This window comes from Magnetococcales bacterium (assembly GCA_015231175.1).
Taxonomy (GTDB): Bacteria; Pseudomonadota; Magnetococcia; order Magnetococcales; family DC0425bin3; genus HA3dbin3.
In genome coordinates this window covers 1-42,048 of the sequence record JADGBZ010000023.1, presented here as the reverse complement: position 1 = coordinate 42,048, position 42,048 = coordinate 1, and the positions used below count along the sequence as shown (strand labels likewise).

Genomic DNA, 42,048 nt, shown 5'->3' with positions numbered 1-42,048 from the left:
GTGCGGAATAGTCAAGAAAAGTGAACACTTCAAATCATGTCGGTTGGTCCACTAGTGCGCCTGGGCAACCACAGGTGTGCGGGTTGGATAGCGGGCGCGGGAGGACGCCGGCCCCAGGAGTTGCGAGGCGCGAATCACCTCGATCCTGCGGCTTTTCGCCTCTGGCAGCCAGCTCCGCAGAGCGGCCAATGTTGCCGGGTAAGGGTGGCCAATTGCCACGGCTGATCCATGCCTGTGGGCCACCGCTTCCAGACGGGCCAGTTGTTGATTGATCGCTCGAACGTTGGGAACATTGTCCAGAAAAATATCGCGTTGTACACGTGGAACATGGTGGACAACCGCCTCGCGCACCCCGACCGACCTTCCAGCGGTTCGGCTGTCGACAAAAAACAACCCACGCTCCGCCAGTACTTCCATCACCCTGCCCATGCCGACGGAATCGGCTGTGAACCGCGAACCCATGTGGTTGTTGACACCCCTGGCTTCCGGAAATTGATTTAGGTTGGCCTCAAGGATGCGCCGGGTGCGCTCCCGATCCATCCCCATCAACAGGGCGCCACGCCCCGGATTGAGATGCGGATAACCCCGTGGTTCCATCGGCTGATGCAGAATGATCTCTTTGTTTGTCGCTTTGCCCAGGTTGGCCACGGCGCGAGAGTGACCCCCACCTGGGAGAATGGCCAGGGTCAAATCCGCTGGCAGGCGGGCGATACCCTCCGAAACCGGGCCATTATAACCGAGATCATCGATGATCACAGCGACCTGGGCCCAGCCTTGACGGTGCCCACGCATCTCCGCAGGCGAACGGGGTGATGGTGGCGGCGTATCGGAGGGGTGCTGTGACAACTCGGCATCGTCGGAAAAATGCTCTTCATACAGAACGGATCTGTTTCCATCATCGGCAGTTTTGTCTGTTTTCCGCTCCAAAGCAACCAGCAATGTGGGCTGTGGGGTTGAACTCCCTGCCTGGGTTGGGGTGGAGACGTTGGTGTCCACTCCTGGTTCTGCATGCTGGGTCGAAGCGACCGGCTGGGTGGCTGAAGAAGACACCCAGCCCGGAACAGGTTTCGCAGCCGGAGTGGGAACTGCTGCGGTTGTCCGAGCAGCAGAGGGCAGGGGAGGTGCGGTACCTGTCACGATGTTGGGCAACGGCGCCACAGGGGGCGGGAGGGGAGCGATGGATATGGGCGTAAACACCGGAGAGGCACCTGCCCCTGCTTCAACATCGGTGGCAGAGTCCGAGACCGACAATGTTTCCGGTGCAGAGGAGGCAGAGGTTGACACGGCAGAAGGGACCGCATGCACGGCACTGTCCGGGGAAGCGGCAGAGGAAAGGACAACCCCGTGGGACGCCCCGGGAGAGGGGAAGTCAGCAGGGGTGGCACTACTCTCCGAAAGGGTACGCGATAAAGAGAGGAGCCTTGCACCGATACCACCCTGAACACTCTCGGCAGGAACATCCCCCAGGGTGACACGATCAGACCCCCCATCCCAACCCGCTCCCCCTCCTTCGCGAGAGGATGAAGCCATGGCCAGGTGTTGCGGATCCCGCAACACCGGCCATAGATAGACTCCCATACCGATCCAAGCAACCACCAAAAGCCCGACGGCCAGAACGCCCCTTTTGCGCAGGGGTTTTTCTGGTGCTGGAGCCTCATTATCCGCAGACTTGTCGTCCGCATCGTGCCCTTTTTCGGAATTGTCCAAAGTCATCCCCGGTTGTGGTCATTGTTCCTGCTCCCCGGCGGCGGGAGCGGAATCCAAACCCAACCGACGGGAGAACACCTGGTACCCCCGCAAGAGATCCAACGCTCTTTGCAACTGATAATCTTCCTTGCTGTGACCTGTTATCTTGTCGGCGTCGGCGAGATCTTTTTCTTTATCCTTGTTCTTGTCGTCCTCTTTCTCTTTGTCCTTCTCCTTGTCCTTGGACTTGTCCAATTCCTTGCCTTGTTCAACGAAATCCTCATCGCTGGGTGGTGCTTCCGTCTCATCTTCGCTTCTGAGGTGGCCCTTCAAATCCTTCTCTTTGGGTCGATCACCCGGTTCCCGTTTGGCACTGAAGCTCAAATCTTCAACAACCAGATCCGGTGCGATGCCCTTGGCCTGAATGGAACGGCCATTCGGGGTGAAGTATTGCGCTGTGGTGAGGCGCAACCCTGACCCGTCAGGCAGGGGGAAAATGGTTTGCACGGACCCCTTGCCAAATGATTGGATTCCCAGGATCACGGCTCGCTTATGGTCCTGTAGCGCACCAGCCACAATCTCAGAGGCCGATGCCGACCCGCCATTGATCATCACGACCATCGGCACGCCGTCTGTCAAATCCCCCGGTTGGGCGTCAAAGGACATGTCCTTTCCTGGAATGCGTCCCTTGGTGTAGACAATCCGACCACTATCCAGGAAAGCGTCGGCAACCTGGACTGCCTGATCCAGCAAACCGCCCGGGTCGTTACGCAAATCCAGTACCAATCCGTGAATTCTGCCTTTGCCACTTTTGCTGGCCTGAGCTTTCATCTCATCCAGGGAGGAGCGGAGCAACGGATAGGCCTGTTCGTTGAACTGGATGATGCGCACATAGCCGATATCGCCTGGTTCAATTCGCCACTTGACGCTGTGGACCTTGATGACGGCGCGCACCAGGTTGAACGTCAGAGGCTTGTTTTCACCTTTCCGCAGGATGGTCAGATTGATTGCTGTCCCGGGCTTGCCTCGCATCCGTTTGACAGCCTCCATGAGATCCATGTCCTGGGTGCTCTCCTCTTCGATCTTGATGATCAGATCCCCGGCTTTCATGCCAGCCCGAAAGGCAGGAGTATCTTCGATGGGAGACACCACCTTGATGGCCCGGTTGCCTCGGGTGATTTCGATCCCCAGACCGCCAAAAACCCCCTGGGTCTCGGTTTTCATCTCCTTGAAACTCTCCGGCGGCAAAAAGGAAGAGTGGGGATCCAGGGTTTTCAGCATGCCGGAAATCGCGCCGTACAAGACTTTCTTGTTGTCGATCTCTTCGACGTAATTCTGTTTGATTTGATCATAAACCTCTGAAAATACCTTGAGTTTCTCGTAGGCGACCTGGTCGAAGGCCAGAACTTTCTCCGACGACACGTGCAGGCCCACAAGGACGGCCAGCACCACAAACACGTACCAAAAACGACTGCCTTTTTGCAACGAAACGATCATGGGTGACTCCTGCCCGTTGGGCTTGCGCAAATTCTTTCCTGCCATGGTTGAACCATCGATCCCGCATCAACCGCCCGATGCCAGCCATTGAGTGGGATTTTCCACCTTTCCCTGGTGGCGGATTTCAAAGTAGAGACCGGGGACTCCTTCCAGGGATCCGGTATCTCCAGTCTCGGCGATCTTGTCTCCTTCGTTGACCCAATCGCCCTGGTTGACCAGAAGGCGTTGGTTGTGTCCGTACAGGGAGTATGCACGATGACCATGACCCAGGATGATCATCAACCCGTATCCGCGAAACCAGTCCGCATAAACGACTTCACCCCGAAACACGGCTCGCACAGGTGTGGCGGGCGAAGCCTGAAAAAACATGCCGGGGGGCTTTCGGCGCCCACGCCCCGGGACCGGATGCGGCAAGTGTCCGCGATGCTCCCCAATCTGGCCAAAGGCAACCTTTTTTGCGCCTGAGTGGGGCACTCCCTTTTCGACCTGTTTGCGATTGGCCTCGCCAGGGCCATGCGGTGCCTGGGACGCATCTTCATCCTCCCCTATGGAAGACTCGGCGGAATCCTCAGCGGATTCGGAATTTTTGGCGGTGGCCGAACTTTCCTGTTGTCTGTCATCCTTGGCAGATTTTTCTTTCATGGCCCGGGCTTCCTTTTCCCGGGCTGCCTTGGCCTCCTTGGCTGCCAGGGCGGCCTCTTCATTGGCCAGTTGGGCGGCTTTTTTTCGGGCAGCCCTGGCTTCCTTTTCTCGGGCGGCCTTCTCTTTCTCCTCCTGGAGGAGCGTCTCCAGGCGGGTGACAAAGTTTTCCAGTCGTTCCTGGGAACGGGCCAGTTCGGTGACCTGGCGTTCCCGCAGGCGCGCATCCTTTTGCACCCGCTGCAACAAGGTGGCGCGTTCTTCCCGGCGTTGCAACAGTTGCTGGCGAGCCTCTTCCTGTTTGGCGGTGATGGCTGCCAAGCGTTCCAACAACTCCCGATGTCCTTTGATGGCAGAGTTCAGGCGCGTAACAGTATCCCGATACTCCAGGAAGCGTCTATTGCGTGCCTGAATCAGGTAGCCGAAATATTGAATCCCTTCTCGCCATTGCCCGGTGTCACGAGGAGAGAACAGCATTTTGAGCATGCCTTGCTCTCCGATGCCATATGCCATGCGCAATTGTTGGTCCAGCAAGCGCCGGGACCGCTCCAGTTCGCTCTTGAGGATGTCGATCTGTCGGTTCAGTTCGGGGAGTTGTTCCGTCAATTGGTTGGCATGACCGGCCATCTCCTTGCGGCGTTGCTCTCCTTCGGCCAGTTGCTGATCCAACTGTTCCAGTTCCCCTGTCAGGGTCTTCTCCTGGCCTTTGGCCTGCTCCCGGGCGGTCTGTTCCGCCTGGAGACGACTGACGACTTGTTGCAGACGCAAACGATTCTGTTCCAGGGCACGGGCACGATCCCGGGCAGCCCAGCCTGCCGGGGGCCATAACCCCAGCGTCAGGATGAGCAGCCAGAGAAAACCGGTTGAAAACAGGCCCCACCGGACAAAACCTCCGCCGAAGGAGCCCGGTAAAGGCAACCGGGCATCCGGGCGACTCCGATCTTTGCGCCATTTGCGGTGGATGGGGACATTCCGCTGCATGTTTCTCCGTGATCCACCGGTCATGGCTGTTTCAGTCTGGGGGCGTTCCCACGTTACAAGGTAACCAGGGGATGCCCGGTCATGGCAGCCGGTTGCGGCAACCCCATGAGCCGCAACAGGGTGGGTGCAACATCACACAAGGCGCCATTGCTGAGGGTTGCTTTGCGTCCCAGGTAGATCAAGGGCGCCGGATTGTTGGTATGAGCGGTATGGGGTTGGTTGTTTTCATCAACCATCTGGTCGGCGTTGCCATGATCTGCCGTGATCAGCATTTCACCACCAGAGGCCAGGACAGCTGTGGCCAGCCGCCCCAGGCACTGATCGACGGTTTCGATCGCCTTGACAGCGGCATCAAACTTGCCGGTATGTCCGACCATGTCCGGGTTGGCATAGTTGACCACGACCAGATCGAACTGGCCGCCTTGCATGCGCTCCAACACGGCATCGGTCAACTGGGCTGCCGACATTTCCGGTTGCAAGTCGTAGGTCGCGACACGGGGTGACGGAATGAGCAGCCGATCCTCGCCCGGGAAGGGCGCCTCCTCGCCGCCGTTGAAAAAGTAGGTGACGTGGGCATATTTCTCGGTCTCGGCGGCGCGCAACTGTTTCAGCCCATGCCGCGAAATCTCTTGTCCCAACAGCTCGGTCAGGCGTTCCGGGGGAAAGGCGACGGCAACGTTTTGCAAGGATTCGTCGTAGAGGGTCAAGGTGACGAAGGCGGCCAGACGCGGCAGGCGTTCGCGCGGAAAACCCTTGAACGCCGTGGGCCCTTCGGTGGGATCCGTAAAAACATGGCTGATCTCTCGTACCCGGTCCGCACGGAAATTCAGCATCAGGATGGTATCTCCATCCTGGACGGTTCCCAGTGCGGCGCCATTTTCCAGGATCACGGTTGGTTTGACGAATTCGTCATCCTCACCCCGTTCGTAACCGGCCTTGACGGCTGCCAACCCGTTCGGGGCGGTAAAGCCCTTGCCTTGGGTCAACATATCGTAGGCCTGGACCACCCGTTCCCAGCGTTTGTCGCGATCCATGACGTAATAGCGACCGCATATTGTGGCGATGCGTCCGGCGCCGATGGCCTGCAAACCCTTCTCGAAGTCAGCCACAAACTCCACGGCGGAGCGCGGAGGGGTATCCCTGCCGTCCAGGAAGCCATGGACGAATATTTTTTTTGCGCCATTCTCTTTGGCAGTCTGCACTGCGGCCAGCATGTGATCCGTGTGGGAGTGGACCCCCCCGGGGGAGAGCAGACCCAAGATATGGACGGCGCCCCCGACCGCGACGGCTTTGGCGATCCCTTCCACCAGCGCCGGATTTTTGTGGAATGTTTTCTCCCTGACGGCCAGGCTGATCCGGGTCAACTCCTGGTAGACGATTCGGCCCGCTCCCAGGTTCATGTGGCCCACCTCCGAATTGCCCATTTGCCCGTCTGGCAGTCCCACATGTCCGGCTGATGTCTCCACCAACGCATGTGGGCGGCTTTGCATCCAGTGGTCAAAATGGGGCGTCCGTGCTGCATGAATCGCATTGTTTGCCGTTTCGCTTCGGAAGCCCCAGCCATCCAGCACCACCAGTACCATCGGTTTTGGTCTCATGATCCATTTCTCTATCGGCAGCAGGGTTGCAAAAAAAATCAGGCGGAGAATTTAACACAATTCCGACGGGGAACCAATGGCACGACGGCGCACCATCGACAAGTTCTTGCCTGTTCGGAAAGCTTCGTCTAGAGTTACCCGGATTGTGGCGATTTTCCCGGAGGAGTGCCAGAGCGGTCGAACGGGGCGGTCTCGAAAACCGTTGTGGGGGCAACTTCACCCAGGGTTCGAATCCCTGCTCCTCCGCCATTTTCTGTTCCCGGCCATGTTTTTTTTCCCGTCAAATCACGTTCTTTCCCGTCAAGTCAAGAAAGCGCTCGATCCTTGAGAACATGATCTGCGAACGGAAGGTGCGCCTTGAGTTCCGTCCGGTTTTCGCAGGACGTTGTGCAAAAATGGCGGGGATTGGTTGGGTGCGAACCTGCGTGCCAGGTGCGAACCCGTTTTCGGGGCGGCGCCATCGCCACCGAACGCCTGCCATGGTGGCCGGGTTGACGGACCACTCTTGGAGAGTGATGGAATGACTGCGCTTTCAGTCGTTTGTGTCTAAATGATTGTCAGGCCACCAAGCCAAATCGCGCCATATTCAAACTCTTTTGGTGGAAGCAGAGTTGGGATTGAATCCCTTTGATGACAACCCGTTTGTTTTTCGCAACCACCACAGAGACAAGGCCAAAATCTTGTACTGGGAGGGAAGTGGTTGGCTCAATGGAGCGAAAAAGCCATGCAAACCTGGGCCAACTGGGCATAGAGTTTGGCATGCTGTCCTCGGAATTGTGCCTGTCGGAAGCCACCGGCTTGTTTTCCGCCGGTTAGCCGATTTTGCAATATGCTCCACAAGGTAGTAGAGTGCGCGGTCAGGATTGTTCGTTGATGCAGCAAGATATTGTTCTTGTTGCAACTCCTCAGTTGAGGCATCGCTCCGCAAATTTTACCAGGAAAGGCACGCTGTTTCCTGACCCAACCCCATGGAGAAAGCCATGTCGAAACCGGAAGTGCATTATCAACGCAGCCTGGCCAGAACGGGCAAGGAGTACCGGGATATTCATCAATGGATCGACGAACCGGACAAAAAATATGAGCGCCATGACCTGGGCAAAGTGTTGGAATATGCCAAAATGTGGTCGGAAAAATATGGTGAAGAGGGGGCGAGGGAGTATCTCTACCATCTTCAAGATGATGTGGAGGCCCGTTTCAACCATTTGTTGGACGACATGCGCAAGACAACCGAAGACAACCTTCGCTATTTCGGCTGCTTCCAAAACTCCGCCACCCGGGATGCACCCTGATGAAATGGATGACACGTTCCCATGTACATGTCGATCGGGTTGCCTGCCCCTGGTTGATTGCCCGTTTCATCGACTCGGAGGCCGAGTTTCTGTTCGTCTCCAAGAGCCGGGTGTTGGAGGAGGCGGCCAAGGAAGGAGCCATCTCCTACGACTCACCCGGAGCCATGTACGATCATGATGGCGATCTTTGTACCTTCGATGTCTTGATCCGCGCCTATCAGCTCACCGACAAAGCCTTGCTGCGTTTGGCGCAAGTGGTCAATGGCGCCGATACCCATCGTTACGATAAAGACCCTTTGGCCCGTGGTCTGGAAGCCATCGCCACGGGTTATGGATTGCGTTTTCCGGATGATCGGGAAAATATCGCCCGGCAATTTGAACTTTACGACGCCCTCTATGCCTGGTGTGCCCTGGATACGGCCAAAGGTCCATAAGAAAAAGGTGACTGTTCAGCCCCCTGGACCCCGTTTTGTCGCCAAGCGGTGATATGGCCACAGCATAAAACAACCGTTTCCCGGGCACCGAAAAGGATACGCCGATGACCCGAACCATGCGTCTGCTTGATTTTCTGGCCATGCGGCGCGAAACAGCGGGTTTGTTGCTTCTTGTGATGTTGGTCGGCATGGGGGAACGGTTGGCGGAACGCTTTCTGCCAATCTATCTGTTGGCCCTGGGGGGCGGTTCCCTGGTGGTTGGCCTGCTGGGAGCGATGGACAATCTGCTTTCCGCCCTCTACTCCCTTCCCGGCGGCTATCTGGCCGAACGGTTTGGCATGCGTCGCAGCTTGTTGTTCATCAACCTGACGGCCATGGCCGGGTATCTGCTCGTGATTCTCGTTCCCCGTTGGGAGGCGGTCCTGGCGGGGGCGGTGCTGTTTCTGGCCTGGAGCTCCCTCTCCCTGCCAGCCAGCATGGGATTGATCGCCAAGGTGTTGCCCAGCAACAAGCGCACCATGGGCGTGACCATGCATGCGTTGGTCAAACGCATCCCCATGGCCCTGGGACCGATGATCGGCGGCATGTGCATCGACCGGTTGGGTGAGGTTGCCGGCATCCGCATCTCCTTTACCATCGCCTTGATCATGGCCATCGTTGGGTTGATTGCCCAGCAGCGCCTTATTCCCGATGATCGGCCAACCCAGGCGGAGAGCCCCCCCCACTCTCTGGGTCGGCTGCTGGCCCTGATCACACCCGCCATGCGCCGGTTGCTGGTTTCCGACATCCTGGTGCGTTTTTGCGAACAAATCCCCCAGGCGTTTGTGGTGGTCTGGTGCATGAAGACCATGGCCAACCCGATCTCCGGCGCAGAATTTGGCCTGTTGACCACCATCGAAATGGCCACGGCGATCCTGATCTATCTGCCTGTTGCCTTTCTTGCGGATCGCGCAGAGAAAAAACCCTTCGTGCTGGTCACGTTCGCCCTTTTCACCCTTTTCCCCCTGGTATTGCTGGCGACACACTCGTTCACCATGCTGGCGGGAGCCTTTGTTCTGCGCGGCTTGAAGGAGTTTGGAGAACCGACCCGAAAAGCTCTGATTCTTGACCTTGCCCCACCGGACCATCGTGCAGCAGCGTTCGGAGCTTATTATCTGGTGCGGGACATGGTGGTTTCCCTGGGGGCACTAAGCGGGGCATTTCTCTGGGAGCTGGGACCGCAGGTGAATTTTCTGACCGCCGCTGCTTTTGGGCTCGTTGGCACCCTCTGGTTTCTGCTGTGGGGAAAAGGGCAGAGTTGAAAACAGGGAGTGAGCCCCCTGGATCCCGATACGTGGCCGGATGGTGAATAGTTACAAAAAATAATTTGACGAAAGACCACCCGGTGTGTCATCAAGGGCGGGGTTGAGATGTCTTTTTTTTGTTGTGTTTCAGCACATTTTATTGCTGGGTGTCGGGACAGTGGGCGGCGTCGATGATCAGGAACTGCGCAGCAAAGACCTGTGAACCCCGCCAGGACCGGAAGGTAGCAGCGGTAACGGGATTCCTTGGGTGCCGCAACCATCCTGATCGGAGCCGCCCTTTGTCATTTCTGCTTCCCCCTTGCCTGTAGCGAAATTTTTCCCTCCACTTGGCCGGTTCCAATCGGCCACTGCGAAGCCGGTTCAATGTCTGCCTATCAGGTCTTGGCGCGCAAATGGCGCCCCCAGGGTTTTGACGCCCTGATCGGACAGGAACATGTCACCCGTTCCCTGAGAAATGCCCTGGAGAGTGGCCGGTTGGCCCATGCTTTCCTGTTTACGGGCATCCGTGGGGTGGGCAAGACCACAGTGGCGCGCATTCTGGCCATGAGCCTCAACTGCCAGACCGGCCCTACGCCCGCGCCCTGTGGCACATGCGACTCCTGCCTGGAGATCCGCGCCGGCATCCATCCTGATGTCCTGGAGATCGACGCCGCGTCCCGCACCAAGGTGGACCAGATGCGGGAAGTCCTGGAGATGGTGCGTTACACCCCCTCCTCCGCCCGTTTCAAGGTTTACATCCTGGACGAAGTCCACATGCTCTCCGCCCAATCTTTCAACGCCCTGTTGAAGACGTTGGAAGAACCCCCCGGGCATGTCAAATTCATTTTTGCCACAACAGAACCCCGACGTATTCCCGCAACAATCCTGAGCCGGTGCCAGCGCTACGACCTGAAACGAATCTCCCGCGAACAGATGACGGATCATCTCTCCGACCTGTTGGCCAAAGAGAACGTCACCTGGGATACACGCGGTTTGGCCGCCGTGGTCCAGGCTGCCGACGGCTCGGTACGGGATGCCCTGTCCATTTTGGACCAGGCCATCTCCCATGGCCAGGGTGCGGTCGCATACGACAACGTGCGCCTCCTGCTGGGTCTGACAGACCAGGATGCCGTAATCGGCCTCCTGGAAGCCATCACGACCGGCGCGGGGGAGCGGGTTTTGGCCTCCGTCCAAACTTTTTTTGCCGGGGGCATGGAGCCGGAAATCCTGGTCAACGATTTGTTGGCCCTGCTGCACCAGGCAACACGCGGGCAGGTGCTGCGTCGGCATGCTGGAGAAAAACGCAAGGAAGGCGCACATCAAACCTTACAGAGTGCCGAGCCAAGCCTCCCCTTTCTCGATCCGTTGCCTATGGAGCACCTCCAGATGCTCTACCAAATTTTGTTGCGAGGCCGCAGCGATCTCGTAGTCTCCGACGCCCCCTACCAGGCCCTGGAGATGCTTCTGTTGCGCGTCACCTATCTGCGGCAAATCCCGGATTTGCGGAAATTGATTCTCCAGTTGGCCGGCGACGGCAGTGCGGAAAATTCCGGCAACAAGGCCGTGTCGGCAAAACCTGCGAAGACCCCACTCTCTTCCCACGCCACACCGTCGCCAACTCCCGAGGCTGCCACTTCACCCGTTGATCCCAATTCATACTTTGACCAGGAACCGACCCCCACCGCTGCGTCGCTGCCAGTGCTACACCCCGAACAAAACCCGACCGGAAGCCAGCGATCCCTTGTTTCCTGGGACGATTTTCTGCCCCTGGTCATGCGCAAATCACCATCCCTGGCGCGCAAACTGGGCAATCAGGTGGCCTGCCTGGAATTTCTTCCCGGCACAGGTGGCATGCCGGAAGCCATCCGGTTGCGGTTGACCAATGACTGCTTTGGACCAGCCGCACGGCTGCAACAAATGTTGACGGAATTTTTGTTGCAACAAGGGTTTGCCGGTACCCGGATATGCGTAGAGGATGCCTCCTCAGCCCCCCGTCCGGAGAGTTGGCAGGAAGGACAGGTGCGACAGGTGCAAGAGTGTCAACGCAGTTTGCAAGAGGAGATCCAGGAGCACCCGATCATTCAACGCCTGACACAGATGTTTCAAGCCAGGGTCGTGGCGGTGGAACCCCTGGAGAACCGTCCGACAAGGCTTTCGTAATCGGGCTTTCATGTCCTAGTGGCTCAACCATGTTGATTTGATGTGCAGGCAAGCCATGAATCGGGGTCCAGGGGGCTGGCTCCCTGGCGGGTCCAGGGCAGCGCCCTGGTGAGGTTCGGGGCGAAGCCCTGACAAAGGCTTTCATTTCCAAGCTTTTCTTGAAAGAGTGCGGAGTAATCACGAAAAGTGAACACTTCAAATCATGTCGGTTGAGCCACTGGCTTTTCTTGAAAGGGTGCCGAATCATCACCATGCTGGACCCTTTTTTGGGGCATACGGTGCGCGGCCAGCGGGAGCTCTTGCCAAAGGGGCATGGCTGGTATGCCCATGACCATGAATGAATCAGGCTGAAAGTGAGGCAAGTGTGAAAAATATAGGCAATATTCTCAAACAGGCGCAGCAAATGCAGGAGCGCATGGCCAAAATGCAGGAAGAGTTGTCCGCTGTGTCCGTGACAGGTAACGCCGGTGGCGGCTTGGTGGTCATCACCATGAATGGCAAGCAAGAGCTGCTGAAGGTGCGTATCGACCCCAAATTGATGCAGCCGGAGGATGTGGAGATGTTGGAGGATCTGGTGGCGGCTGCCTTCAACGATGCCCAACGCCGCCTGCTGGAGATCACCCAGCAACAGTTGTCGCAGGTGACAGGCGGGTTGAACATCCCCGGTTTGAAGATGCCCTGATCCCAGGTGACAAAAAAATGCGTGACGGTGAAACCAAATCAGGACTCCCCTCTGTCGCGAAGGCAGTGGAGATGTTTTCCCGGTTTCCCGGGGTTGGCCGCAAATCGGCCCAGCGCATGGTGCAGCACCTGTTGCGCCGGGAGCGAAGTGACATGGACCTGCTGATCCTCGCCCTGGAGGGGTTGCGGGATAAGGTGCGCCCATGTACGGTCTGTTTCAATCTGGCAGAAGGGAAGCTGTGTTGGATCTGCGCCGATCAACAACGTGACCAGAACACGCTCTGCCTCCTGGAGGAGACCTCGGACCTCCTGGCCATGGAAAAAGCCGGGGCATTCCGTGGCGTGTACCATGTCCTGGGGGGACGTCTGTCACCCCTGGATGGCGTCGGTCCCGAAGATTTGCATTTCGCAACCCTGACGCAACGGCTTCAACAAAGGCCTGTCCGTGAACTGATCATCGCCACCAACCCGACCGTCGAGGGGGAAGCCACGGCCCACTATGCCGTGCAAATCGCCCAACCCCTGGTGGGAAAAGTGACCCGCCTCGCTTACGGTCTCCCCATGGGCGGCGAGTTGGAGTATCTTGATGAGTCGACCCTCTACCAGGCTCTGGCCGGACGGCGTGAGTTTTGATGGGGTGTGCGTTTTTTTTCTTGACCAAAAAAAGACGACACGACATGAACAATCATATGAAAAAACGGCATAATCTGGCTCAATGGCCCGATAGGATGATCTGTACGTCACGTTGATTGCACGAAAAAGGATTGCTATACTCACCCTGGACACGTCAATATTTACCCATCTGTTACATGGTCGGCGCCTGAAGGCAAGGACCGTGTGGCTGATCAATCGCCCATGACACGAAAAATCCGGTTCCCCTTCTCCCGCTTTCCCGGGGAGGGGCAGTGACCCGGGGATTATGGAACCAAACCAACCCAAGGAGCAGTCTGGATGGCCACTCTTAAACCCGAGCAGCAGCTTTTTCCCTATCCCGGAATACCGGGTACAGGGGACGGTTCGGATGCTGTCGCCTATGTCGAAACCCGGGCCACGGATGGTGCAGCAGCTTATCCCATCACCTCTTCGACCATCATGGGCCAGTTGTACCAGGTGGCCGTGGCGAATGGCTTTAAAAACGTCTGGGGAACCCCGCTGGCCTGGATGGAGTTGGAATCCGAACACTCCTCCGCATCTGCCTGCGAAGGTTTCGCACTGGCCGGGGGGCGGGTGACCAACTTCACCTCCGGTCAGGGTCTGATCCTGATGAAGGAGGTGTTGTACACCATCGCCGGCAAACGGCTGCCGCATGTCTTGAACGTCGGCGCCCGCGCCCTGACGATTCAGTCCTTGAATGTCCACGCCGGCCACGACGACGTGATGGGCGTCGCCGACGTCGCCTGGGGCATGCTCTTCGCTCACAGCATCCAGGCTGTGGCCGACCTCTGCCTGATCGCCCGCCGCGCCTCGGAAGATGGCCTGACCCCCATGATGAACATCCAGGACGGCTTCCTGGGCACCCACACCATTGAGAACCTGAACTACCCCGAGGATGAGTTGGTCCGGGAGTACCTCGGCAACCCCCGGGAGCGCATCCGGCCTACGTTTGACACAGATCACCCCATGCAGATCGGCGTAGTGCAAAACCAGGATGCCTACATGCAGGGGCGCATCTCACAACGCTTCTTCTACGACAAACTCCCTGGCGTCATCCAAAAAGCTATGGATGAGTACTACAAACTGACTGGTCGGCGGTATGGTCTGATCGAGCCCGTCCAGATGGATGATGCCGAGTATGCCATCATCGCCATGGGCACCCTGGCAGAGACAGCCAGTTCCGCCATCGACGTGGTACGCAAGACCCTGGGAGTCAAACTGGGCGCCGTCATTGTGACCTGTTACCGGCCATTCCCAGCCGCCGAGATTGCCGGAGCCATTCAAAACTGCAAAGCGGTCGCCGTCCTCGAACGGTGCGATATCCCCACCATGGTGGACAACCCCCTGACCACCGACATCGAGGCGTCTCTGGCCAAGGCCCTCATGGGCATCCCGGGCTTTGTCAAAATCGACCGGATACCGTATGTGTTTACGGGCTCTGCCGGACTGGGTTCCCGCGACGTCACCCCTGGCCATATCATGGCGGTGGTGAAAAACATGCTCGCCGGTCAACAAGGCAAACGCTACTTCACCCTTGGTATCGACCACGCCAGCGGATTGGCCACCGAGACCGAACCCGATGTGCGCCCGATCGGCTCCTTCTCGGTGCGTGGGCACTCCGTTGGAGGCTACGGCTCCGTCACCACCAACAAGATCATTGCCACCATCCTTGGAGACACCTTCGGGTTCAAGGTGCAGGCAGCCCCCAAATATGGCTCGGAAAAGAAGGGTCTGCCGACCAACACCTACCTGACCGTGACACCATCGGGGAAGATACTGACCCACTGCGAATTGCAACAGGTCGATTTCGTCCCCTTGATGGATCCCACCACCTGGTTCATGGGCAACCCCCTGGTTGGTCTGCAAAACAAAGGCATCGTCTTCCAGCACACCGACGAGACCACCCCGCAAGGGTTGTGGGATTCGATCCCGCCCTATGCCAAATATTTCATCCGGGAGAACGGCATCCGCTTCTACGGCGTAGACACCATCGCCATCGCCCGGGATGCCTGTCAGTCCGACTCCTCCCTGATCCAGCGCTTCCAGGGCGTCGTTCTCCTGGGGGTCTTTTTGCGCGTCACCCCATTCCGTGAGAATGCCAACCTCTCCGAGCAGGTTTTGTTCGACCAGGTACGTAAGCCCTTGGAAAAATACTTTGGCAAGCGCGGTGACAAAGTGGTCGAGGACAACCTCAACGCCGCCCGGCAGGGTTATTCACGGGTCATGGAAGTGACCCGTGACATCATGGATGCCACGCCACCCGAGCTCCTGGCCCAGGGCAAGTTGGACTGGGATGCCAAGGGCAAAGACGTCAACGCCTTCTTTATCTAAACGTCGGTCAAGCGGCCTGGGCCGCCCCGATTGGAGGGATTTTGCATGAGTCAGCGCGCCAAGATCTATTCGCACCCTACCCCCAAGTGGTACGACATCAACCGGGCACGGGAAGTTGTCGAGGCCTACAACTCTGGACGGGGTTCGGGTCAACCTGCCGATCCGTTCGTGGCCTGTTCCGTCGTTCCTGCTGGAACCGGCTCCTATCGTGATTTTTCCTACATCGCCCCGGACCTGCCAGAGTATGCGGCAGAAAGCTGCGTGGCCTGCATGGAGTGTGTCCAAAACTGCCCGGATTCGGCGATCTGGGGACGGGTCGTCACCCCGCCCACTCTGGAGACCGAGATCAACAAGTTTTGCGATGGTCGCACCAAGGAGTTGATCCATCGCCAGCTCGTCCAGACAACCAAGTTCTGGAAAACCTACGAAAAAAAGAAGGAAAAAGAGCCGGATAGCCCCGGCGGCGCCTGGTTTGGCATCTTTATCGACCCGACCAAGTGCAAGGGATGCGGCGAGTGCGTCACCGCTTGTGGCGATCACAAATCCCTAAAAATGATCAAAAAGACCAAGGACAATCTCCCGGATTACTTCTCCATCTGGGATTTTTACAAGAGCTGTCCAGATACGCCAAAAGCGTACATCAATCCCAAGCTCCGCGTAGACATCATGCTGAGCGACGATTCCAACCAGTATGTGGGTGGCGCCGGCTCCTGCATGGGATGTGGCGAAGCCTCCGTCATTCGGCAGCTGCTGGCCATCACCAACGAGGTGGTGGGACACAAATATGGCATCGTAGCCTCGACAGGGTGCAATACGGTGTACAGCTCCACGTATCCGTTCAACCCCTTCCGGGTTCCCTGGGTCAATTCGCTCTTTGAGAACAACTCCGTGGTGGCCATGGGCATCCGCGCCCATTGGGACCAGCTCGGCAAACAGGACCATGCCCTGTGGGCCTTCGGTGGGGATGGGGCGATGCTCGACATCGGCTTTCAGGCCCTCTCCCGCATGCTGACCTCAGGCATGAACATCAAGGTTCTTATCCTGGATACCCAGGTCTACTCCAACACCGGTGGTCAAGCCTCCACGGCAACCTTTATCGGCCAGGAAGCCAAGATGTCCGTCCACGGCAGCAGCGTCCCTGGCAAACAGGAGCAGCGCAAAGAGATCGGTCTGATTGCCATGATGCACCCCCGGGTCTTTGTGGTGCAGACCGTCGGCCCCATGATCACGCATTTCTATCGTGGCGTCGAACAGGCGTTGCGTTTCAACGGGCCAGCAGTCATCAACGTGTATACCACCTGTCAACCAGAGCACCAGGTGGCCGATGATGTCTCCTGTACCCAGGCCAACTTGGCGGTGGAGTCTCGTGCTTTCCCGGTTTTCGTCTATAACCCGGATGCCGGCCCAACCATCGCTTCGCGCTTATCGCTGCAAGGCAACCCCTCATTGAAGCGTGACTGGCACCACAAAAAGGGCAAGGATGGTGAAGAGCAGGTTGACTTCCTCACCTTTGCCAAGAGTGAAGGCCGGTTTGCGAAACACTTCGACAAAGAAGGCAAACCTAGCGAGACCCTCCTGAGATCCATGCGTGATCGTCTGGACAACTGGCGCCGCCTCCAGGAGCTGGCTGGCATCGAGAACGTCGATGCCCAGACTGAGTATTCAGCAAACTGATTTCAGTGACCTGAGTTTGCTGCGCCCTTCCGGGTTATCGTGAGCAGAATACAGAGCAACGCCCTTCCCTTCCGGGGGAGGGGCGTTTTTTTGTGCGGGCAGATTTGGTTCCCTTGTATGAAAAACTGCAACTTTTCTGCACCCTTTCAAGAAAAGCTTGGATATGAAAGCCTTTGTCAGGGCTTCGCCCCGAACCCCACCAGGGCTCTGCCCTGGACTAAGCCAGGGAGCCAGCCCCCTGGACCCCGATTCGTGGCCGGGTGGTGAATAGTTACCGTTTTTTTGGGGGAGATACTCCACCTTCTTCTTCGGAGAATTGGCCATGAATCAAGGCATACTGGCTGAATTGCGCCGCAGCCTGACCCGGCAACGGCGCCTGGAAGAGCGGGCTGCCATCCGCATCCGTGACCATATGCGCGTGGATCAACCTCTGGATGCCCTGGTCAGCAATCGGATCGCCCGTCTTGAACCTTACGAGGTCGAGCTGCTGCTGGCATCACTCTTCACACCTGACAACCACGACCGCAAGCCGTTTGAGGCGGTTCTGCCTTTGGCGGGCCTTGCCGAAAGCACCCTGGCTGGCATGACGGAGACCTTGAGCCAGGAAAATCCACAATGTACCGTCGAATTTGCCGGAGATTCATGCTTACTGGATGTGCCCGGGATGATCATCGAACGTTACGTTCGGCTCCTCCATCTCAACCTGCCCATCACCGAGAGGGTGGCTCACCGGGTTCGGCAAACCTTTCCCGAGGCCGATCAACTGCACGCCCTCTGCTGCGTACGACAACCGGTCTGGCAAGGAGAGAACCGCGAATCCCTGCTGCTGGAAATCCTGGACCTGTTGCACAACTCCACCGACGACAAGATCCGCAGGCTAGACTTTCTCGGAGAGTTTGTCGGGAGCTACCGCCCATTGGATCTTGTCCAGTTGACGTGGCAGCTGATCCATCTTGTGGAGTCGTATCAAAGCACCGATCTGGGACCGGTATTCAATCCGGAATTGGAAAACCTGCAAGTCAACCCCGTGCGCTCACGCTACTGCGGCCCCCAGGTGAAAGAGGCACGCCTGAGCATGGCCCACAGCCTGCTACGGGAGTTGAAGGTTATCATGAAAATCGACTGACGCGCAGCCCGGCCGCACCCCCCTCCCCTCCCCAACCGCGATAGAAGGAGGAAAGAACCGGAGGAAGAAGGAGGGGGGGCAAGCTGTACAACACACTACCGGTAGGGATGAGAGCTACAAGGCGTTGGCATCCCGTTCGCCGGTCCGGATGCGGACGACGCTGGTCACATCACAGACAAAAATCTTACCATCGCCGATTCGGCCCGTCCGGGCTGCCTGTTCGATCGCCTCTACGGCCCGGTCAACCCTGGCATCGTCCAGCACGATCTCGATTTTAAGCTTAGGCAAAAAATCGACGACATACTCAGCACCGCGATAAAGCTCCGTATGTCCCTTCTGACGCCCAAACCCCCGCACCTCGGAGACGGTGATACCCTGAATACCGACCTCGGAGAGGGCCTCCTTGACGTCATCCAGCTTGAATGGCTTGATGATAGCTTCGATCTTTTTCATCAACCGGTCACTCCCAATGCTGTTGCAACCGCTTTAGCCTGAATCGCAGAGGTGAGGGAAACCACCCTCACCCTTCGCCCCTGAGAACCGCGCCATGACGCGCACGGTAGCACCCATCCACCATTCCGACCCAAGGATCAGACACCCTCGTCCTGGACAAGATGCCGCACCGGGGTTTGATCCTTATACAATTTGTAGACCACCGCATCCACCAGAGCCTCGTAGGCTGCGGCAATAATATTTTCCGAAGTACCCACGGTTCCCCAGCGATCCACCTGATCCCTGGACTCGATTTGCACCCGTACCTGGGCCGCCGTTCCCCCTTCGGAAATGATTCTAACCTTGAAGTCCGACAGAGTCACCTCACGCAGGTTGCCATAGAAGCGGATCAGCGCCTTGCGAAGCGCCTGGTCCAGGGCATTGACCGGACCCTGTCCCTCGGCTGCCGTATGCTCGACATGTCCGCCAACGGAAACCCTGACGCTGGCATCCGAGACATTGATGAATCTGTCTCCGTCGGCCTTTTCACGTTTTTCGTCGATGACCCGGAAGCCGAGCAGGGTAAAGTATTCAGGAACCTGCCCCAGGGCCCGCCGCGCCCGCAACTCAAAGCTGGCTTCGGCACCGTCAAACTGATACCCTTTATGTTCCAGTTCCTTGATATCCGTCAAGAGTTGTAAAATTCTGGGATCCTTTTGTTGCAGGTCATCGATGCCAAATTTTTTGAGTTTATAAAACAGATTGCTGCGCCCGGCCTGTTCGGAGACCAAAACGCGCTGGCAATTACCCACGCTCTCCGGGGAGATATGTTCATAGGTTCCCGAATCTTTCAGGATGGCTGAAACATGGATGCCCCCCTTGTGGGCAAATGCGGACGCCCCGACAAAAGGCTGATTTTTTTGTGAGGGCCGGTTGGCCATCTCGTTCACAAAACGGCTGATGGCGGTCAGGGACCGCACCTGCTCCGCCTGGATCCGTGTAGGCTTGCGCATTTTCAGAACCAGGTTGGGAATGATGGCTGTCAGGTCGGCATTGCCGCAGCGTTCACCGAGTCCGTTGATGGTTCCCTGAACATGCACCGCGCCAGCCTCTACGGCAACCAGGCTGTTGGCCGCTGCCAGGCCGCCATCGTTGTGGCAATGGATCCCCAGGGGGGCGCCCACGCTGGCAACCCGGGCCATGATGGCCGGGATTTCAGACGGAAGAGTTCCGCCGTTGGTGTCGCACAACACCAAGCAATCGGCACCCCCATCCCGCGCTGCCTGCAAGGTACGCATGGCATACGTCGCATCCGCCCTGAAACCATCGAAAAAATGTTCCGCGTCGTAGTAGACCGTCTCCACATGTTGTTTGAGATAGCGAACCGAATCGTGGATCAGCTCCAGGTTGGCCTCCAGGGAGATCTCCAACGCCTTGCGCACATGCAACGTCCAGCTTTTGCCGAAAATGGTCACCACCGGCGTTTCAGCCCGGAGAAGACTCTGCAAGACGAGATCCGTTTCCACACTCATATCGGCGCGCCGCGTCGATCCGAACGCAGCAACACGGGCGTTCTTCAGGCTCAGAGTACGTACCTGACGAAAATATTCCACATCCTTGGGGTTGGATCCCGGCCATCCTCCCTCAACCACATCGACTCCCAGTGCGTCCAGTTGCTCGGTAATACGCAACTTGTCTGCGACGGAGAAGAGGACATCCTCACTTTGGGCGCCATCCCGCAGGGTCGTATCGTAGATCAGGATATGGGGCGCGGCATTCGACATGATTCATTCTGCTGTAAAGGGCCCGCATCCCCCAGAGGGTGATGCCCAACAAAAAAAGCGAACGGGGCAGCCGGATGGCCACCCCGCCTGTAAAGCTGTCCTGGCTGGCTGGTTCAGCGACGGATGCTGTCTCCTGTTTCTTTGTGCAATTCAAACGCATCATGCAGAGTTCGAACAGCCAACTCGGTATATTTTTCATCCATGACCACCGAAATTTTGATTTCGGAAGTGGAGATCATCTGGATGTTGATGTTTTCCCGGGAGAGGGCATTGAACATTTTTTGTGCCACACCTGAGTGTGAACGCATGCCGACGCCGATGGCCGAAACCTTGGCAATTTCGGAATTGCCCTTGATCTCGCGCGCCCCAATCTTGTCGATGGAGGTCTCCAGAACGCCCAGGGCCTGACGAAAATCGGATTTGGGCACGGTGAAGGTGAGGTCGGTTTCGCCGCTGGCGGAGACATTCTGGATAATCATATCCACATTGATGTTGGCATCAGCCAGGGCACTGAAGACCACGGCTGCCATGCCAGGGCGATCGGGAACGCCCATGACCGTGATCTTGGCTTCGTTCTTATTGTAGGTAATGCCGGAGACAAGAACCTGTTCCATCGTCGAATTTTCCTCAGTCAGCAGGGTTCCGGCGCCCTCTTCCAGGGAGGAGAGAACACGCACCGGAACGGAATATTTTTTGGCCAGTTCGACCGAACGTGTTTGCAGAACCTTGGCTCCGAGGGAGGCCATTTCCAGCATTTCGTCGTAGGATATCTGGTCCAATTTGCGCGCTTTAGGTTCGATGCGGGGGTCGGTCGTATAGACACCGTCGACATCGGTGTAGATGTCGCACCGATCCGCCTTGAGGGCTGCGGCGAGCGCCACGGCAGAGGTATCGGATCCTCCCCGGCCCAAGGTCGTGATATTGCCGTTGACATCAATACCCTGGAAGCCTGCCACGATCACGATGTAACCCGCCTGAAGATCCTGATGGATCCTGGCCCCCTCCACTTCCCGGATACGGGCCTTGCTGAAGGCGTCATCGGTCATGAATCGGACCTGCCAACCCAGATAGGATTTGGCTTTACACCCTTGGGCCTCTATGGCGATGGCAAGCAAGCCTACCGAGACCTGTTCACCGGCAGAGACCACGACATCATATTCGCGTTTGTTGCAGGTGGGGGTGATGCCTTCGACCAAACCCACCAGGCGATCTGTCTCTCCGGCCATGGCAGAGACGGTGACGACCACCCGGTTGCCGGCACGATGGGAGGCGACCGCCCTGGCCGCAACATTTTTGATGCGTTCAACGTTGGCGACGGAGGTTCCGCCATATTTCTGTACGATGAGGGTCACGTTCGTATCCGCTTCAAAATTTTTTCCTGAACCGTTCTCTCGCCTGCCGCGTCCCCAGCACGATGTTGGGGCGGGGCATCTTGACGGGAGGCCTGACTCTCGCAGCTTTCTCGTCCATTTTCTCGAAGCGCCGGGCCTCCCTCGCCTGCTCCTCCCTGTGCAACTTGACCAGATGGATGGCCAGCAACACGGCAAGGACGATCATGACGACCAGAAGCCCCCAGTTATAGTACGTTCCCTCCGCCACATAGTCGCGGAAGCTACCCGAAATTTGCTGGAGAAAGTTTTCTTCTCGCATGGCGCGTCGTTCCAAAAACCTTTCAGAGCATATGCAAGCGGCTCATTTTATCAAAATTTTGCATCCATGGCAATAAAAATTGCGAAGACCTTCTCCTCGCAGAGGCAAAGAACCAGCCACTTGGCGTTTCCCGTTCATGTTGCGGATTTTGTCCCCATGAAGTACCGTCTTCCATACAGCGCAAGTGCACCACGACAAACGGGGGGATACCATAAACGAAGTCACAGCTAACTACCTTCGCGGACATCTGAAAACCGAGATTGACAGGGTGGTGGAAAATCACACTTTTCTCAAGGTGAAGCGTCGAAGTGGGGGAGATTTTGTCGTGCTTGCCGCAGATGACTGGCATGCCATTGAAGAAACCCTTTTTTTGCATCGCGTAGAGGGTCTGATCGACAGCATCCATACGTCCGCTGCTGAACCCCTGGAGGAGGGAACTCCCTTCGAGGAACTTGTTTGGTGAACTGGAAAATGGTTCTGAGTCGGCAAGCCGTCAAAGACGCTTAACTCCTCTCTCGGAGTGGGTTGAAACCACCAAACTGCAAAATTCCTAATCCTTCTGGCAGAGGATCCCTTTGCTACACCACCCCGGTTTGAAAAATTGATCGGCAAATTGGCCGGATTTTATTCGCGTCGCATCTCCCTGCAACACCGTCTGATCTACAAAGTGGATGCCGAAAATCATGCAGTCCATGTCATACGCATGTGGACTCATTGCGAATGAATTTGATTTCCTTGCATTTCAATGATTGCCAGCCCGACAACACGAAGCGGCAGTGACGGCACGCACGACCCCTGATAGAATGCCGGGTTGCAGGCGGTTCCAGAAGCGTATTTCGGCTCCCGACGCCTAGGCATCCAGGACTTTTATGGTTAGAAGGCATTGATAACATGGCAAAATTTGTTTTCGTAACCGGCGGCGTCATGTCATCTCTGGGCAAGGGACTGGCGGCGGCCTCCCTGGGGTGCCTGTTGCAGGCTCGTGGCTACAAGGTCACCATCCAGAAACTGGATCCCTATCTCAATGTGGACCCAGGCACCATGAGCCCCTACCAGCATGGCGAGGTTTTCGTCACCGATGACGGCGCGGAGACCGACCTGGATCTGGGACACTACGAGCGTTTTCTCGGAGTTCCCATGGGACGGGGGAACAATTTCACCACGGGCCGGATTTACCAGCGGGTGATCCGCAAGGAGCGCCGTGGAGACTATCTGGGCTCGACCGTTCAGGTGATCCCCCATGTCACCGACGCTATCAAAGATGCCATCGAGAGCGTCGCCGGAGACTTCGATCTGGTCATCGTCGAAATCGGCGGCACCGTGGGCGACATCGAATCCCTACCCTTTCTCGAAGCGATCCGCCAGATGCGCATCGACATGGGTCGGGACCACACCCTCTTTGTCCATCTGACCCTGGTTCCGTTCATTCTTACCGCCGGGGAGCACAAAACCAAACCCACCCAGCACTCGGTCAAGGAGTTGCGTGCCATCGGCATCCAACCTGACGTTCTGCTCTGCCGCAGCGACCGGGAGATCCCCATCAACGAAAAAAAGAAAATTGCCTTGTTCTGCAACGTGGATCAGGATGCCGTCGTCTCATGTGTGGACCAGGATACCATCTATCGGGTGCCCTTTGCCCTCTACCGGGAAGGATTTGGCCGGAAGATTCTCTCCCTGCTCAACCTTCCCAACCGGGAACCCGATCTGACCGCCTGGGAACAGGTTCTGGAAAAAGTCATCAATCCGCGCACCAAACTGACCATCGGTGTCGTGGGCAAATATTTGGAACTCAAGGATGCCTATAAATCCATCGTCGAGGCCCTGCACCACGGGGGCATCGCCAACGACTGCCGGGTCACCCTCCGTTGGGTAGACGCCGAATCCCTCCAGGAAAATACCGTCGAGGCCCAGCTGCGTGGCGTCAACGGCATTCTGGTGCCCGGCGGCTTTGGTGAACGTGGCATCGAAGGCAAAATTCTGGCCATCCGCTTTGCCCGGGAACAACGGCTCCCCTACCTGGGCATCTGCCTCGGCATGCAAATGGCCGTGGTGGAGTATGCCCGGCACGTCCTGGGCCTCGAACAGGCCAACTCCACCGAGTTCGACCCCCACACCCCCCACCCTGTGGTAGCCCTCATGACGGAATGGGTCGATGGCGAGCAGTTGCAAAAGCGGGAAAAAAGCCATGACAAGGGCGGCACCATGCGGCTCGGGTCCTACCCCTGCCACCTGCAAGACGGAAGCCGCGCCGCCCAGGCCTACGCCACACAAACCATTTCCGAGCGGCACCGCCATCGTTTTGAAATCAACACCAACTTTCGACAACAACTGGAAGGGGCCGGCCTGCTTTTTTCCGGCGTCAGTCCAGATGGACGTCTGATGGAGATCGTGGAACTGCCGGGTCACCCTTTTTTCCTGGCATGCCAATTTCACCCTGAGTTCAAGTCGCGTCCGCGCGACCCGCACCCCTTGTTTGCCGCCTTCATACAGGCCGGCCTTGCATTCAAGAACATCCATTGACTCCCCTCCTCCCACGCACGGCCACTGCCGACATGCGGACCAGATCAGGATCCGGGAATGGCCGCTGAAACACTGCCTCGTATCGTCTCTGTCGGACCGGTCCTTTTTGGCCAGCAATGCCCCCTGGCGATTATAGCTGGCCCGTGCGTCATCGAGGGACGAGAGTTTGCGCTGCGCTGTGCGGAGCAGTTGCTAAAAATCTCCGTCCGACTCGGCGTTCCCATGGTTTTCAAATCCTCTTTTGACAAGGCCAACCGCACCTCCCTGAACGGCTTTCGCGGCGTCGGCATGGAAGAGGGATTATCCATCCTGCAAGCCGTCCGGGAACGTACCGGCTTGCCCGTGGTCACCGATGTCCACGACGCCCCACAAGCCAGAAGCGTTGCAAACGTGGTCGACATGTTGCAAACTCCGGCCTTCCTGTGTCGGCAGACCGATTTCATCCAGGCCGTTGCGGCCACAGGATGTCCGGTCAACCTGAAAAAGGGTCAATTTTTGGCGCCGGAGGATATGGCGCGCGTCGCGGAAAAGGCGGCAAGCACAGGAAATGACAAGTTGTTGTTGTGTGAAAGAGGCACCACGTTCGGGTATCGGGATCTGGTTGTGGACATGCGTGCCCTGGCTGTCATGGCCACAACAGGGTATCCGGTCATCTTCGACGCGACCCACTCGGTGCAACGCCCGGGGGGAATGGGTTCGGCTTCTGGGGGAGAACGACGTTTCGTCACCCCCCTGGCCCGGGCTGCCGTGGCCGTCGGGGTGGCTGGCATCTTTCTGGAAACGCATCCCGATCCCGACCAGGCGCCGTGCGACGGCCCCAACATGGTGCCGTTGGCGGAATTGGAACCATTTTTGGCAAGCCTGAAGAGGCTGGATGAGGTCCAAAAAAACAGGTAAGGGGGAAACGCCATGCTGCGGCGAACACCGCTTTACGACCAACACTTGGCCCGTGGGGCCAAAATGGTTGATTTTGCAGGCTGGGAGATGCCATTGCACTATGGTTCCCAGGTCCGGGAGCATCACATCGTGCGCCGAAGCTGCGGCGCTTTTGATGTCTCCCACATGGGGGTCGTCGATCTGGACGGTCCCGACGCCACGGCGTTTCTGCGCTTCTTGTTGGCCAACGACGTTGGCCGCCTCGCCCCAACCGATGGCAAAGCACTGTATGGTGTCATGCTCAACGAACAGGGCGGGGTGGTGGATGATCTCATCACCTATCGCACCGGGACCGAGGAGTACCGTCTGGTCATCAACGCCGGCACCCGTGACAAGGATTTGGCTTGGATCCGCACCGCAGCCTCCGCGCATGCCGTCACCATCCGGGAGCGCACCGACCTGGCCATGGTGGCGGTGCAGGGACCGCGGGCACGGGAACTCCTCCCCCTCGCCTTCTCCCCTCCTCTGGCTGGTCAAATCCAGGGGTTGGGCGTGTTTCGGGCCATGCGCGATCACGAAATCTTCATAGCCCGGACCGGATATACCGGAGAAGACGGCTTTGAAATCATCCTGCCCCAGGCAGGGGTGTCCGACCTTTGGGAAACACTCCTGAACGTCGGCGTGGCGCCGGTCGGATTGGGGGCCAGAGACACCCTGCGCCTGGAAGCCGGGTTGAACCTGTACGGGTCCGACATGAACGACGCCACCCATCCCCTGGAGTGCGGTTTGACCTGGACCATCGCCTGGGAGCCCGTTCAGCGCAACTTTATCGGTCGCGCCGCCCTGGAACCCCTCTGGGGAAAACCCACCCCACGCAAACGAACAGGTCTGATCCTGGAAGGACCGGGTGTGCTGCGTGATCATCAAAAAGTCATGCTGGATGGTCGGCAGGTGGGCGAATTGACCAGTGGCAGTTTTTCCCCCACCCTGGGTGTGGGCATCGCCCTGGCCCGGGTCGATCAGAGCGTCCGCGAGGGGGATCTCTGCCAGGTGGAGATGCGCGGCAGAACCCAACCCGCCCGTGCGGTGCGTCCACCTTTTGTGCGGGCCGGCAAACCGGTCCACGGCAACCGATAAACCTGGGGAGACCAACCCACATGCCCTTCATTCCCCACACCGACGCAGATGTGCGTGACATGCTGACGGTGATCGGCGTCACCGGCATGGATGACCTGTTCGCCGAGATTCCCCAGGAGCTGCGTCGGGAAACTCCGGTCAGCCTCCCCCCACCCCTGAACGAAATGGCCCTGAACCAACTCATGGAGGGACGGGCCGCCCAGGATGGTTCCAAACTCTGCTTCACAGGCGCCGGGGCCTATCTGCACCACATTCCCGCCGCAGTCTGGGAGATCGCCACACGCGGCGAATTCTACAGCGCCTATACCCCCTACCAGGCGGAAGCGAGCCAGGGAACCCTGCAAACCCTCTACGAATATCAGACCATGATGGCCTCCCTGACCGGGATGGATGTCAGCAATGCCTCCCTGTACGACGGAGCCACAGCCCTGGGCGAGGCCGTCCTGATGGCCGTGCGCGCCCATCCCCAGGGGGCGCGGCGTATTTTGCTGCCCGCCACCGTCCACCCCCGTTACCGGGCCGTGACCCGAACCATGGTTGTCGCACAAGGCATCGAACTGGTGGAAATCCCGTTCTGCTCACAGGGAGGGCACCTCGCCCCGGAAGCTCTCTCCGCACATGCCGCCACTCCCTTTGCCGCCATGGTCATCCAGCAGCCCAACTTTTTCGGTACCCTGGAAGAGGTCGATATCCTGACCGACTGGGCACAGGCCCATGGCGCCCTGGTCGTTGCCGTGGTCAATCCGGCAACATTGGGTGTGTTGGCTCCCCCTGGCGCCTGGGGCAAGAAAGGGGCCGACATCGCCTGCGGCGACGGACAGCCCCTCGGCGCGCCCCTCGCCTCCGGCGGCCCCTACTTTGGCTTTCTTTGCGCCAAAACGCCCCTGCTCCGTCAAATGCCGGGCCGCATCGTCGGGCGCACCACCGATCGGGAAGGCAAGAGCGGTTTCGTGCTAACCCTCCAGGCGCGGGAACAACATATCCGCCGCTCCAAGGCCACCTCGAACATCTGCTCCAACCAGGGGTTGATGACCATTGCCGCCACCATCCACATGGCCCTGCTCGGACCGGAAGGGCTGCGGCGTGTCGGGCTTGCCTGTCATGCCCATCTGCGCCTGCTCCTGGAACGCCTGGCTGCCATTCCGGGGGTCAAGGTTCTGTTCGACCGTCCCCGCTTCCACGAGGCCGTCATCGAGTTGCCACGTCCCGTCGCCACGGTCGTGGAGGCCTTGGCTCGCGAGGGTATCGCCGGTGGCTACCCCTTGACCAAGGATTATCCCGCTCTCGGTGAGAGCCTCCTGGTGTGTACCACGGAGTGCCATACCCCGGAGGCCATGGATCATTTTGCCACCCGGCTGCAAAAAATTCTGGAGATGTGACATGGTGATCTTCGCAAAAAGCCGGCCCGGTCGCCGCAACCTGATCCAGATGCCCGCTCTGCCGGATGTTACGCCATCCCCCCTGGAGGATATCCCGGAGCGTTTTCTGCGGCGATCAGCCCCGCTTCTGCCGGAGGTGTCCGAACTGGAGACCGTGCGCCATTATACGCGGCTGTCGCAGTTGAATTATGCCATCGACACCCACTTTTATCCGCTTGGCTCCTGCACCATGAAGTACAACCCGCGCGGGTGCCATACCGTGGCCACGTTGCCGGGTTTTCAGCAGCGCCACCCGCTGGCTCCGGCGTCCCATGGTCAGGGAGTCCTGGCCACCCTGTATGAACTCCAGGAGATGCTCACGTCGATCACCGGCATGGCGGGGTGTTCGCTGGCCCCCATGGCCGGAGCCCATGGCGAATTTGCCGGAGTCGCCATGATCCGGGCCTATCACCATGCCCGGGGAGACAAGGGACGCACGGAAATACTCGTTCCCAACGCGGCCCATGGCACCAACCCGGCCACCGCCACCCTGTGCGGCTTTACGGTGCGGGAGATTCCCACCGATGGTAACGGCGATGTCGATCTGGCCGCTTTGCGGCAAGCGGTCGGCCCCCAGACCGCCGGTCTCATGTTGACCAATCCGTCCACCCTGGGCGTCTTTGAGCGCCGGGTACGGGAGATCGCCCAGGTGGTGCATGCCGCCGGCGGACTGCTCTACTACGATGGCGCCAACTTGAATGCCATCGTTGGACGGGTCCGTCCCGGCGATATGGGCTTCGATGCCGTCCACCTGAACGTTCACAAAACTTTCGCCACGCCCCATGGTGGTGGCGGACCCGGGGCCGGCCCCATTTTGGCCCATGCCCGTCTGCAACCTTTCCTGCCCATCCCCCTGTTGGGTAAGGGTGAAGAGGGTTATCGCCTGCTGGAAGAGGAAGATTGCCCCCAGACCATGGGCAGGGTTTCAACCTTTCAGGGCAATGTCGGCATCCTGTTGCGCGCCCATGCCTACCTACGGCTGACGGGTGTCGCCGGCCTGCAACGCATTGCCGATCACGCCACCCTCAACGCCAACTACCTGATGGCTCGTTTGCAACAGGCAGGCTTTCAGGTCGCCTTTCCGCAGCGCCGGGCAACCCATGAGTTCATCCTGACCCTGCGTCATGAAGCCCATGATTTTGGCGTCTCCGCCCTGGATGTCGCCAAACGACTTCTGGACCATGGATTCTATGCCCCAACCATCTACTTTCCGTTGCTGGTTCCGGAGTGTATGCTCATCGAACCAACCGAGACCGAAAGCCGGGAAGAGTTGGACCGCTTCGTGGCCGCCATGACAGCCATTCGTCAGGAGGCCCAAACGAACCCGGATATGGTGCGCCGTGCCCCTCATGCCACCCCGGTCAAACGCCTGGATGACACCGTGGCGGCACGCAAACCCGATCTGGTCTGGAAACCTTGATCTTCTTGATATCGTCAACCGCATTGTGCAGGAGAAAAGCATGAGTGGAATTATCGAAGTACACGCCCGGGAAATCCTCGACTCCCGTGGCAACCCCACCGTCGAAGTGGATGTCCTCACCGAAGACGGCTACATGGGACGGGCCGCAGTGCCCTCCGGAGCCTCCACCGGCAGCCGCGAGGCCGTGGAGCTGCGTGATGGTGACAACAAACGCTACCTGGGTAAAGGGGTGCAGAAGGCCGTCCAGGCAGTGAATGGTGAAATCGCCGACGCCATCGCCGACATGGAAGTGGGTGATCAAAACGCCGTCGACGCCGCCATGATCAAACTGGACGGCACCGAGAACAAATCCCGCCTGGGCGCCAATGCCATTCTGGGCGTCTCTATGGCCGTGGCCAAAGCCGCCGCCGAAGAGGCCGGATTGCCGCTCTATCGCTATCTCGGCGGGGCCAACACCAAATTGATGCCAGTCCCCATGATGAACATCATCAATGGTGGCTCCCATGCCGACAACAACGTCGACATCCAAGAGTTCATGATCATGCCCTTGACGGCCAAGAGCATGGCCGAGGCCGTGCGCATGGGCGCCGAGGTGTTCCACAACCTGAAAAAGGTTCTCAAGGGCAAAAATCTCAACACCGGCGTCGGTGACGAAGGTGGCTTTGCGCCCAACCTGAAATCCAACGAAGAGGCCTTGCAGGTCATCATCGAGGCCATCCAGAAAGCCGGTTACGAGCCCGGCCTGAACAAGGATATCGCCCTGGCCCTGGACTGCGCATCCTCCGAGTTTTTCGACAGCCAGAGCAAAAAATACAACCTCTCCGGTGAGGGCCGTTCCATGGGTGTGGACGAACTCATCGAGTACTACAAGGGACTCTGCGACCGCTATCCCATCATCTCCATCGAAGACGGCTGCGATGAGTCCGACTGGGATGGTTGGAAAAAGCTCACCGATGTCCTGGGCAAGCGGGTCCAGTTGGTGGGGGACGATCTTTTCGTCACCAACCCGAAAATCCTGTCGGAAGGGATCAAGAAAAATATTGCCAACTCCATCCTGGTCAAGGTCAACCAGATCGGTACCCTGACCGAAACCCTGGATGCCGTCCAAATGGCCCATCGCGCCGGTTACACCACGGTCATTTCCCATCGCTCCGGCGAGACCGAAGATGCCACCATCGCCGATATCGCCGTGGCAACCAACGCTGGTCAAATCAAAACCGGATCCCTCAGCCGTTCCGACCGCATTGCCAAATATAATCAGCTCATCCGCATCGAGGAGGAGCTGGGCGCTTCCGCACAATACCGGGGCCGTGAAGTCTTCTTCAATATCAACAAGTCGTAGTTGTAACTTACCGCATACCACCCTGCCTGGATCACTCCAGGCGGGGTTTTTTTTGCTTCCTGGAGGAGAGAATGGTATATATTATTCACGTAACATTTTGCTGAATGTTGTTACCATCCGGTTGCCAATGCGTCCTGTGGTTACATACGATGCTTGGCCGTCGGGTTGGTCGGACCAAAAAAATGGGGAGCGGGAAAATGGTGGCACATATCGCGGCAAGGGGCGTGAAAGGCGGGAGCGCTGCGCAGAACATGGAAACACCTTTGACGCCAACGGATGATATGGTTAAAATCGGCGTGGTCGCCGAAAAGCTGGGTATTTCCATTCGCACCATTCACATGTACGAGCGGGAAGGTTTGTTCATCGCCCACAAAAATCGAGCCGGAACGAGATCCTTCAGCAAACGGGATGTCGAATGGCTTGTGGAGTTGCGCAAGCTGATCAAATCGGGCATCAGCATTCCGGGCATCCGGCGGTTGATGTCGCTGATTCCTTGTTGGGAAACCCGGGAGTGCCACTTTACAGGCAAGCAAAACTGCCCGGTGATTACCGACAACAACGCCCCCTGTTGGGCCAACAGGGAAAACGAATGTACGGAAAATTCCCAGGAATGCCGCGAGTGTGAGGTCTATGCCAAACGCTTCTGCATCGGCATGCTGAAAAGCCACCTGGATATTCGCTTCAAAGGCTCTCCCGTCAGCCCCGAGCCTCCCCAGGTTGGTTTATACTCTTGACGTTACCGTTTCCCACTGCTGAACATGTTGTGGCTGGGGGGGGCTTCACGTGACCCTCTCTGCTCTCTCCCCCGCAGTCATCTCGGACCGGTTGCTGCATGGCGAGCCACATGACTGCATGGATCCCAAGGTCGATGTTTCCTCCCCCTCTCTCCGTCTGGCTGCGGTTCTCGTACCCCTGATTCGGGATCAAGACCACTGGGATTTGCTGCTGATTCGCCGCACCCAGGCGGTTTCGCACCACAAGGGGCAGATCGCTTTTCCGGGCGGCAAGTGGGAGAGCGAGGATGGCAGCTTTCTCGCCACGGCCTTGCGGGAAACCCACGAAGAGCTGGGCATTGGCCCCGATACCGTCCAGATTTTGGGATCCCTTCCCCAACGGGTGACGCTCTCCACCGGATTTCTGATTCACCCCTTCGTCGGGCAGTTGCAAACCCCTCTTCGGTTGCGCCCGGCGCTCCAGGAGGTGGCCCAGATTTTGACCGTGCCACTGGAATTGTTCCAGGATCCTGCCCGACACGAAGCCATCATCGACGCTGATTCCGGCTTTGTCCATCACCGTTACTTCTACCAGGAGCATGTCATCTGGGGAGCCACGGCCAGCATCATCCAACGATTTGTCGAATTGCTCGACACTCCGCCCTCCTCTTCTGGTTGCCCGGTTGGTAAAACATGCGTATTGTGACGATCATCGGTTTGGCGCTTCTGGCTCTGGTGGCCATGATTCTGGGGGGCAGGTTGCTCTGGCGCGCCTTTGTTCCGCAGAAAGAAGGCATCCAACCACACTCCGGAAAATGGTCCCTGGAGCAGCAAGGCAAGTGGCTCCTCGCCTTGTTGCTGCTTATGCTCCTTGCGTTGGGAATCGAACGCATCGTGCAAACTCCCAACACACCCCAAGGCAAGTATGAGCCACCCCATATGGAAAATGGGCAGATCGTGCCGGGGCGCTTTCACTGAGGCCGACGCCCCTCCTGCCACTGGCGGTAATGTTCCTGAAACAGTCGTTCCATCTGTTCGATGACCTCCTTGTCCGGGGCACCCAATACCTTTTGCATGAGAATCTGCGAGGCCTTCTCCAGCAAAGAGATGTCGGCATCGATCATCGGGTAGCTTTTTTTCAAACGCTTCAATGCCTTGACAGCGCTTTCACCCGGCGGGGCCGGAATATTCAGGGGATATTCCGGCACGACAACCTCCGGAACTGCGTTTCTGCGACTTTTTTCCGTCAGAAACTCCGCAAACTGCAACAAAGTCTCCCGATCCGGCGGGGCCAGACCTCGCCACAGGGATAATAAACGCTGCCCTTCCGCCTTGGATTCCATGCATGGGCTCCTTTTATCACAACCGGCAAAGAACAACTACCGCAACAACCCATCCCTGTGCAACCGCACGCCATTATCTTGTATCACGGCTTTGACGATGCGCGGGGCTTTCTCCGGGTAGGTGATCCGGGGCAATGTTGCGAAGGGTTTCCCGTTAAATTGGGGGGGGTGCACAAACAGATCAAAAGGGGGCACCTGCCAAACGTTGGCGCTGCGGGTGGAGCTGAACGCATAACTTTCAGCAACCACGGTCAACTCCCTGGTCAGGTTGGCCATCCGTCCGGGAAAGCGCAAGGAACCCACGACGAAAGGCGACTCCATTTTGCCATCAAGCCTGTTGAGGGTCAGTTCCAGCCAAAGGTGATCAGGGTTGCCCGTTTCTTTTTTGTCGCGGACGTTCAACTGAAGATTCCACTGGCCCGCTCCCCAGGGAACCACCCGACGCACCCCCACAAAACGTCCCTCATGGGCGGCAATCTCGGCAAAGCCACCCGGTGCAACCTCAAGATCGGCAGAATCCTGGGTATCCCAACGCGAAAAAATCGCACCTGCCCCCTGACTTTTTCCCTTGTTGAACAAGTCAGTCTGCAACCCAAAATAAAATCTGACAGAATTGATGGCCGTGTGAAACTGGAAATACATGTGGCTTCCAGCCTCTGGCGCCTCCTTGATGGTGAGGGGGATGGTCAGAGAGGTTAATTTTTCAGCGGAGGGTTGGTCATAGTAGGTGTAAACATAGTGCCAGCAGCAAGTGCCTTTTTCCGGTTGCTCCTTGCTGGCAAACTGTTGGTAGCGGGTTTTGCGGTGCAGCGGCACCAGCGGGGTGGGTGACCCCTCTGCGGCGTTCCCCCTGACCTGAATCCGGTAACCCAGGGGTGGGGTCGCGTGGCCATCGTAACGCAAAAACCAGGCTTTTACAGTTGTATCCATATCGCGGTCCGCACAATAGGTGTGGACGATGCGGCCAGCCGCATCGACCCATTGCACGGGCACCCGATCCATGGAGCCTGTCTCGGACTCCCGGACCAGGAGCAGCTCGGCGGGATCATAACCGGCGACAGCAAACAACTCCTCGACACGGAGTTGGTTCTCCCCGCACTTTTTGTCATCTGCCAGGCGCACGCTCTCCAGTCTGGCAGCCGGGAAGGAGACAGGGTGGACGAACCACATTTTCTGCTCGGCCCGGAGGTTGCCTCCAGGGAACAACACCATCAGCAGAATGATCGACAACACTCCAGGAAAAGTCCGCATCCCCAATCCTCTCACGGCATCGTTACCCATAACCATTCAACGACTCTTCAAGTTCTCCCACAATCCCAGGTAGCAACCATTGGCCGGGCTGCCATCCTGCACCATCCTGAGAGGAGGAGGAAGGGAGAAAGGTGGCGCTGTCAGATCGATCTTGCGCCAATGGCCGGGCTCGATCTCCGTATTGCCGGCGCCGGGAAAGGTGGTCAAGAGCAGATAACGTGTGCCACTGGCCCAAAATACGTCCAGGGCCGCCTGGACAAGGGCGTTGGGAAGGTGGGTCAACGTGTTGCGGCAGAGCAGGAGATCCCCCCGGGGAAACACATCCTGTGTAATATCGGCAACATTGAAAAAATGGTTTTTGCGCGAACCAAACAGAATACGATTGTTGGCGATCAAATCTTCCACCAGATCGAAACCAAGGTATAAAGCAACCCGGGGCGTGATGGCCTCCAGCCAGCGTACATCTCCGCAACCGGCATCCACCAAAATGCGTACATTCAGTTCCTGCCAAAGCCCTGCCAGGCGGTCCCGCAAGGCCGCCGTGACCAGGGGGGCGGAGCCTGGCCCGCTGCGCGTCTCGGGCGCCCGCCACTTGTTTTGCCGGTAGATGTGGGTAAAACTGCGCCGCATGGTCAGCGCCTCCTTCCGGGTGGAGGGGGCCGGAGGAAAGTGGGCATCCGTGGCGCGAACACCTATACGACGCTTGCGAAAATCCACATCGGCAAATGTTTCATACTCATCCAGGGAGCGGACCTCACCCAGGCCATAACGCTCCAGTTGCTGGATGGCATCCGGGTCCGTGGATGTTTGCACACCGAGCACATGTTGCACCCGGGCCACGGCACGGCGGTTGATCCGCGTCCAATCCACATGATCGTCCCAATGACGCCGGCGCCCCCGCGTCGTGCCATAGTCGTGAAAAACCAGAACGTCGTTGGGGGTGAAAAGGTCATATCCCCAGGACCAGAGACGCACGGAAAACGTGATCTCTTCGCCATGGAAATAGAGGAAAGGGTCATAGGGCACATCCTGGATGATGGACGCCGGAGCAAACAAAAAACCTGCCCCGATGAAAGGCGAAGAGATGGGCAGGGCCGGACGATGTTCCAGGGAGATCATCTTGGCCACGGGAATCAACGTACCATGGTCATCAAAGCGTCCCGCCTTCATGATGGGCAATCCGTTGCGCACCAATTGATCAGGTGGATGAAATGCGTTGGGATGGGTGGAGAGAACAGCCCGCCCCGAGGGGGCCTGGCGCAACATGGCAAGCAACCGTTCGTCCCACTTCGGATCAAAACGACAATGGCTGTCGATCTGGAAATAAAACGGCTCGTGCTGCCAAAACCGCTCCTGGATCCGGTGGCGCGCCCAACACACCCCCAGACTTTTTCCCGCATCGACGGCCTCGCCCCGGATGTTCTCACGCCAACGTTCGGGAACCTGGGTAAAAATCTCACCATCTTCGGGGGCGACTTGCCACAAAACCCCCACATGTACCCGCTCCGGATAAGTCGCCTTGGCAAAAAGGTCGGTCATGGTCTGGACACAATCCACATCGCGATAACTGGCGATGGAGACAAAAATCGGCGGGTGCTGGTCAGGATCCCGGAGCGCCTCTCCGGGCCCGCCAGGAGGCCTGTCCCCTGGATTCTGCTTCGTCAGGTTTTCATTCATGGCCGGAAACTACTCGGCACCCGGCAACGAGTCGGGTCCAGGGAGCCGGCTCCCTGGCAGGTCCAGGACAAAGTCCTGGTGGGGTTCGGAGCGAAACCCTGACAAAGGCTTTCATATCCAAGCTTTTCTTGAAAGGGTGCCGAATCGTTGCCATCTTTGTTAAGATGGTCGGCTGGCGGTCAGGTCGTCTCTTTCGACCGGGATGGGCATCGTACCCATGGCGTGTATCTGTTGCAGGAAAGGAGGTCGCATCTGTCTCAGAAGAGTCGCATGGAACACCCCGACAAGTCCAGACAAAGACGCACTCTGGGGCTTTGCATCGGCGCTGCAACGATTTCGGCTGTGGTCCTGGAGCATTGCATCGACGCTGCCGAAGATTCTCCCTGGCAGGTGGTCGAAAGCACATCTCGCGCCCATCTGGGTGACCCGGAAACCCACTTGCGCGACCTGCTCGCCCATTGGCAGGAGGAGTCATTTGCCGGCGCGGCGGTCACCGGAGGGCGTTTTTCCCAGCGGGTCAATCTGACACGTATTCCCGAACCCTGGGCCGTGGAACAGGCCTTGACCCTGCCGGATATTCAAGGCCGTGGGTTCCAGGCCGTGCTGGCGCTGGGCGGGGAAGGGTTTCTCGTCTATCCCCTCACACCAGGCGGTCAGATATCCGGTGTTGTGGCCGGCAGCACCTGCGCCTCGGGAACCGGGGAGTTTTTTTTGCAGCAGGTCCGCCGTCTGGGCATCTCTCTGGAAGCTGCCGTCTCCCTGCCATGGGTTGCCGACCCTTATCCGGTCTCCGGGCGCTGCTCCGTGTTTTGCAAGTCCGACTGCACCCACGCGGCCAACAAGGGGGTGGATCGGGAAAAAATCGTTGCCGGCCTGTGCCGCATGATGGCTGGCAAAGTGATGGAACTGCTCGTCAAGGCACGCACCTCGGGAGCGGTATTGCTGACAGGCGGGGTGACGCGCAACCGGCTCATGCTGGAGTACCTGCGCCGGGAACATCCACAAGTGGCGGTCTCCTCCTGGGCGACCTGTTTCGAAGCCCTGGGCGCTGCCATATGGGCCATGACGCATGTCACATTGCCCCTGCCTGCCCGGGATCAATTCATTCTGCAACGCACCCAGACATTCAGTTCCCTTCCTCCCCTCGCCACGCATGCCCATCTGGTCACATCCAAGACCCTCTCCCGACAAACGCCCCACCCGGGGGATCGCTGCGTCCTGGGCCTGGATGTCGGCTCCACCACCACCAAGGCGGTTTTGTTGCGCAGCAACGATCAAGCCTTTCTGGCCGCGATCTACCTGCGAACCAACGGTGACCCGGTTGGGGCGGCCCGGGCCTGTTATCGGGCCATCCGGCAACAACTTGCCGCAGCCCTTCCCGACGCCAGCGACGTGGTGATCGAGGGCCTGGGCATCACCGGTTCCGGTCGCCAGATCGCCGGGTTGCACGCCCATGCGACCGGCATCATCAACGAAATCGTCGCCCACGCCACAGCGGCTGCCCACTTTGACCCGGAGGTGGAAACCCTGTTTGAAATCGGCGGCCAGGATGCCAAATACACCCGCCTGGCCCACGGCGTTCCCATCGATTATGCCATGAATGAAGCCTGTGCGGCGGGCACCGGCTCCTTCCTGGAGGAGGCCGCCTGGGAGACCCTGGGAGTCTCCCTGCAAGAGATCGCCACAGCGGCCATGCGGGGTGAACGGATACCAACCTTCAGCGACCAGTGTGCCGCCTTTATCGCAACGGATGTCAACAATGCCGTTCACTCCGGTTGTTCCCGGGAAGAGATCGTGGCCGGCCTGGTCTATGCCATCGGGATCAACTATCTGCATCGGGTCAAGGGACAACGCCCGGTGGGACGGCGCGTTTTCATGCAGGGCGGCGTTTGTTACAACCATGCCGTGCCGTTGGCCATGGCCGGCCTCCTGGGCGTTCCCATCGTCGTGCCCCCTGAGCCCGGCCTGATGGGGGCCCTGGGAGTGGCTTTGCAGATCGAGCGGCGTCTCCGGGATGCCACCATGGCAGCCGGACATTTCGATCTGCAAAAACTGGCCGACAAGGAGATTCACATAACCAGGCACTTTACCTGCCCCGGCACCCAAATGGCCTGTGATCGCCATTGCGACATCGCCGTGTTCGAGGTGGAGGGGCATCGGGTGCCTTTTGGCGGAGCCTGCAACAAATACGTCAACGCCCGACAACACCTGCGCGTCGATGCAGCCGCCTTGGACCGGGTCATGGCACGACGTGACACGCAACTTGCCGCCAGCCGCATGGAGGTCAAAGCCGCACGGGGCAGGGTGGGATTGAATCGCAGTTTCATGTTGCATCAATTTCAACCCCTCTATACCCATTTTTTCGCCGCCCTGGGGTGGCAACCCCTGGTGCCGGAGACGTGCTCGCCGGCAGGAATCGAACGGCGCAACGCCGCTCTCTGTCATCCTGCCGAGTTGGCCCATGGCTATCTGCATACCCTTCTCAACCTGGATGATCCGCCGGACTATCTGTTCCTGCCCCATTTTCGGGCGGTACCGGCGCAGCCCGGACACACCTTTTCCCAGGCATGTCCCATCGTGCAGGCCGAACCATTCTATGTGCAGGCCGCCTTTCGCCCCGAGTTGACCGCCTTGCAGCAACGCGGTGTGCGTATCCTGTCACCCCTGTTGGATTTTACGCATGGTCTGGAAGGGGGTGTGGCGCCCCTCATGGAGATGGCCAGAGAGATGGGGATCTCCCTCAGCTTGGCTGCGATGGCCTGGCAAACCGCCGCACAAAAACAGCGCGCCTGGGAACAAACGCTCCTGGCCGAGGGGGAACGTACCCTGGCAACGTTGGAACAACATTCGGAACAGACCGGCATCGTTCTGTTTTCACGACCCTATGGAGGGTTGACGCCGGATGCCAACCTGGGCATCTCCACCAAATTTGCCACGCGGGGGATGCCCACTCTGGCCTTTGACCAACTGCCCGCCCATGCCGACCCTGCCAAGGAGAACATGTACTGGGGTTTGGGTCAAAAGCTCTTGAAGGCGACCCGTTTCACCGCCCGTCATCCCCGTCTGTTCGGCGTGTTTATCACCTATTTTGGCTGTGGACCGGATTCCTTCATCCTGGGCTATTTTCGGGAGATCATGGAGGCTCAACACAAGCCTTTTCTCATCCTGGAACTGGACGGTCACACGGCGGATGCCGGATTGGAGACCCGCATCGAGGCTTTTCTGGATGTCGTGGTGGGTCACCAGAAAGTGGCGTTGGCAAACCTTGCCTCAAAAGAACGAGGCATCTCCATGCGTCACAACTCAGCACCCTTTCAAGATGAGCCTGGATATGAAAGCCCTTGTCAGGGCTTCGCCCCGAACCCCACCAGGGCGCTGTCCCGAACCTGCCAGGGAGCGAGCCCCCTGGACCCCGATGCGTTTCAAGACAAGCCTGGATATGAAAGCCTTTGTCAGGGCTTCGCCCCGAACCCCACCAGGACGCTGTCCTGGACCTGCCAGGGAGCCAGCCCCCTGGACCCCGATGCGTTACCGAACACCTGGGCAGCCACATCCATTCTTGAAAAAATGCCGCGCCCACCTGTTGCAGCGCAACCCGGGGTTGCGACCGCGCATCTTCCTCCGGCGCGTCTCTTTTTTCGTCATGGCCGCGCCTGGGTCATCACCGCCTCCGGCGCCAAGATTCCAGCCAGCGATCCCCGGGTCAAGGTATTGGTTCCATGGGTCGGTCTGTTTTTCACGGAAGCCCTGACCACCGCTTTGCGCCTGGTGGGATTTCATGCTATCGGCCATGGGGCCGCCGATGCCACCGTTTTGCAACGCGGACGCGCCCATGTCTCGGGGCGCGAGTGTCTTCCCCTGATCCTGACCACCGGCATGCTGGTGCAACACCTGGAAACCCGCACCGACCCGCATGAAATTTTGCTTTATTTCATGCCGACGGCCTCTGGACCCTGCCGCTTTGGCCAATATGCCATCTTCATGGAAGATTTGGTGCGTCGTTTGGCCAAGCCTGATGTTTTTCTCCTCTCGCTCACCTCGGAAAATTCCTACGGTGGATTGGGAACACGTTTTTCCCGGTTCACCTGGTGGGGCATTCTTCTGGCTGACATGATGGAGGAGGTGCGCGCCATGCTATTGGCCAATGCCCAAGAGCCTGAAGCGGCCCTGACGACATTGCAGCACACGTGGCGTCCTGTCCTGGACGCCATGGCCACTGGCACCCTGGCGGCCCTGGAGAAGGCCTTGACCAGTGCGGCAGCCAGGCTGGCGGCCATCCCTCTGCGCCGCCCGGTTGAGGAGGTTCCCCTGGTAGCGCTTTCGGGGGAGATCTATGTCCGGCGCGACCCCTTTTCCCGTGGGTTCCTGGTGCAACGCCTGGCCGAACGGGGCTTTGCCACCCTCCCCACCGGCATTGCCGAATGGGTCCACTACTCCAACGCCCTGGTGGACGCTGGCCAGGTGGATGGTCACATGTCAGTGTGGGAGAAAATGGTGTTTGCCTTGCGCAAAAAAGTCATGGCGCGTGACGAACGGCGCCTGCGCCGGATTCTGCTCAAATCCGGTCTGCTGGTTCACAACCCGCCACCATTGCCGGAGATCATCCGGGCTGGAGAAAAATTTGTTTCACCCGCCCTGGCCGGAGAGACCATCCTGACCGTGGGCAGTGGCCTTCTGGAAGTTGCGTCGCGTGTCTGCGGCGTGATTGCCATCGCCCCTTTCGGCTGTCTGCCCAATCGGATCGCCGAAGCCGTCATGGTGGATGCCTTGACGCCAGCCAACAAAGTCGCCGCCTGCCCCGGTGAAAAACCTTTGGCTGCCCTCCTGGAAAAAAACCCCTCCCTCCCCTTCCTGGCCATCGAAACGGACGGTGGCGCCTTTCCACAACGCATCGATGCCAGATTGGATGCCTTTTGCCTACAGGCGGAACGGTTGCACCGGTGCATGCAGGGGGCTGGCACCCGGCAAGAAAACGCTTGAAAAACTTCAGTTCCTCTGCTTCCCATAAGGACCAAGAAACCGCTTGCCATTGAAGTGTATGGGATGGCTTGGATTATCAGCCACCCATACCTCGGTCTCCCATGCAATATCTGTCAAGAAGCGGGCCATCAAAAAGCGGTCGGGGAAGGCGGTCACAAAAACCATCCCGGCTTTTGACGCCGCGAAAAGATGGAGAAGCTCGGCATGACGTTTCCCATCCACCGGCCCAACGCTGGTCACGGACTCGACAAGGATAAGCCAGTTTCGTTTTTCGTCGTGAATGACGACGTCTGGCATTTTGCCTCGCTCATGAACAACAACACCAAGCGTTGCAAGGTGGTCCTCGTCGAAAACAACACCCTTGTTGCCAGTGTCTCCAATGTAGACAAGACGTGCTCCAGGGGCAAAACGGGGGGCAAACTGCTCGACAATATCCCTGATCAGTTCACTATGAGATCCAGGTGATAACCTCAGCGTCTCCCCCTCAGGAAGGACACAGGACACCATGGCCATCTCCCGTTCACATTTGTATTTCTCTGCCAAGGTGACCGATTTCGCCAAATAGGTGGCGAGAGTTTTGTTCCAGGCGGAAGTCCCGTAACTTTCCAGCATGATCTTTGCGTTTGGAGCAATCTGGTAACACCACTTTGGGCTGTTCGGGGCACGACCGGGTTCGTCAGGATTTTGGAAAGCAAGACCACCTGCCACAAACTGGTGCATCGTTTCCTTGCGGAAAGACTCACGCGAGTTCTCGGCGTAAGGTTTGCCGTAATCGTTGCGACAAAAATCCAGGATTGCCCGAATGCCGAGTTTCGGATCAGAAAGTTTTTGCCACGAACCATTCTCGCGAAGTTGGACCAAGGCAAGCAACGAAAGAGCCGATCGCTCATTTTGTTGTGCCCTTGGAAACCCAAGGGATGCGATGATTTCCATCGCCTCATCTATTTTGCTTGGCACGAACCGCTTCCTCTACCATATCGTCTATTTCCTCCTGGCGCGGAAGAACTGTACCGATGCGTTTACCCCATTTCACCAGGGTATCCATGTCGGGATAACGAAGCACCCGCAAGTCGCCCGCGTTGACCTGAGTGTGTCCGTTGAAACGCCGCAGCCATTGGTCCGCCAAAGTCGATCCGAGGTAGACAGCAAGGCCCCGGGCCACATCTGGACGCAGCCCTTTTTTCCTCTCGTGAAGAACGTTCAAGTGGTTCTCGAAGCCGACCTTGCCACCGGGACATGGGATCCTGTTGGGATCGAACACAGCAGGAACAATCCGGCGCTTTTCCTCCTTCGAGGAAAGTCTGCGGACGACAGCATAGTGTCCTGCTGGCATCAACCACTTAGCCGTTTCTGCGTTATCCTCAATGGCGTTGGCTTTCTTGGATTCCACTTTCGGGTGTTCTACAAACCCTCTTGAAAACTCGATGTTCAAGTTTTTTGAGGCTTGACATATGACGGGGACGCAAAAAGCG

At 58.3% G+C, this 42,048-nt stretch carries 34 protein-coding genes, 1 tRNA gene, 1 other RNA gene and 1 pseudogene; 23 read left to right on the top strand and 14 right to left on the bottom strand.

What is annotated here, in order from left to right:
- Positions 1 to 51: 51 nt before the first annotated feature.
- The 4 genes from HQL63_07180 to HQL63_07165 form a co-directional block, all read right to left on the bottom strand.
- On the bottom strand, positions 52 to 1,707 hold the full coding sequence (locus tag HQL63_07180) for a divergent polysaccharide deacetylase family protein (GenBank protein ID MBF0176613.1): 1,656 nt from the start codon (positions 1,705 to 1,707) through the stop codon (positions 52 to 54).
- An 18-nt stretch (positions 1,708 to 1,725) separates the two neighbouring features.
- On the bottom strand, positions 1,726 to 3,183 hold the full coding sequence (locus tag HQL63_07175) for a S41 family peptidase (GenBank protein ID MBF0176612.1): 1,458 nt from the start codon (positions 3,181 to 3,183) through the stop codon (positions 1,726 to 1,728).
- A 66-nt stretch (positions 3,184 to 3,249) separates the two neighbouring features.
- A complete protein-coding gene (locus HQL63_07170) occupies positions 3,250 to 4,803 on the bottom strand; it encodes a peptidoglycan DD-metalloendopeptidase family protein (GenBank protein MBF0176611.1) in 1,554 nt (517 codons plus the stop codon).
- A gap of 53 nt (positions 4,804 to 4,856) precedes the next feature.
- Positions 4,857 to 6,401 (bottom strand): 2,3-bisphosphoglycerate-independent phosphoglycerate mutase, encoded by a 1,545-nt coding sequence (locus tag HQL63_07165; protein MBF0176610.1) that lies wholly within the window; start codon positions 6,399 to 6,401, stop codon positions 4,857 to 4,859.
- 159 nt (positions 6,402 to 6,560) lie between these two features.
- Between HQL63_07165 and HQL63_07160 the strand changes: the two genes are divergently transcribed.
- The 12 genes from HQL63_07160 (at position 6,561) to HQL63_07105 (ending at position 18,033) form a co-directional block, all read left to right on the top strand.
- Positions 6,561 to 6,650: transfer RNA gene (locus tag HQL63_07160), tRNA-Ser, on the top strand.
- Between the two features lie 362 nt (positions 6,651 to 7,012).
- Complete coding sequence (locus HQL63_07155) at positions 7,013 to 7,246, top strand: IS66 family insertion sequence element accessory protein TnpB (protein MBF0176609.1); 234 nt, start codon at positions 7,013 to 7,015, stop codon at positions 7,244 to 7,246.
- A 135-nt stretch (positions 7,247 to 7,381) separates the two neighbouring features.
- The gene (locus HQL63_07150) at positions 7,382 to 7,690 is read left to right on the top strand and encodes a hypothetical protein (protein ID MBF0176608.1); all 309 of its coding nucleotides are present in this window, start codon (positions 7,382 to 7,384) and stop codon (positions 7,688 to 7,690) included.
- Positions 7,690 to 8,124 carry a chromate resistance protein gene (locus tag HQL63_07145; protein MBF0176607.1) on the top strand — a complete coding sequence of 145 codons (435 nt, stop codon included), beginning with the start codon at positions 7,690 to 7,692 and terminating at the stop codon, positions 8,122 to 8,124. The genes HQL63_07150 and HQL63_07145 overlap by 1 nt, the downstream gene beginning before the upstream one ends.
- Positions 8,125 to 8,228: 104 nt before the next feature.
- Complete coding sequence (locus tag HQL63_07140) at positions 8,229 to 9,425, top strand: MFS transporter (GenBank protein ID MBF0176606.1); 1,197 nt, start codon at positions 8,229 to 8,231, stop codon at positions 9,423 to 9,425.
- A gap of 175 nt (positions 9,426 to 9,600) precedes the next feature.
- An RNA gene (gene ffs, locus HQL63_07135) (signal recognition particle sRNA small type) lies at positions 9,601 to 9,698 on the top strand.
- Positions 9,699 to 9,791: 93 nt separating this feature from the next.
- Positions 9,792 to 11,567 carry a DNA polymerase III subunit gamma/tau gene (dnaX, locus tag HQL63_07130; protein MBF0176605.1) on the top strand — a complete coding sequence of 592 codons (1,776 nt, stop codon included), beginning with the start codon at positions 9,792 to 9,794 and terminating at the stop codon, positions 11,565 to 11,567.
- A gap of 364 nt (positions 11,568 to 11,931) precedes the next feature.
- The gene (locus tag HQL63_07125) at positions 11,932 to 12,249 is read left to right on the top strand and encodes a YbaB/EbfC family nucleoid-associated protein (GenBank protein MBF0176604.1); all 318 of its coding nucleotides are present in this window, start codon (positions 11,932 to 11,934) and stop codon (positions 12,247 to 12,249) included.
- Between the two features lie 17 nt (positions 12,250 to 12,266).
- On the top strand, positions 12,267 to 12,881 hold the full coding sequence (gene recR / locus HQL63_07120; protein MBF0176603.1) for a recombination protein RecR: 615 nt from the start codon (positions 12,267 to 12,269) through the stop codon (positions 12,879 to 12,881).
- A 318-nt stretch (positions 12,882 to 13,199) separates the two neighbouring features.
- Entirely contained in the window at positions 13,200 to 15,233 is a 2,034-nt protein-coding gene (locus tag HQL63_07115; GenBank protein ID MBF0176602.1) for a 2-oxoacid:acceptor oxidoreductase family protein, read from the top strand.
- A 45-nt stretch (positions 15,234 to 15,278) separates the two neighbouring features.
- Entirely contained in the window at positions 15,279 to 16,907 is a 1,629-nt protein-coding gene (locus HQL63_07110; protein ID MBF0176601.1) for a 4Fe-4S binding protein, read from the top strand.
- A 322-nt stretch (positions 16,908 to 17,229) separates the two neighbouring features.
- A complete protein-coding gene (locus HQL63_07105) occupies positions 17,230 to 18,033 on the top strand; it encodes a hypothetical protein (protein ID MBF0176600.1) in 804 nt (267 codons plus the stop codon).
- 114 nt (positions 18,034 to 18,147) lie between these two features.
- Here the strand turns inward: HQL63_07105 and HQL63_07100 are convergent, their stop codons facing one another.
- The 5 genes from HQL63_07100 to HQL63_07080 all read right to left on the bottom strand — a co-directional run bounded on the left by HQL63_07100 (position 18,148) and on the right by HQL63_07080 (position 22,305).
- Positions 18,148 to 18,486, bottom strand: a complete 339-nt coding sequence (locus tag HQL63_07100) for a P-II family nitrogen regulator (protein ID MBF0176599.1) — start codon at positions 18,484 to 18,486, stop codon at positions 18,148 to 18,150.
- Between the two features lie 137 nt (positions 18,487 to 18,623).
- Positions 18,624 to 20,249, bottom strand: coding sequence for a citramalate synthase (locus HQL63_07095; GenBank protein ID MBF0176598.1), 1,626 nt, complete (start codon positions 20,247 to 20,249; stop codon positions 18,624 to 18,626).
- A 113-nt stretch (positions 20,250 to 20,362) separates the two neighbouring features.
- Positions 20,363 to 21,601: an aspartate kinase gene (locus HQL63_07090; GenBank protein ID MBF0176597.1), complete on the bottom strand. Its 1,239-nt coding sequence runs from the start codon at positions 21,599 to 21,601 to the stop codon at positions 20,363 to 20,365.
- Between the two features lie 13 nt (positions 21,602 to 21,614).
- The gene (locus tag HQL63_07085; protein ID MBF0176596.1) at positions 21,615 to 21,899 is read right to left on the bottom strand and encodes a hypothetical protein; all 285 of its coding nucleotides are present in this window, start codon (positions 21,897 to 21,899) and stop codon (positions 21,615 to 21,617) included.
- 22 nt (positions 21,900 to 21,921) lie between these two features.
- A complete protein-coding gene (locus HQL63_07080; GenBank protein ID MBF0176595.1) occupies positions 21,922 to 22,305 on the bottom strand; it encodes a hypothetical protein in 384 nt (127 codons plus the stop codon).
- A 65-nt stretch (positions 22,306 to 22,370) separates the two neighbouring features.
- Between HQL63_07080 and HQL63_07075 the strand changes: the two are divergent.
- The 10 genes and pseudogenes from HQL63_07075 to HQL63_07030 all read left to right on the top strand — a co-directional run bounded on the left by HQL63_07075 (position 22,371) and on the right by HQL63_07030 (position 32,303).
- Positions 22,371 to 22,623 (top strand): annotated as a pseudogene (locus HQL63_07075) (Txe/YoeB family addiction module toxin).
- Between the two features lie 167 nt (positions 22,624 to 22,790).
- A complete protein-coding gene (locus tag HQL63_07070; protein MBF0176594.1) occupies positions 22,791 to 24,419 on the top strand; it encodes a CTP synthase in 1,629 nt (542 codons plus the stop codon).
- A gap of 57 nt (positions 24,420 to 24,476) precedes the next feature.
- Positions 24,477 to 25,316, top strand: a complete 840-nt coding sequence (gene kdsA, locus HQL63_07065; protein MBF0176593.1) for a 3-deoxy-8-phosphooctulonate synthase — start codon at positions 24,477 to 24,479, stop codon at positions 25,314 to 25,316.
- A 12-nt stretch (positions 25,317 to 25,328) separates the two neighbouring features.
- Complete coding sequence (gene gcvT, locus HQL63_07060; GenBank protein ID MBF0176592.1) at positions 25,329 to 26,432, top strand: glycine cleavage system aminomethyltransferase GcvT; 1,104 nt, start codon at positions 25,329 to 25,331, stop codon at positions 26,430 to 26,432.
- A 20-nt stretch (positions 26,433 to 26,452) separates the two neighbouring features.
- Positions 26,453 to 27,811 (top strand): aminomethyl-transferring glycine dehydrogenase subunit GcvPA, encoded by a 1,359-nt coding sequence (gcvPA, locus tag HQL63_07055; protein MBF0176591.1) that lies wholly within the window; start codon positions 26,453 to 26,455, stop codon positions 27,809 to 27,811.
- A 1-nt stretch (position 27,812) separates the two neighbouring features.
- Complete coding sequence (gene gcvPB / locus HQL63_07050; protein MBF0176590.1) at positions 27,813 to 29,270, top strand: aminomethyl-transferring glycine dehydrogenase subunit GcvPB; 1,458 nt, start codon at positions 27,813 to 27,815, stop codon at positions 29,268 to 29,270.
- Between the two features lie 40 nt (positions 29,271 to 29,310).
- Positions 29,311 to 30,612 (top strand): phosphopyruvate hydratase, encoded by a 1,302-nt coding sequence (gene eno, locus HQL63_07045; GenBank protein MBF0176589.1) that lies wholly within the window; start codon positions 29,311 to 29,313, stop codon positions 30,610 to 30,612.
- A 251-nt stretch (positions 30,613 to 30,863) separates the two neighbouring features.
- A complete protein-coding gene (locus HQL63_07040) occupies positions 30,864 to 31,346 on the top strand; it encodes a MerR family transcriptional regulator (protein MBF0176588.1) in 483 nt (160 codons plus the stop codon).
- 49 nt (positions 31,347 to 31,395) lie between these two features.
- Positions 31,396 to 32,031 carry a CoA pyrophosphatase gene (locus tag HQL63_07035; protein ID MBF0176587.1) on the top strand — a complete coding sequence of 212 codons (636 nt, stop codon included), beginning with the start codon at positions 31,396 to 31,398 and terminating at the stop codon, positions 32,029 to 32,031.
- Complete coding sequence (locus HQL63_07030) at positions 32,019 to 32,303, top strand: hypothetical protein (GenBank protein MBF0176586.1); 285 nt, start codon at positions 32,019 to 32,021, stop codon at positions 32,301 to 32,303. Before HQL63_07035 ends, HQL63_07030 begins: the two co-directional genes overlap by 13 nt.
- Here HQL63_07030 and HQL63_07025 read toward each other — a convergent pair.
- Genes HQL63_07025 through HQL63_07015 form a run of 3 tightly spaced genes read right to left on the bottom strand, consistent with a single transcriptional unit; the run spans position 32,297 to position 35,596 of the window.
- Positions 32,297 to 32,668: a hypothetical protein gene (locus HQL63_07025; GenBank protein MBF0176585.1), complete on the bottom strand. Its 372-nt coding sequence runs from the start codon at positions 32,666 to 32,668 to the stop codon at positions 32,297 to 32,299. The genes HQL63_07030 and HQL63_07025 overlap by 7 nt on opposite strands.
- Positions 32,669 to 32,704: 36 nt before the next feature.
- Positions 32,705 to 33,919, bottom strand: coding sequence for a hypothetical protein (locus HQL63_07020; protein ID MBF0176584.1), 1,215 nt, complete (start codon positions 33,917 to 33,919; stop codon positions 32,705 to 32,707).
- Between the two features lie 36 nt (positions 33,920 to 33,955).
- Entirely contained in the window at positions 33,956 to 35,596 is a 1,641-nt protein-coding gene (locus HQL63_07015) for a hypothetical protein (protein MBF0176583.1), read from the bottom strand.
- 147 nt (positions 35,597 to 35,743) lie between these two features.
- Between HQL63_07015 and HQL63_07010 the strand changes: the two genes are divergently transcribed.
- Positions 35,744 to 40,576, top strand: a complete 4,833-nt coding sequence (locus HQL63_07010) for a hypothetical protein (protein ID MBF0176582.1) — start codon at positions 35,744 to 35,746, stop codon at positions 40,574 to 40,576.
- Between the two features lie 6 nt (positions 40,577 to 40,582).
- On the opposite strand, the gene HQL63_07005 is transcribed toward HQL63_07010, so the two are convergent.
- A complete protein-coding gene (locus HQL63_07005) occupies positions 40,583 to 41,509 on the bottom strand; it encodes a restriction endonuclease (protein MBF0176581.1) in 927 nt (308 codons plus the stop codon).
- A 4-nt stretch (positions 41,510 to 41,513) separates the two neighbouring features.
- Positions 41,514 to 42,008 carry a hypothetical protein gene (locus HQL63_07000; GenBank protein MBF0176580.1) on the bottom strand — a complete coding sequence of 165 codons (495 nt, stop codon included), beginning with the start codon at positions 42,006 to 42,008 and terminating at the stop codon, positions 41,514 to 41,516.
- Between the last annotated feature and the right edge of the window lie 40 nt (positions 42,009 to 42,048).

What these genes read in the sequence shown, in the direction of transcription:
- HQL63_07020 (MBF0176584.1), bottom strand. Translation starts at nt 33,919, where the DNA reads ATGCGGACTTTTCCTGGAGTGTTGTCGATCATTCTGCTGATGGTGTTG.
- gcvPB (MBF0176590.1), top strand. Translation starts at nt 27,813, where the DNA reads ATGGTGATCTTCGCAAAAAGCCGGCCCGGTCGCCGCAACCTGATCCAG.
- HQL63_07110 (MBF0176601.1), top strand. Translation starts at nt 15,279, where the DNA reads ATGAGTCAGCGCGCCAAGATCTATTCGCACCCTACCCCCAAGTGGTAC.
- HQL63_07105 (MBF0176600.1), top strand. Translation starts at nt 17,230, where the DNA reads ATGAATCAAGGCATACTGGCTGAATTGCGCCGCAGCCTGACCCGGCAA.
- recR (MBF0176603.1), top strand. Translation starts at nt 12,267, where the DNA reads ATGCGTGACGGTGAAACCAAATCAGGACTCCCCTCTGTCGCGAAGGCA.
- HQL63_07165 (MBF0176610.1), bottom strand. Translation starts at nt 6,401, where the DNA reads ATGAGACCAAAACCGATGGTACTGGTGGTGCTGGATGGCTGGGGCTTC.
- HQL63_07170 (MBF0176611.1), bottom strand. Translation starts at nt 4,803, where the DNA reads ATGCAGCGGAATGTCCCCATCCACCGCAAATGGCGCAAAGATCGGAGT.
- HQL63_07030 (MBF0176586.1), top strand. Translation starts at nt 32,019, where the DNA reads ATGCGTATTGTGACGATCATCGGTTTGGCGCTTCTGGCTCTGGTGGCC.
- dnaX (MBF0176605.1), top strand. Translation starts at nt 9,792, where the DNA reads ATGTCTGCCTATCAGGTCTTGGCGCGCAAATGGCGCCCCCAGGGTTTT.
- HQL63_07175 (MBF0176612.1), bottom strand. Translation starts at nt 3,183, where the DNA reads ATGATCGTTTCGTTGCAAAAAGGCAGTCGTTTTTGGTACGTGTTTGTG.
- HQL63_07145 (MBF0176607.1), top strand. Translation starts at nt 7,690, where the DNA reads ATGAAATGGATGACACGTTCCCATGTACATGTCGATCGGGTTGCCTGC.
- HQL63_07085 (MBF0176596.1), bottom strand. Translation starts at nt 21,899, where the DNA reads ATGCGAGAAGAAAACTTTCTCCAGCAAATTTCGGGTAGCTTCCGCGAC.
- HQL63_07140 (MBF0176606.1), top strand. Translation starts at nt 8,229, where the DNA reads ATGACCCGAACCATGCGTCTGCTTGATTTTCTGGCCATGCGGCGCGAA.
- HQL63_07040 (MBF0176588.1), top strand. Translation starts at nt 30,864, where the DNA reads ATGGAAACACCTTTGACGCCAACGGATGATATGGTTAAAATCGGCGTG.
- HQL63_07115 (MBF0176602.1), top strand. Translation starts at nt 13,200, where the DNA reads ATGGCCACTCTTAAACCCGAGCAGCAGCTTTTTCCCTATCCCGGAATA.
- HQL63_07100 (MBF0176599.1), bottom strand. Translation starts at nt 18,486, where the DNA reads ATGAAAAAGATCGAAGCTATCATCAAGCCATTCAAGCTGGATGACGTC.
- HQL63_07150 (MBF0176608.1), top strand. Translation starts at nt 7,382, where the DNA reads ATGTCGAAACCGGAAGTGCATTATCAACGCAGCCTGGCCAGAACGGGC.
- HQL63_07025 (MBF0176585.1), bottom strand. Translation starts at nt 32,668, where the DNA reads ATGGAATCCAAGGCGGAAGGGCAGCGTTTATTATCCCTGTGGCGAGGT.
- HQL63_07070 (MBF0176594.1), top strand. Translation starts at nt 22,791, where the DNA reads ATGGCAAAATTTGTTTTCGTAACCGGCGGCGTCATGTCATCTCTGGGC.
- gcvPA (MBF0176591.1), top strand. Translation starts at nt 26,453, where the DNA reads ATGCCCTTCATTCCCCACACCGACGCAGATGTGCGTGACATGCTGACG.
- eno (MBF0176589.1), top strand. Translation starts at nt 29,311, where the DNA reads ATGAGTGGAATTATCGAAGTACACGCCCGGGAAATCCTCGACTCCCGT.
- kdsA (MBF0176593.1), top strand. Translation starts at nt 24,477, where the DNA reads ATGGCCGCTGAAACACTGCCTCGTATCGTCTCTGTCGGACCGGTCCTT.
- HQL63_07080 (MBF0176595.1), bottom strand. Translation starts at nt 22,305, where the DNA reads ATGGATGCTGTCGATCAGACCCTCTACGCGATGCAAAAAAAGGGTTTC.
- HQL63_07095 (MBF0176598.1), bottom strand. Translation starts at nt 20,249, where the DNA reads ATGTCGAATGCCGCGCCCCATATCCTGATCTACGATACGACCCTGCGG.
- HQL63_07015 (MBF0176583.1), bottom strand. Translation starts at nt 35,596, where the DNA reads ATGAATGAAAACCTGACGAAGCAGAATCCAGGGGACAGGCCTCCTGGC.
- HQL63_07005 (MBF0176581.1), bottom strand. Translation starts at nt 41,509, where the DNA reads ATGGAAATCATCGCATCCCTTGGGTTTCCAAGGGCACAACAAAATGAG.
- gcvT (MBF0176592.1), top strand. Translation starts at nt 25,329, where the DNA reads ATGCTGCGGCGAACACCGCTTTACGACCAACACTTGGCCCGTGGGGCC.